Origin of the sequence: Rhizobium grahamii, from assembly GCF_009498215.1 — a bacterium.
GTDB lineage: Bacteria > Pseudomonadota > Alphaproteobacteria > Rhizobiales > Rhizobiaceae > Rhizobium > Rhizobium grahamii_A.
Genome location: NZ_CP043498.1, coordinates 1879068 through 1936738, shown reverse-complemented (window position 1 = coordinate 1936738; position 57671 = coordinate 1879068). Strand labels below are relative to the sequence as shown.

The window sequence follows — 57671 nt, the reverse complement described above, 5'->3', positions numbered from 1 at the left end:
CGATCGTGGCGAGAAAGCCGTGCCGATTTCGCGCCTGGAGCCCGGCTCGGTTCGCTGGCTTGTCGAGACCTATTATCGGTCCAAGGCGTTTCAGAGCCAGTCTCCGGCTACGCAGAAAGACAAGAAGAGCGTCCTCAATCGTTATTGCGTTAATGTGGGCGAACTGCCGTTCAAGAAGATACGCAAATCCGACATCGAAGCTAGCCAGATGAAGCGCAGCGGCACGCCCGGCGCGGCTGACAAGTTGGTGAAGTATCTGAAGGCGCTGTTCAATTGGGCTATCAGCGCCGAGCTGGCGACGTTCAATCCCGCGAACGGCGTCACCAAAATCCATAAATCCCCCGGTTTCCATACCTGGAGCGAAGCGGAAGTGGCGCGCTATCGCGCAGCCTACCCGCTCGGTTCCACAGCTCGGCTTGCAATGGAACTGATGCTGAATCTGGGCGTCAGACGCTCTGACCTCGTCAAGCTCGGCTGGCGCAACCTGGTCGCTGACCGCATCGAATTCATGCCGGAGAAGGGTTCCGGCAAATATGCACAGTCGCTCAGCCTTCCCGTCACAGACGAGCTACGCGAAGCGCTGGACGCGATTGCGCATGATCAGCCGACCTTCCTTGTCACCGAATACGGCAAAGCGTTCAGCGGTAACGGCTTCGGCAACAAGATGCGCCAGTGGTGCAATGAGGCCGATTTGCCGGAATGCTCCTCACATGGACTCAGAAAGGCGTCCGCGACCATCCTCGCCGAGGCTGGCGCAACCGAACATCAGTTGATGGCGATCTTCGGCTGGTCTGATTCCAAGATGGCGCAGCACTACACGAAAGCCGCCCAATCCAAGCGCATCGTTGATGCCGGCTTCGAGCGCCGCAAAACCTATGTGGCCCGCAAAAATGTCCCACTTTCATCGAGCCGGAATTCCGGTGAGACAAATCGAGGAAAAAAAGATGGAAAAACAACGTCCGAAGACAGAAATGGTGGGCCCGGAGGGACTCGAACCCCCAACCAAGCGGTTATGAGCCGCCGGCTCTAACCATTGAGCTACAGGCCCGCGGCGGCTTTTCAGCTGCCGTGCATCCGGCGCAATGGTTCGCCGCAGCGATTTCGCTCTAGCGTAAATCTCTTGTAGTCACAAGGGACTGCCGCAATAGCTTCACAATCGAACGGCAAGAGGATGTCGTAATCCACAATCGGGGAGTGAAACATGCTGCCGCTGCGTACCAAGACGATCGCCTTTGGACTGCTCTTTGCCCTGCCTCTGACCGCGCTGCCCGCAGCGGCTGCCGAGTCTTCGGCGCGTGAGCCTGTGATCTCCGTTGCCGGGGAGGGGCGTTCCACTATGGCGCCCGACATGGCGGTGCTGACGTTCTCCGTCGTGAAGCAGGCGAAGGAGGCCCGCGAGGCGCTGGATCAGAACAACAAGGCGATGAGCGACGTGCTGGCTGCGCTCAAGAAGGGCGGCATTGCCGAGCGCGATCTGCAGACATCGGGCTTTTCCGTTCAGCCGCAGTACCGTTATCCGCAGAACAACGACGGCGAGCAGAAGCCTCCGGAACTGATCGGCTATCAGGTGTCGAATTCGCTGACGGTTCGTGTGCGTGACCTTTCCAAGCTTGGCGACATCATCGACCAGTCGGTGACGCTTGGCGTCAATCAGGGTGGCGATATCCAGTTCACCAACGACAAGCCCGATGCCGCCATCGAAGCAGCCCGGAAGGACGCCGTTGCCGATGCGATCAAGAAGGCAAAGACGCTGGCGGAGGCCGCCGGCGTGAAGCTCGGCAACGTCATCGAGATCAATGAAAGCGGGCCGCGGCCGCAGCCGGTTCCTGTTTATCGCGCCGCGATGATGAAGGAATCAGCTGATTCGTCGGTGCCGGTTCAGGGCGGCGAAACGAGCTACAACGTCAGCGTCAACGTGACCTTCGCGATCGCTCATTAAGGCTTTTCCCGGCCGATCGGAAGCCGGAAGCCCATCTTTATGGCCCTTGGTATTGGAAACGATATCAAGGGCTTACTTTCTCCCGGTGCCCGCGAAAAGAGCGATCGGGAACAAAAAGCTTTATCACGCATATATTACACTATAACATTGATCGTGTTTCGATCGGCTGGAAACCCGGAGTTCTGTTTCCACAGTGAATGCCGATCGTCAGGAGGAAATGGCACCATCCCCCATCAAGAGGAGACAGACATGACGAATGCCTTGCCGCCGCTTCACAATGGACATGCCCCATTCACCGTTCAGGAACTCTTCCGGGAAGCGCTTTATGCTTTCGAGGAGTGGGATGCTGAACTCACCGAGCCGATCGTGATTTTCGAGGGACGCGTGTTTCCGATCGGACACGTCTTCGAGGCCATGCGCCAGTGCAGCGACATCGTTCCGATGAACATCGTCGGCGCGGTTACCGAGCGACTGACCAAGCCCTGGGAGGGCGAGGGGCCGCTTGATCAGATGACCTTCTCCACGGCTGCCCGGGTCATGGGCGTGCTCGTGCGCAAACGGCTTCTTGCCAATGGAGCTCCCGACATCGTTGCTGTCGCCGAGCGTTCCGCAGAGCGTCGCTCTCGCGGCTGATAATGCGCTGCGGCTTCGGCCGCAGTTCGCCTTGCCGCAACCAACTACCGTTTCAGGGCTTCCTTGAGGCCGAGATCCTTTCGCTGCCGCAGATCGAGGTCCGCTTCGATGTGGGCGATGTGATGCAGCATCAGGCGGCAGGCCTCGTCGAGGTCCTTGTTCTCGATGGCGGTGACAATGTCGCCGTGTTCGGAATGGCCGCAGCTGGAAACAGTGGACTGGCCGTAGAGCGCGATCGCCAGCGAGGAACGCGCGACCAGTTCGTCCATGAAGCGCTGCATGATGGCGTTGCCTGAAATCACTGCCAGTGCCAGATGAAAATCGCCGGAGGCCTTTATCTCCGCGCGCCGGGCGGTTTGTCCGCGCTCGCCGATCAGCCGGCCTTCCTCCAGCAGGAGTTGCTTGAGGTGGCTGATGTCGGCGGGGGTGATGCGTGCAGCGGCTTCCCGGAGGATACCGGGCTCGACGAGCCGGCGTGCCGCGAAGATCTGACGGGCCTCCTCGGGTGAGGGATAAGCGACAAATGCTCCGCGATTTTTCTCGACGCTGACCAGCCCTTCATAGGAGAGGGCCTGCAGGGCTGCCCTCGCCAGCGTGCGGCTGACGTTGAAAAGATTGCCGACGTCGCTCTCGGAGAGCTTGGTGCCGGGTGATAGCCGACGTTCCACGATTGCGTCGCGAATGGCGTCACGGATTTGCTGCGTGCCCGTTTCGGCTGAATCGTCTGCGGCCTGAGTAGCGCCTGAAGCTGAAGTCATGAAGATGGATACCCTGTAGCGGCCCGATGATATCCGTGTTCGTCGCAAAAGTTAAATGGAATTTGCCGTCAAAGTGACGCCTAGATTGTATACGATTTTTTGCTTTAATTGCGGACGATAGCCTATTTTGTGTGCAGCGTTCCGACTGGTGCGAAAATGATCATCGACCAAACTTTTGCAGGAAAATGTATGCACTGCAATGGGTTGATGCGCCGCAACAGAAACTGGCACGGCGGATGCATTGTCTTTCTCAAACAGGGGAAGACCAATGTCGAAAGCTGCCGAGATCGATATCGCATCCGTTTCCAAGGTGTATGGCGCCACTACGGCAGTGCACGCGATCAGCCTGAAGATACCGGCCGGTTCCTATTGCTGCTTTCTCGGACCCTCGGGCTGCGGCAAGACCTCGACGCTGCGTATGATCGCCGGGCACGAAAGCATTTCGTCTGGCGATATCAGGCTCGGCAACACTGTCGTCACCGATTTTCCGCCGGCCAAGCGCGGCACGGCGATGATGTTCCAGTCCTATGCGCTTTTCCCGCATCTTGACCTTATCGACAACGTCGCCTTCAGCCTGAAGATGAAGGGTGTCGAGAAGGAGGAGCGACGGGCCAAGGCGCTGGAGATGCTGAAGCTGATGCAGATGGAGGCCTATGCCAACAGGCGCCCTGCGCAGCTTTCCGGCGGCCAGCAGCAGCGCGTGGCGCTCGCCCGCGCGCTGATCACCGATCCCGAGGCGCTGCTTCTCGACGAGCCGCTGTCGGCGCTCGATCCGTTCCTGAAGATCCGTATGCGCGCGGAGCTCAAGAAGCTTCAGAAGACGCTCGGCATTACCTTCGTGCATGTGACGCACAGCCAGGAAGAGGCGATGGCGCTTGCCGATATCATCGTCATCATGAACGACGGCAAGATCGAGCAGGCTGCAACGCCGCGCAAGGTGTTCGAGGAACCGGCGACCGCCTTCGTGGCGCGGTTCATGGGCGACCACAATGTTCTCACCGGCCGTGTCGCATCCGTTGGCGATGGCGCCCTGACACTGGAGGTGCCGGGTGGCCAGACGTTTTCGGTGCGGGGCGAGGGCCGGCTCGCAGGCGAACCTGTGGATATCGGCGTCCGCACCGACCGTGTGCGCCTCGAAGCGGCTTCCGACAAGACGCTCGGCTTCAACGGCATCGTCTCCAACATCGAATATCGCGGCGCCTCGGTGAAGCTCACCGTGGCCGGCGCGGGCAGTGACGACTTCACGGTCATCGCGAGTGACGGCGATTATTTCGCCAAACCCGTATCGGTCGGCGATGCGGTGTCTCTGAGTTGGGCCCTGGCGGACGCAGTCCTCCTCGGCCGTGCATGAACCTCACCACCAAAAAAAGGGGAACTGACATGACAACTGAAAAGAAGACGACCAAGACTGAGGCCGGGATTTCCCGCCGCAGCCTGCTGAAAACCGGCGCCGCCGCGCTCGGCGCTGCCGCCGGCTCGGGCCTCATCACCGGCTTCCCGACGATCTGGGCGCAGTCCAACATCACGCTTCGCCAGTTTGGCACCGGCGTTTCCAACATCAACGCCATTGCCGAGCAGTGCAAAAAGGACCTCGGCATCACGCTCGAGATGACGGCGACCGATTCCGACGCCGCCGCGCAGCGCGCCGTGACGCAGCCTGACAGCTACGACATCGCCGACATCGAATACTGGATCCTGAAGAAGGTTTATCCGACCGGCGTCATCCAGCCGATGGATGTGAAGAAGCTGAAGTACTACGACAAGGTCGTTCCGCTGTTCAAGAACGGCAAGCTGAAGCCCGACAGCGTCATCGCCCAGGGTACCGCGCCGCACACGGTCGGCTACGTCGAGAGTGCAGACGCCAAGACTTTCGCCAAGGGCGAGACCGAGCTCTTCACCATGATGCCGACGATCTACAATGCCGACACGCTCGGCATCCGCCCCGACCTCGTCGGCCGCGAGATCTCGACCTGGGCCGATATCATGGACCCGAAATTCAAGGGCAAGACCTCGATCCTCAACATTCCGTCGATCGGCATCATGGATGCCGCGATGATCATGGAAGCGCTCGGCAACATCAAGTATGCCGACAAGGGCAACATGACCAAGGAAGAGATCGACAAGACGATCGAGTTCCTGATCAAGGCGAAGCAGGACGGCCAGTTCCGCGCCTTCTGGAAGTCGTTCGACGAGTCCGTCAACCTGATGGCATCGGGCGAAGTCGTGATCCAGTCCATGTGGTCGCCGGCTGTCGCCGCCGTCCGCTCCAAGGGCATCGCGTGCAAGTATCAGCCGCTAAAGGAAGGCTACCGTTCGTGGGGCGGCGGTCTCGGCCTTGCCTCGCACCTCAAGGGCGCCGAGCTCGACGCGGCCTATGAATACATCAATTGGTACACGTCCGGCTGGGTCGGCGGCTACCTCAACCGCCAGGGCTACTACTCGGCCTGCATGGATACCGCCAAGGGCTTCATGACCGAGGACGAATGGGGCTACTGGATCGAAGGCAAGGCCGCCAAGGGCGATATCCTCTCGCCGGAGGGCAAGGTCATGGAGAAGGCCGGTGCGGTTCGCGACGGCGGCTCGTTCGAAGAGCGCATGGGCCATGTCGCGTGCTGGAACTCCGTCATGGACGAGGACCGCTACATGGTTCGCCGCTGGAACGAGTTCATCGCGGCTTAAGGCGGTCTGGGATCTCCCCTCCCACTACGGGAGGGGAGGTTCTGCCGTGGGTTACCCCCCTCTGTCCTGCCGGACATCTCCCCCACAAGGGGGGAGATCGGCTCGTGGCCTGCTCCCCACCCAAGCAACGAGCGTGGAGCGAGCGGCTGCGCCCAGCCAATCTCCCCACCTGTGGGGGAGATGCCCGGCAGGGCAGAGGGGGCGCCACGCAACGCAATGCCAACTGGAAAAGGGATCAGCGATGGCGACGATCGCTTCAGCAGAGACAAATGAGACGACGGAGCAGGTGCGCAACCCGGACTTTCGGCTGGCGCCGTGGGCGGCCTCTTATCTCCAGGCGACGCCGCTCATCCTGATCCTCGGCTTCTTCTTCATCCTGCCGATCTTAATGATCGCGGTCGTCAGCTTCTGGGATTACGACTTCGCCGGTCTCTATCCCGATTTTCTGACGATGAACTACACCGAGACGCTCGGTTCGTGGGTCACATGGAAGACCTATCTCAACACGCTGAAGTTCACGGTCATCGTCTGGGCGCTCACCGTCTTCATCGGCTTCTGGGTCGCCTACTTCCTCGCCTTCCATATCCGACGCACGTCGACGCAGATGATCCTGTTTCTGGTCTGCACCGTGCCGTTCATGACCTCCAACATCATTCGCATGATCTCGTGGATCCCGGTGCTGGGCCGCAACGGCCTTGTCAACTCGGCACTGATAAAGGCGGGCATCATCCCGCAGCCGATCGAATGGCTGCTCTATTCCGATTTCGCCGTGGTGCTCGCCATGGTGCACCTCTACACGCTGTTCATGGTGACGCCGATCTTCAATACGCTGATGCGCATCGACCGGTCGCTGTTCGAGGCGGCGCGCGATGCCGGCGCCAGCGGCTGGCAGATCCTCTGGAACATCGTCATCCCGCTCGCCAAGCCCGGCATCGCCATCGGCTCGATCTTCGTCGTGACGCTCGTCATGGCCGATTTTTCGACGGTGCAGGTCATGTCCGGCGGGCAGAGCGCCTCGGTGGCGCTGATGATGAAGAACCAGATGTCGCTGCTGCAATATCCGGCCGCCGCCGCCAACGCAGTGGTGCTTCTGATCGTCGTCCTGATGATGGTCGCGGCCATCCTGCGCGTCGTCGATATCCGCAAGGAGCTTTGAGATGAACCACGAAAAGCGAACGCTTGAATTCTATGTTCTCGCCGCCTTCTTCATCCTGTTTGTGCTGTTCCTCTACGGCCCGCTGTCGGCGATCCTGATCCTCTCCTTCCAGGGGCCCGATGGCGGCCTGACATTCCCGCTCAACGGCGTTTCCGTCCACTGGTTCTTCAACCTGTTCGAGAAGCAGGCGGTGGGCGATTTCGGGGCCTCGTTCCGCCGTTCCTTCTCGCTCGGCCTGATGGTCATGGTCGTCACCGTCGTCGTGTCGCTGCTGGCGGGCCTTGCGTTCCGCCGCCGCTTCCGTGGCGCCACCTTGCTGTTCTATGCGACGGTCGCCAGCCTCGTCGTGCCGTCCATCATCATCTCCCTCGGCATCGGCGTGGTGTTCCAGCAGGGCGGGCTGAAGCCGGCATGGTATTCGTCGGCCTTCGGCGCGCATCTGACATGGACGCTGCCCTTCGGCGTGCTGATCATGTTCGCCGTGTTCAACCGTTTCTCGCCGGCCTATGAAGAGGCGGCGCGCGATCTCGGGGCGACGTCGTGGCAGACCTTCTTGCATGTCGTGCTGCCGATGATCGCGCCCAGCCTGATCGGCGTCGGCCTGTTCGGCTTCACGCTCTCCTATGACGAGTTCGCCCGCACGCTGATGACGTCAGGCAGCTACAACACGCTGCCGCTCGAGATCTACGGGATGACGACCAACGTGACGACGCCGGTGCTTTATGCGCTTGGTACGGTGACGACGCTGTTCTCCTTCACCATCATTCTCGTCGCGCTCGGCATCATGATGATGCTGCGCGGGCGCCAGGCAAAGACAAACTGATCTCATGCGCATCCTGATCGTCAATCCGAACACGACCGCCAGCATGACCGAGAAGGCGGCTATCGCCGCACGGCTGGTCGCCGCAACCGGCACCGAGATCATCGCTGCCACCTCGAGAATGGGGCCGGTGTCGATCGAGGGGCATTATGACGGGGCGCTCGCCATTCCCGGCCTGCTGACGGAACTGAAGGAGCGGGCAGGGACCTACGACGCCGCGGTTATTGCCTGCTTTGATGACACAGGGCTGGAGGCGGCGCGCAGTTTCGCCGATGTGCCGGTGCTCGGGCTTTGCGAATCCGCCGTCGCCACTGCCGGCTTCCTGGCGCAGCGATTTACCGTTGTCACCACGCTGGAGCGCTCGCGGGTGCTGATCGACAATCTTGTGCGCCGCTATGGCATGGGCGAGCGGGCGAAAGTCAGGGCGTCGGATATTCCGGTGCTGGAGCTGGAGGACGAGGCATCGGGTGCGATTGGCAAGCTGCGCGCCGAGATCGAACGGGCACTATCCGAAGATGGCGCCGAGGCGATCGTGCTCGGCTGCGCGGGGATGACCGATCTGGCGCGGGAGCTGCAGGAGATTTACGGCGTGCCCGTGGTCGATGGGGTGGCCGCTGCCGTCAAACAGGCCGAGGCGCTGGTGTCGCTCGGTCTGTCGACCAGCAAGCGTGGCTCCTACGCATCGCCATTGGCGAAGCCCTTTAGCGGAGCGATGAGCGCCTTTGCACCGATGCGGGCGGCAGGTTGACCGATGGCAGTATCCTTCGATTTCGAAGCGCTCTCGGAGCGCGATCGCTACAAGCTGATGATCGGCACGATCATTCCCCGGCCGATCGCACTGGTGACGACGGTCGATGAACATGGTCGCATCAACGCGGCTCCGTTCAGCTTCTTCAATTGCCTCTCCGCCGATCCGCCCATTCTGGCACTCGGCGTCGAGAATAATCCGGATATGTCCTTCAAGGACACGGGCCACAATATCCGCATGACTGAAGTTTTCACCGTCAACATCGTGTCATTCGCTATCGCCGAAGCGATGCATGTCTGCGGGTCCAAATATCCCCGTGGGGTTGACGAACTGAAGGAGGCGGGACTGACCGCCATGCCCGGCCACAAGGTGGCGTCGCCATGGATCGCCGAGGCACCCGCGGCTTTTGAATGCAGGCGTCACGTCACACTGGAGCTTGGAAAGTCCCGGCAGATCATCATGGGCGAGATTGTCTATGCTCACTACCGCGACGGTGTCGTGGATCCGGAACGGCTGCGTGTCGATCCGGCTGAGGTCGATGCCATCGCGCGCCTCGGCGGGGATACGTGCGCGACGATCCGTGATCGGTTCGAAATGCTGACGCCCAAATTGTGAGCTTCCCGGCACCGCCACGATTCCGCTTTACTTTTCCACTCCGCTTGCCTTTTCTCAGGAAAAAGCATTGCAGGAGAGGAAGCACAACGTGACGATGCCAGAAGAAGACCTCAAGCGGATCGCGGAACAGGAAGCGGTGTTGACTTTCGACACCTTCGATCTCACGACCGGATGGCAGCTCGGCAAACTCCTGCAGGAGCTCGGTACGGAGCGCAGCCTGGGCATTGCGATCGATATCACCTTGCATTCGATGCCGGTCTTCTATGCAGCGCTTCCGGGCGTCACCCCTGACAATGTGCAATGGGTGCGGCGCAAGCGCAATCTCGTCCTGCGCTACTTCAGGAGCAGCTACGCGATCGGGCTCGATCTCAAGCAGAAGGGCAAGACGGTCGCTGACAACGGGCTTTCGGATGCCGACTACGCGCCGCATGGCGGCAGCTTCCCGATCAACGTCAAAGGCACCGGCTGCATCGGCGCGGTGACGGTTTCCGGCCTTCCGCAACGCGACGATCATAATCTTGTGGTGGAAGCGCTGGCGTTGATGTTGGCAAAAGACCTCGACGCGTTGCGTCTCGCCTGAGGCCTAGGGCGCGTCGCGTTCCCTGCGAAAGCCGCGAGCGAACAGAAACGGTCGGGCCTGATGCGATTTGGCGCCAGGCTTCGGCTGTGCTCTTGAATTGATCGTCGGTATTCAGACCTTATTGGTCATCCATACCTTGGGAGCGCCGAGCACGCCGCCCGTTCGCATCGCTGCTCGGAGTTCTTCGAGTTTGCCGAAGGCCTCTGCCGCTTCGGGCGTGGCGAACTCATGCGTCACGGTGATGTCGTTGGGATTGTCTATCGCCTGAAAGACGGCCTCGGCGATCACGCCGTTCGCCTTCTGGACGGGCTTGAACGCGTCGTAAACTTTGCGCCAGGCCGCGTAGTCCGAAACCTCATGCCTTACGAATAGCATCGTCATGTCACCCTCCTACTTTGCATCGACACGTTTCGTTGGGATATCGGCCGCCACCCTATCATCGATGGGAATTTTGCGCGCGGTGAAATGCGGTTGAGGCCGATTGGTCGCACTACGTAAGGCTCGGGATGGAAGCCATGGTTTCCTCGCGCGCAGCCAATGCTACGCGCCCTTTGAAATTGGTCGCTTCGCTGCGATACTTCCCTCGAAGGATCGAGATCGATGGCTCGTCATTGGGGAATTCTGGCAGCGTTGCTATCACTGGCGCTCATCAGTGCCGGACCTGCTGATGACGGGCGCTGGTATGCTGGAGGTTATTCCTTCTCCGACGAACTCGGCGGCTTCCGAATTCTGTCCGTGAACGGCTCGGGCACGCGAGATGATCCGATCGAGATCCAGGAGCAGTTGAACCTCGCGACGCCCGTCACGCTTGTGATCCGGGGCGCAAACCCGTCCCGGCTCGATGCCACGGAACAGACCGGCGTTCATTTCCGCATTGTCACCGTGAACAGGAGTGGACTTGGGTGGATTGGCTTCGGATTCGAGCTTCAGGAAATTCGCGGCAAGCCGAGCGATTTCGATGATGGCCTCTCGTTCGGCCAGACGAACCCCAATCCCGACTTCATTTCATCCAATCGGTTTCAGCGTTTTGAAAGCCGTTTCGAAAGCTACGATCGGTTGAGCTTCGAAGACGGCCATGTCGATCCGCTGGATCTCGCCGCGTTCGGCTTCTTCGTTACCGACATGACGCCGGTGCCGGAGTTCTATCTTGTGCAGGACCCGCGCATACCGTCGTCATGAGGCACACGACTGAAAGAAAGCGGCGCCATTGATGGCGCCGCCCTCCAATCGCTTCAGATCTTGCCGCCGGCTTCGGGGATGACCTTGGTCAGGCTGCCGTTTGCCGGGAAGAGAGGGATCAGGCAGGCCTGCAGGGCATGATAGATGTCGCCCTTGCCGGGGAAGAGGCTGTGCGAGGGAACGAGATCCTCGGTCAGTTCCTCATGCCAGCCGCCGTTCTTGTGATCGATGAACGAGCGCTCGATGACGTTCCAGATCCGGCGGTAGTGCTCCTCGTGGTAGTCGCTCGGCAGGTGCTCGTTCAGGAAGTGCGCGGCAGCAGCGCCTTCGCAGGCCGGCCACCACAGCTTGTTGCGCTTGGCGGGCTTGTCGTCCCAGTCGAGCGTGTAGAAGAAGCCGCCCTTGTCGTCGTCCCAACCGAGCGCGATCGACTGCGAGAACAGGCTCTTGGCCGCATCCGGCATCCATTCCTGCTTCTTGCCGCCGAGCACCCAGAGCTGCAGGAGGAGACGCGCCCATTCCAGCCAGTGGCCAGGCGTCGTGCCTGCCGGGCGGAACATCTCGTTCGGATGGTAGTAATCCTTGTCGAGACCCCAATCGGTGGTGAAGTGTTCGGCAACGCGCCAGCCGACGGAACCGGCAGCGCGGCGGATCACGAGGTCGGCGATGCTTTCGGCCTTGGCGAGATAATCGCGATCCCCGGTTGCTTCGAAGGCAGCCATCAGCGCTTCGGTGAGGTGCATGTTGGAATTCTGGCCGCGGTAGTTGCCGCCGTCGAGGGCTTGCCAGTCGGCGGTAAATTCCTCGGCGATGGCGCCGTGCTTGGTTTCCCAGAACTTCGTGTTCAGGACTTCGGTGATGTCGGCAAGCATGCCGTCGGCCAGCGGATGGCCGACCGTCTTGGCGGACGAGGCGGCGAGCAGGACGAAGGCGTGGCCGTATCCCTGCTTGTTTGAATCGACAGGGCCGTTGTCGTCGAGAGACCAGAAGTAGCCGCCATTCCTGGTGTCGCGGTGATGGTTCCAGATGTACTGCATGCCGTGATCCACAACGTCGGCGGCACCGGGGCGGCCGAGAAGGGTGCCGATCGAAAAGCAGTGGACGGCTCGCGACGCGATATGGATCGGACGGACCTGGCCGGCGGCATTGAGCGGCGTGCCGGTGTCGTCGAGATCGAAGAAGCCACCCTTGGGGTTGATGGAGTCGTGCTGGAAGAAATCAAAGAGCCCGTTTGCCTGCGCAAGAAGCCAGTTGCGGTGATAGCTGCGGGTGGTCCAGTTTCCGAGCGCGGCGTCGCCGTTTGCAGGTGCCATGATACTCCTCCGATTTCGTGCACAAAGCCTTCGCAACCGCCTATATAGGGGCCGCTCGAGTCTGTCATCTGCCCAGCGCCGCAAAGGCGCCACATGAGATGGATATATTGACATAAAGATATCTTTATGTGATTGGACCATTTGGTCTGCAACGACGTCAAGGAGTCCGCCCGTGTTTGATACTCTGTTTGGTTCCGAAGGGGCAAAGCGCGACGGTAGTGAAGTGTTTGCTGCGCTCAAGAAAGCCGCGAGCGAACGCATCCTCGTTCTTGACGGTGCCATGGGCACGCAGATCCAGGGGCTGGGCTTCGATGAAGACCATTTCCGCGGCGATCGCTTCATCGGATGCGCCTGCCACCAGAAGGGCAACAACGACCTTCTGATCCTGTCGCAGCCGGATGCGATCGAGGAAATCCATTACAAATACGCCAAGGCCGGCGCCGATATCCTTGAGACCAACACGTTTTCGTCGACCCGGATCGCGCAGGCCGACTACGCGATGGAAGGCGAGGTCTATGCGCTGAACAAGGAAGGCGCCGAGATCGTGCGCCGCGCCTGCATCCGCGCCGAGCGCGAGGATGGCCGTCGCCGTTTCGTGGCCGGCGCCATCGGCCCGACCAACCGCACGGCCTCGATCTCGCCTGACGTCAACAATCCTGGTTTCCGCGCCGTCACCTTCGATGACCTGCAGGCAGCTTATGCGGAGCAGATCGACGGCCTGATCGATGGCGGCGCCGACATTATCCTGATCGAGACGATTTTCGACACGCTGAACGCCAAGGCCGCGATTTTTGCCTGCGAAGAGCGCTTTGAGGCGAAGGGCATTCGCCTGCCGGTCATGATCTCGGGTACGATCACCGACCTTTCAGGCCGCACGCTTTCGGGCCAGACGCCGACCGCCTTCTGGAACTCGGTGCGTCACGCCAACCCGTTCACGATCGGCCTGAACTGCGCGCTCGGCGCCAACGCCATGCGTCCGCACTTGCAGGAACTGTCGGGCGTTTCCGATACCTTCATCTGTGCCTATCCGAATGCCGGCCTGCCGAACGAGTTCGGCCAGTATGACGAGACGCCGGAGCTGATGGCGGCGCAGATCGACGAGTTCGCCCGCGAGGGTCTCGTCAATATCGTTGGCGGCTGCTGCGGCTCGACGCCTGAACACATCAAGGCGATTGCCGAGGTTGTCGCCAAGTACAAGCCACGCCCGATCCCCGAGCACCGGCCGTTCATGTCGTTGTCTGGCCTCGAGCCGTTCGAGCTGACCAAGGACATTCCCTTCGTCAACGTCGGTGAGCGCACCAACGTCACGGGCTCCGCGAAATTCCGCAAGCTGATCACCAATGCCGATTACACCGCGGCGCTCGACGTCGCGCGCGACCAGGTGGAAAACGGCGCGCAGATCATTGACATCAACATGGACGAGGGGCTGATCGATTCCGAAAAGGCGATGGTCGAGTTCCTGAACCTGATCGCCGCCGAGCCGGATATCGCTCGCGTACCTGTGATGATCGACTCCTCGAAGTTCTCGATCATCGAGTCCGGCCTCAAGCGCGTCCAGGGCAAGCCGATCGTCAACTCGATCTCGCTCAAGGAAGGCGAAGAGAATTTCCTGGCGCAGGCGAAGCTGCTGCATGCCTATGGTGCGGCTGTGGTCGTCATGGCCTTCGATGAGACGGGGCAGGCGGACAGCTACGAGCGCAAGGTCGAGATCTGCGCGCGCGCCTATAAGCTGCTCACCGAAAAGGCGGGCTTCCCGCCCGAAGACATCATCTTCGATCCGAACGTTTTCGCGGTTGCGACCGGCATCGAAGAGCACAACAACTACGGCGTCGACTTCATCGAGGCGACGCGCACGATCCGCAAGACGATGCCGCTGGTGCATATCTCGGGCGGCGTTTCGAACCTTTCCTTCTCGTTCCGCGGCAATGAGCCGGTGCGCGAGGCGATGCATGCCGTGTTCCTCTACCACGCCATCCAGGCGGGCATGGACATGGGTATCGTCAACGCTGGGCAGCTTGCCGTCTACGATCAGATCGATCCGGAGCTGCGCGAAGCCTGCGAAGACGTGGTGCTCAACCGCCGTCCTGATGGGACCGAGCGGCTGCTTGAGGTGGCTGAAAAATTCCGTGGCGGCGCGGCGCGCGAAGGCCGTGTGCAGGATCTCTCCTGGCGCGAGTGGTCGGTCGAGAAGCGTCTCGAGCATGCGCTGGTCAACGGCATCACCGAGTATATCGATGCCGATACCGAAGAGGCGCGCCTTGCTGCGGCCCGTCCGCTGCATGTCATCGAAGGTCCGCTGATGGCCGGCATGAACGTGGTCGGCGATCTCTTCGGCTCCGGCAAGATGTTCCTGCCACAGGTCGTCAAGTCGGCGCGCGTGATGAAGCAGGCCGTGGCCGTGCTCCTCCCTTACATGGAAGAGGAGAAGCGCCAGAACGGCGGCGACGAGCGCAAGGCCGCCGGCAAGATCCTGATGGCGACCGTCAAGGGCGACGTCCATGACATCGGCAAGAACATCGTCGGCGTCGTGCTGGCCTGCAACAACTACGAGATCATCGACCTCGGCGTCATGGTGCCGGCGACGAAGATCCTCGAGACGGCTGTTGCCGAGAAGGTCGATATCATCGGCCTTTCCGGCCTGATCACCCCGTCGCTCGACGAGATGGTGCATGTTGCCGCTGAGATGGAACGCCAGGGACTGGATCTGCCGCTTTTGATCGGTGGGGCGACAACGAGCCGTGTCCACACTGCGGTCAAGATCCATCCGGGCTACGAAAAGGGCCAGGCGGTTTATGTGACGGATGCGAGCCGCGCGGTCGGCGTCGTCTCTTCGCTGCTGTCGCCGGAAGCGCGTGACGGCTATGTGGCCGATATCCGTGCCGAATACGCCAAGGTGGCGGCTGCGCATGCCCGCAGCGAGGCCGAGAAGGTGCGTCTGCCGCTCGCCCGCGCCCGTGACAACGCGCAGCAGGTCGATTGGGCGACTTACAAGCCGACCAAGCCTAGCTTCCTCGGCACCAAGGTGTTCGACGGCTACGATCTTGCTGACATCGCCAAGTACATCGACTGGACGCCGTTCTTCCAGACCTGGGAGTTGCGTGGCCGGTTCCCGGCCATTCTCGAGGATGAGAAGCAGGGCGAGGCAGCGCGTGCGCTCTGGGCCGATGCGCAGGCGATGCTCAAGAAGATCATCGACGAGAAGTGGTTCCACCCGCGCGCGGTCATCGGCTTCTGGCCGGCAAACGCGGTTGGAGACGATATCCGTCTGTTCAAGGACGAGAGCCGCAAGGACGAGCTTGCCACCTTCTTCACGCTGCGCCAGCAGCTCTCGAAGCGTGACGACCGGCCGAATGTCGCGCTGTCGGACTTCGTCGCACCCGTCGATAGCGGTGTCCAGGACTATGTCGGCGGCTTCGTCGTCACGGCCGGTATCGAGGAAGTGGCGATTGCGGAACGCTTCGAGCGCGCCAACGACGATTATTCGTCGATCCTCGTGAAGGCGCTGGCCGATCGCTTCGCCGAAGCATTCGCCGAGCGCATGCACGAGCAGGTGCGTCGCGAATACTGGGGCTACGCCGCAGATGAGCATCTCAGCAACGAGCAGCTCGTCAGCGAGGAGTACGCCGGTATCCGCCCGGCGCCGGGTTACCCGGCGCAGCCAGACCATACGGAGAAGAAGACGCTGTTCGGCCTGCTCGATGCGGAGAAGGCGGCAGGCGTGACGCTCACCGAGAGCTACGCGATGTGGCCCGGTTCGTCCGTTTCCGGCATCTACATCGGGCACCCCGATTCCTACTACTTCGGCGTTGCCAAGGTGGAGCGGGATCAGGTCGAGGATTACGCGAACCGCAAGGGCATGGACGTTGCCGAGGTCGAGCGTTGGCTTGGGCCGGTTCTCAACTACGTGCCGCGCAAGCGTGATGAGGACATCGAGGACGCGGCCTGATCGGCTGCGTCTTCACGATTTGATTCAAGTGCCGGACAGATTGATTCAGCGTCTTGCCGCAAGGCGCTGATCCTGAATCGAAATCAGCTGTTGCTCAGGCGGTCAGCTCGACGAGAATTGCCGTCGTGTCGTCGCTTTGCTTGAAGCGGGGGTAGCGGAGACCTTCGGGGTCCGTTTCCCGCTCGAAACGCCGCAGCTCTTCGATCATCGGCGCGAGACCCTTTTCCAGCGCTGCTCGAACGAGGCTCGCCGCATCGTAGGCGCCGTAGAGAACCACGAGATCCGCGAAGCCATCGCTGCAGATGATAGCGTGGGCCTTACCGTTGATCTTCAATTTTTCCCATACGAGATGATCCGCCGATTCAGGCACGAGGCCCAAGGTCCAGATGCCGCCAGCGGTGTTCTGGCTTTCACGGTGCCGGCGCAGAGCGGCCAGCGTTTCCGCATTGCCTAGCGCGCCGCCATCCTTGGTGATGCCGCCGGTGCGGGCGATGTGGCTTTGTGCGTGTGCCTGCTCCCTGACATAGGCGTCGGGAATGGCCATGTGAAAGCTCACCGATCCATCTTCCCGCAAGAGGAAGACGCAGGAATCGCCGAGGCCATAGAAGGTCAAACCGTCGTCGGCGGCATGGATCATCGAAAAGGCGGAAAGCGGCCAGGCGTAGCGCGGTACATCAGGGTTGCTGCCGAGGAATGTGGCCTTGGCCTCTAGCGACACAGCGCGGGCGATATCGGAGACCTGTGTCTGGCGCGTGATCTGCTGCCGAAAGCCATCCGCGAAGCATGCCGCGACCCAGGCGGCGTCGCTGCCTGATGCGTCCATGTATTGGCGGTCGCCAAGGCCGGTTGCGCCATCGATCACGAAGACGCAGGACTCATTATAGCCGAAGCGGTCGTCATTTGGCTTGGCCGGATTTCCCGGTATGGAGAGCGCGTCGAGGATTTTGATCGCAGGTGTTGGCATCGTTCTTCAATTCCTCGTCATGTGGCAACGGAAGGCCGAACGGGCCGGCCTTCGCGGATTTGGCGACGTCTTGGTCAGCCGAGAACCGGGCGCATGAAGCTGCGCTCATAGCTGATGATGCTGCGGTTGCGCTTGTCCAGATCGAATGCCGCCTGGCACTCGGGATCGACGGCCATTCGCGTGCGATAGTCTTCGTAGGCGGCGAGGCTCGGGAAGGAGAACAATGCAACCGCGATGTTGTTGGCGCCTTCGGAGGGCAGGAAATAGCCGTGATGGTTGCCGCCCATGCGGTTGACGATCGGAATCCAAAGCCTGGCATATTCTTCAAATTCGGCGACCTTGTAGGGGTCGATGACGTAGCGCAGATGGCAAGTAATCATATGAAATATCTCTGATTGGTAGGGCCGGCAGAGACGCCTGCAGGCCGGTTAGTAACTTAGTGTGTTGTCGTCAGGCGCTCGTGGCAAGACGTTCGTTCAGCTCCTCGATGCCGACCTCTGCTTCGACGCTATCGCCCTTGGCGATCAGGTATAGCCCGAGCGCGAAGGCCAGGGCTGCAATGAACAGCAGATAATAGGCATGCGCCATCGGGTTCAGTGGGAGAGCCGAGGCCACGGCAAGCGGCGTCAGACCGCCGAAGATGGCGTATGAGACGTTGTAGGAGAAGGAAAGGCCGCTGAAGCGCACGCGAGCCGGGAAGGCGCGCACCATGACATAGGGCACCGCGCCGACCATGCCGACCGACAATCCCATGATCGCATAGAGCACGAACAGGACCGTGAGCGACGTTGCGGCGTAGGTGTAAAAGGCGAAGGTCGCAGCAGCAAAGAAGATGCTGGAGACGACGAAGAAGCGTCCGGAGCCCACCCGGTCAACGATCGCGCCGGCGGCTGCTGTGCCGAAGATCAGGAAGAGCGTGCCGAAGCTGGTGGCGGCAAGCGACTGCTGGGCGGTGTAGCCGTAGAGTTTCTGCAGGAAGGTCGCCGTCATCAGCGTCGTGACGACGATACCGGCCGACAGGATCCAGGTCAGCAGCATGGAGATAATGACGCCGCGCGGGTAGTCGCGCAGCACTGACTTCAGCGGCAGTTCGGGTGTCAGCGAGCGGGCCTGCTTCATTTCAGCGAAGACCGGTGTCTCCTGCAGCCAGCGGCGCAGGTAGACGGCAACGAGGCCGAAGATGCCGCCGAGCAGGAACGGGATGCGCCATGCATAGGCAGCAACATCCTCAGGCGTGAAGACGGAATTGATGATCGTGGCGATGAAGGATCCGAGCAGGATCCCGAGCGTCAGGCCGGAGCAGAGGAAGCCGCAGGCAAAGCCGACGCGGCGGAACGGGACGTGCTCGGCCACGAAGGTCCAGGCACCGGGCACCTCGCCGCCGATCGCAGCCCCCTGCAGAATGCGCATCAGGATCAGCAGGATCGGAGCGGCAACGCCAATCGTGGCGTAGGTCGGCATGGCGGCCATGCCGAGCGTCGAGAGCGCCATCAGCAGGATCGAGAAGGCAAAGACGCGCTTGCGACCGAATAGATCGCCAAAATGGGCAAGCACGATGCCGCCGAGTGGGCGAACCAGATAGCCGGCCGCAAAGATTCCGAAGGTCTGGATGGTCACCAGCCATTCCGGCATGTCGGCTGGAAAGAACAGCTTGCCGATCACCGCCGCGAAGAAGACGAAGATGATGAAATCGTAGAACTCAAGCGCGCCACCGAGGGCGGAGAGGCCAAGTGTGCGGAAATCCTGCGCGGTGAGGCGACGGGGCGGGGCGACTGGTGTGGTGGGGGACATGATGCTGACTTTGCTCGACGAAAAACGTTTAAGCAGTCGTTGCGCATCGAGGATGTCATTTCAAGCAATTTCCGGCGCCGCGAAATGCAGCGCCGGAAATGTTGGAAGCGAGTGTGGCAAAGCCGCAAAACTGGCGCGGCGGCCTGATCAGTCGCGAATGACGAGGAGGTCGGCCGCCATGAAGCGCAGCGTCACGGTCTCGCCGGCAGCCGGCGGGGTGACGCCCGGGCTGTTGAACATGTCGAAGGAGATCACGTTGCCGCCGACGTTCATGCGGGTGCGGATGACCGAGCCGAGGAAGTGGGCGGAAACGACCTGACCGGTCAGCTTCGTGTCGCTTGGGGTGCTCTCTGCCAGCGATCCCGCTTCCGGGCGCAGCGCAAGCGAGACTGTGTCGCCAGCCTTGTAGGCGGCAACCGACTGTTTCAGCGTGACGCCCTGGTCACCGATCTGGATGCGGTTCACGGCGGGATCGACAACCTTAGCCTCGATCATGTTGAGCGTGCCGACGAAGGAGGCGACGAAGCGGGTGGCCGGCGTGTTGTAGATCTCGAAGGGGGTGCCGATCTGGTCGGCGCGACCGCCGTTCATGACGACGATGCGGTCGGAGATCGAAAGGGCTTCTTCCTGGTCGTGGGTGACGAAGATGGTGGTGATGCCCAGCGACTGCTGGATCTGGCGGATTTCCTCGCGTAGCGACACGCGGATCTTGGCGTCGAGCGCCGAGAGCGGCTCGTCGAGCAGGAGCACTTGCGGCTTGGCGGCAAGGGCACGGGCGAGCGCCACGCGCTGCTGCTGACCGCCCGACATCTGGTAGGGATAGCGATCGGCAAGGTGGCCGAGATGGATCAGTGCCAGCATCTCCTTGACGCGGGCGTCGATCTCGGCCTTCGGCTTGCCGGCGATCTTCAGTCCGAAGGCGACATTGTCATGCACCGTCATGTTCGGGAAGAGGGCGTAGGCCTGGAAGACCATGCCGATATTGCGCTGGTTGGGCTTCAGCGGTGCGATGTCCTTGCCGGCGATCGTGAGGTTGCCGCCGGTCGGATTTTCGAAGCCGGCGATCATACGCAGGACAGTGGTCTTGCCACAGCCCGACGGGCCGAGGAAGGAGACGAATTCTCCCTTTTCGATGTCCATGTTGAAGTTCTTCACGACCTGAACGGGGCCGAAGGATTTCTGAATGTTGGTCAGCGAGAGAAAAGACATGTCAAAATACCTTAAGCCTTGGCCGGGCGGGATCTGCCGATGCGCGAGACGAGATTGAGCAGGCCCATGCTGAGCCAGGTGATGGAGAAGGCGATCACGGCGAGTGCCGAGGGCTCGTAGGCCCTGTTGGCGCCGACGAGCTGGAGATAAGGGCCGAAGGCCGGGCGGCTGAGCAGGGCCGCGAAAGTGAACTCGCCCATGACGATCGCCAGCGTGATGAAGGCGCCCGACAGGATGCCGCTCATCACGTTCGGGAAAATGCACTTGAACATGATCGTCCACCAGCTGGCGCCGAGGCTCTGGGCGGCCTCAGTCAGCGTGCGCACGTCAATGGCGCGCATGGCGGTGTCGACGGAGCGGTACATGTAGGGCAGCGACAGGGTGATGTAGGAGAAGACCAGAAGGATGTTGGTGCCCGTGGTCGAGGCTGTCATCGGCAGGAAGGACGAGGAATTGTACATCCTGAGATAACCGAAGACGATGACGATGGCCGGGATGACCAGCGGCAGCAGCGTGATGAACTCGACCACCTGGCGCATCTGCGGCATGCGTAGGCGCACCCAATAGGCGGTCGGCACGATCAAGAGCATGCCAAAGACGATGGTGAGCAATGCCATCATCATTGAATAGCCGAAGGTCTCACGGAAACGCTCGTCGGAGAAAACCGACAGATAGGCGTCGAAGCTGTACGCATCGCGGCGCATGCGCAGCGAAAACTCGATGGTTCCGAGCAGGGGCACGATGAAATAGGTCGCGCCGATGGCGATGGCGATCCAGGCGCCGAGTTTTTGAGCCTTCATTTCTGCCACCGTTCAGCGCGCATACGCAGCATGAGATAGAGGATGTTGGACACGCCCGTTATGACGATCATGCCGAGCGCGATCGCGTAACCGAGGTTCGCATTGTGAAGGACGTCGCCGCGGATCTGCGCGTAGAGCAGGATGGGAACGATGTTGAGCGAGGAGCCGGTGAGGGCGTAGGCGGTCGCAATCGCGCCGAAGGCATTGGCGAAGAGCAGCAGCGTCGTGCCGAGAAGGCTCGGCCAGAGGATCGGCAGGGCGACCTTGGTCCAGTACTGGACATTGCTGGCGCCGAGGATTTCGGCCGCTTCGCGCCATTCCTTTTTCATGCCATCGAGCGCTGGCGTCAGGATCAGCACCATCAGCGGGATCTGGAAGTACATGTAGGTGATGGTCAGGCCGAAGAAGGAGAGAAGGTTGAAGCCGGTACCGTAGAGGTTGAAGCCGAACCAGTCTCTCAGGAAAATGGTGACGAGGCCGGTACGGCCAAGCGTTGCAAGGAACGAGAAGGCAAGCGGGATGCCTGCGAAGTTCGAGGCGACTCCGGAGAAGGTCAGAAGCGTCGAGCGCACCGACGTCGGCAGGCCGCCGAGAACGACCGCCCAGGCAAGAAAGAAGCCGATCAGCGCGCCGCCAAGGGCGGAGGCGACCGATACGCGGATACTGATCCAGTAGGCGCTGAGGATCGAAGGGGTGAAGAGATCACCGATGTTCTTCAGCGTGAAATTACCCTCGGGCGTCAAAAAGGCGCCGACCACAAGGTAGAGCGTGGGAATAATGAGAAAAAGAAGCGCGAAAATAATGAAGGGTGTAATGCCAAGCCAGTCGATCACCCGGTCCCTGGTGATCAGCGGGGCCGTGCTCACCACGGGCGTCGTCGAAACAGTGCTCATTGAAAAAGCTCTTCTTGCGGCGTCGAAGGGGCAAAAGCCTCCCCGTCGCAATGACGGGGAGGCCGGTATCAGGCGATATTACTTGACGTTGGCGCCAACGACGCTGTCCCACTTGCCGGTGATGGCGGTCTTGCCAGCAGCCTGCTCGTCGAGCGTCGGAAAGACAGCCTTTTCATAGGCGGCTGCCGGCGGCAGCTTGTCGAGAAGTTCCTGCGGGATCTTCTTGTTCTTGGCCAGATCGTTGAAGCGGATCGGGTGGCAATAGCCCTTCAGCCAGCCGAGCTGACCTTCGTCCGAATAGAGGTATTCCATCCAGAGCTTGGCAGCGTTCGGGTGCGGAGCGAAGGCGGAGATCGCCTGGACGTAAACGCCGGCGTTGACGCCCGAAGCCGGAACGACGACTTCAACCGGCGGGTTGCCCTTGAGCGTATCGCGCCAGGACAGGCCGTTGTAGTCCCATGCGATGACGATCGGGGTCGAGCCCTGTGCCAGCGAAGCGGACTTGCCGATGACAGGAACGAGGTTGCCTGCCTTGTTGAGTTCGCCGAAGAAGGCGAGACCTGCTTCACCAGCCTTGGTTGCATCCTTTTCGCCAGCAGCGATACCGGCAGCGTAAACAGCCTGAACAGCCTGGTTCGAGGCGCGCGGGTCACCGGCGAGAGCGATCGAGTTGGCGTAGTCGGACTTCTTCAGGTCGGCCCAGTCCTTCGGGACTTCCTTGACGATGTCGGTGTTCACGACGAAGGAGAGAACGCCGTAGTAGTCGCCGTACCAGAAGCCGTCGGCATCCTTGGCGGAGTCAGGGATCGAATCCCAGGTGGAAACCTTGTAAGGCTGGATCAGGCCGTCAGCCTTGGCGGTCGGGCCGAAGGAGAGGCCGACGTCGATGACGTCAGGAGCCTGCGGGCCGGTGTTGCCCTTGTTTGCCTTGATGGCTTCGATTTCGTCGCCCGAACCGGCATCCGGGTTCAGTTCGTTGACTTCCAGGCCGTACTTCGCCTTGAAGCCGGCAATGACGTCGCCATAGCCGCACCAGTCGTGCGGAAGCGCGATGGTCGTCAGCGTGCCTTCCTTCTTGGCGGCAGCAATAAGTTCAGCGCTTGGTTCAGCTGCTGCGATTGCAGTCGAAGCAACAACAATTGCAGTAGAAAGCGAAAGCATTTTCGAAATATTAGAGATCACTGTTGTTCTCCTTCGGGTTTTCAGTGTCCGACGATGCTGTTACTGACGTTACGTGAAGCTTTCGTGACAGTTTGATGACCTTATTTTTTCTTTGTATAGCAGGCATTTGGCGGCGATGTTTCAATTACGACACGTTGTTCGTGCAAGCGCCACACGTCATCTCACTGTCGTATTTTCCCTCCTAACTGAGTTTGCGGAACAGCCTCGTTTGTTCAAACAGGCCCTCCAGGGTTTTCATGCGTTCTTTCGTCTCGTCCCAGGTCGAGCTTTGAACAGCTTCGATGAGGGCTTCGACGATGAAAAGAGTGACGACGGACGAGTCCCAGGCCGACGGCGCCTCGATCTGCACACGAAAGGTGTGGCGGGCGAGCTTGGCGGCAGGCGATCCCCACTGGTCGGTGAAGACGACGATCTCGGCCCCGCTCTTGCGTGCCGCGGTTGCGAGGCTGACCATCTCCTGCTCGTAGCGACGGATATCGAAGATAACGAGCAGGTCGCCGGGATTCATATTGAGGACGTATTGCGGCCAACTGCTGGAATTGGACGACAGCAACGCGGTGTTCGGCCTGATGACCTGCATATGAGTAAAGAAATACTCGGCCAGCGCACCGGTAATGCGCCCGCCGACAAAGTAGAGGCCGCGCTTGCGGTCTGAAAGGAGCGAGGCGACGCTGTCGAAGGTCGCTGTGTCGAGCGCGCTCAGCGTCTGGCGCAGATTGCCCATGATCGCGTCGGCGAAACGGTTGAGAATATGCGTGCCCGGTGCGTTGGACGCCCAACGGTCATGCTTCGCGATGGGGTTGGAGATCGTCGCCTCGACCTCCTGATGAAGGTGCGCCTGAAAGTCCGGATAGCCCTTGAAGCCGAGCTTCTGCACCATGCGCACGACCGTCGGGGTCGATACGCCGGCGTTCTCCGCGATCGTCGTAATGCTCCCCAGGCCGGAGACAGGGTAGTTGTCCAACAGACTCTCAGCCAATTGCTTCTCGGCCCGCGTCAGCGTGCCGAAATGCGAATGGATTACGTCCGAAACTGTCTTCGACGCAGCGGTCACTCGATCTTGCTCCCCGGGATTGGTCTTGTGCCACTTTCCCACTCAAAGTTAACAACGCTGTCACAATCCATGTCAACCACTGTCATGAAAAGAAATTTTCAGCGTGCGCTTGACAGTCGCCAGAACCTGAAGAATTCTTTTCTTATACATTCTTTATTAATGATCGGGATGCGCCTGTGGTGGCTGTTCAGTTCAAGGTCCTAAGCGAAGCGGAAGGTAAATGCGTTTCGGTCGAGCGACCGAACGGCAAGAGCCCTTTGCTGGTGATCTGCGAGCATGCATCCCGATTGATCCCCGAGCGGTTCGGGACGCTCGGTCTCTCCCGCGAAGCATTGGAAAGCCACATCGCGTGGGATCCGGGCGCGCTCGCCGTAGCGCGCGGAATTTCCGAAGCCCTTGATGCGACGCTTGTCTACCAGCGATTTTCGCGACTGATCTATGATTGCAACAGGCCGCCGGAGTCTCCGGGCGCCATGCCCGAGAAGAGCGAAGTCTACGACATTCCGGGCAATGCGCACCTAAGCTCAGAAGAACGCGTCGCGCGCACCGAAGCGTTGTATATTCCTTTCCACGACGCCATTCGCGCACTGATTCGCGAACGCAAGGCGAGGGGGCAGGATACGGTGATTGCAACGGTCCATAGCTTCACTCCTGTTTACCACGGCAAGACGCGTGCCGTGGAAATCGGCATATTGCATGATGACGACAGCCGCCTTGCCGACAGCGTCCTGAACGCCGCCTCGGCTGGCTCGTCCCTTTATAAAGTCGAACGCAACGAGCCCTATGGCCCCGCAGATGGCGTGACCCACACGCTTGTTCTGCACGGGCTTTCGAACGGGCTGCGCAATGTAATGATCGAGGTCCGCAACGACCTCATCTCAGATCAAGACGGTCAAGGGGTCATGGCCGGCTATCTGACAGGGCTTCTCCGGCAAAGCCTGGACGCCTGACAACAAAGAAAAAGACCCCAGGGAGCAGTCTAACTGCGATCCGCTCGTAGGCGCACACGTCACGAGCACTTTGGCACTGGATGATCAACCGCAATCCCGCGGTCGATCGCTAAACAGGGGGAAGTCATGTCCGATTACTCGGAACTCGACAAAAAGCAGGATGTCCACATCCTGCACTCCATGGGCTATGCCCAGGAGCTGGAACGACGCATGAGCTCGTTCTCGAATTTCGCCGTCTCGTTTTCCATCATTTGCATTCTCTCCGGCGGCATCAACTCGCTGGCACAGGCGACCGCCGGTGCCGGCGGCGCGGCGATCGGCATCGGTTGGCCAATCGGCTGCTTTGTTTCGCTGGTGTTTGCCGTCGCCATGGCGCAGATCAGCTCGGCCTATCCAACGGCCGGCGGCCTCTATCACTGGGGTTCGATCCTCGGCAACCGCTTCACCGGCTGGCTGACCGCCTGGTTCAACCTGCTCGGTCTCGTCACGGTTCTCGGCGCCATCAATGTCGGTACCTATTACTTCTTCATGGGTTCGTTCGGCACGAGCTATTTCGGTCTGACGGACACCACCACGGTCCGTATCCTGTTCCTGGTGATCATCACCGGTGCGCAGGCGCTCGTGAACCACATGGGTATCGGGCTGACCGCGAAGCTCACGGACTTCTCGGGCTACCTGATCTTCGCAACCGCAATCGTGCTGTCTGCCGTGTGCCTGCTCTTCGCACCGTCCTACGAGATCGGCCGCCTCTTCACCTTCGCCAACTACTCCGGCGAAGCGGGCGGCAATGTATGGCCAGCGACCTCCGGCACGTGGGTATTCCTGCTCGGTCTGCTGCTGCCGATCTACACGATTACCGGTTACGACGCTTCGGCGCATACATCGGAAGAAACCGTCAAGGCGGCCCATTCGGTTCCGCGCGGCATGGTGTCGTCGGTACTGTGGTCGGCGCTGTTCGGCTACATCATGCTTTGCTCCTTCGTGCTGATGCTTCCGAACATGGACGAAGCTGCAAAGCAGGGCTGGAACGTGTTCTTCTGGGCGATGGACGCGCAGGTTCCCGCCGTCATCAAGGATCTGCTCTATTTCGCAATTCTGGTCAGCCAGTGGCTGTGCGGGCTTGCGACCGTCACCTCGGTGTCGCGCATGATCTTCGCCTTCTCGCGTGACGGCGGTCTGCCGGCCTCCAAGGCGCTTGCCAAGGTCAGCCCGAAGTACCGTACGCCGGTGGCTGCGATCTGGACGGGTTCGATCCTTTCGGTGCTCTTCGTCTGGGGTTCGTCGCTCGTTTCTATCGGTGACACGCCGGTTTACACGATCGTCGTCTCGTGCACGGTCATCTTCCTGTTCTTCTCCTTCGCGATCCCGATCACGCTCGGCCTCTTCGCCTGGGGTTCGTCGAAGTGGGACAAGATGGGTCCGTGGAACATCGGCGAGGGCATGTACAAGCTCTTCTCCGTGCTGACGATCCTGGCGATGATCCTGATCTTCGTTCTCGGCGTTCAGCCGCCGAACGAGTGGGCGCTCTACATCACCGTCGGCTTCCTTGTGCTGACCGCGATCGTGTGGTTCGGCTTCGAAAGCCGCCGCTTCAAGGGACCGCCGATCGGCGAAGAAGTGGCACGCCGTCAGGCCGAGATTGCGGCTGCTGAAAAGGCCGTCGGAGAAAGCTGAGCTTTCGACTTCCCTCTTTAACGACGGGGCCGCATCGGCGGCCCCGTTTCCCGGCTCAACGAAAAGGCATCAGGTCAGGCGCGTCCGTTTCACGGCATGCTCTTTCGTTGCCCCGATTTTTTCAGTTCCAGGTTCAGGCGGATTCAATATGAGCATCTATACTCTCGACGATCTCAAGCAGGATGTTGCCGACGGCCGCATCGACACGGTTCTGGCATGCCAGGTGGACATGCAGGGCCGCTTGATGGGCAAGCGGTTCCAGGCCGAATACTTCCTCGAGAGCGCATGGAAGGAAACACATAGCTGCAACTATCTCGTCGCCACCGACATGGAGATGGAAACCGTCTCCGGCTACAAGGCGACAAGCTGGGAAAAGGGCTACGGCGACTACACGATGAAGCCCGACCTTTCGACGCTGCGGCGCATTCCGTGGCTCGAAGGGACCGCGCTGGTACTCTGCGACCTGCTCGACCATCACACCCATGAAGAGGTGCCGCACTCGCCGCGCGCCATCCTGAAGAAGCAGGTCAAGCGTCTCGAGGACATGGGCATGAAGGCGTTCATGGCCTCCGAGCTTGAGTTCTTCCTGTTCGACCAGACCTACGAGTCGGCGCAGGCGTCGGGCTATCGCAACCTCAAGCTCGCCAGCGCCTATAACGAGGATTACCACATCTTCCAGACGACCAAGGAAGAAGAGGTCATGCGGGCGATCCGCACCGGTCTTCAGGGCGCAAACATCCCGGTCGAAAACTCCAAGGGCGAGGCATCCGCCGGCCAGGAGGAAATCAACGTACGCTACGCAGACGCGCTGACGATGGCGGACCGCCATTCAATCATCAAGAACGGCTGCAAGGAAATCGCCTGGTCGAAGGGCAAGGCCATCACCTTCCTCGCGAAGTGGCACTACAACGCCGCCGGCAGCTCGTCGCATATCCATCAGTCGCTCTGGAGTGCGGATGGCAAGACACCGCTATTTGCCGACGACAAGGGCAAATACGGCATGTCGCCGCTGATGGAAAACTACATTGCCGGCCTGCTCGCGCATGCGAGCGAGATCACCTACTTCCTGGCGCCCTACATCAACTCCTACAAGCGCTTCATGGCCGGCACGTTTGCGCCGACAAAGGCGATCTGGAGCAAGGACAACCGTACGGCCGGCTATCGCCTGTGCGGCGACGGCACGAAGGCGATCCGCATCGAGTGCCGCGTCGGCGGGTCCGACCTCAATCCCTATCTCGCCTTTGCGGCGCTGCTCGCAGCGGGCATCGATGGCATCGAGAACAAGATGGAGCTCGAAGCACCGTTCGTCGGTGACGCCTATGGCGCTCGCAAGGTCCGCGAGATCCCGCGCACGCTGCGCGCGGCAACGGTTGCCATGACGAAATCGAAGATGTTGCGCAGTGCCTTTGGCGACGACGTCATCGATCACTACACGCGCGCTGCCGAATGGGAGCAGGAGGAGTACGATCGTCGCATCACCGACTGGGAAGTGGCGCGCGGTTTCGAAAGAGCATAATAGGCGTAGCAAAGGCCGGACGACGTCCTGTCATACGATCTCCATATCTTGCGAGATTGTCTGTAGGCGGCGACCGGCTTCGGCACGCGAAAACATAGGAAGATGATCATGGGAATGATCCAATGCATTTCGCCGATCGACGGATCGGTTTACGCCGAGCGTCCGGCGCTGTCGCTGGACGCGGCGAAGGACGTCGTGGCGCGCGCTCGCAAGGCGCAGAAGTCCTGGGCGAAGCGGCCGCTTGAAGACCGCGTGCAGCTCGTCCTCAAGGGCGTTGCGCGGCTGAACGAGATGTCCGACGTCGTCGTTCCCGAGCTTGCCTGGCAGATGGGGCGACCGATCCGCTATGGCGGTGAATACAAGGGCTTCAACGAACGCTCCAACTATGTCGCCTCGATTGCTGCCGATGCGTTGGCACCGCTGGTCGTCGAGGAAAGCGACAAGTTCGAGCGCCGCATCGAGCGCGAAGCGCATGGCGTCGTGTTCGTCGTGGCGCCCTGGAACTATCCCTACATGACGGCGATCAACACGATCGCGCCGGCGCTGATGGCGGGCAATACGGTCATACTGAAGCATGCGTCGCAGACGCTTCTCGTCGGCGAGCGGCTGGTGCAGGCTTTCGTCGAGGCTGGCGTTCCAGATGATGTGTTCCAGAATGTCTTCCTCGATCATGAGACGACATCGTCCTTGATTGCCGCAGGCAGCTTCAACTTTGTCAACTTCACTGGTTCGGTCGAAGGCGGGCGTTCGATGGAGCGCGCGGCAGCCGGCACGTTTACCGGTCTTGGCCTCGAACTTGGCGGCAAGGATCCGGGTTACGTCATGGAAGATGCCGACCTCGACGCGGCCGTTGATACGCTGATGGATGGCGCGACCTACAATTCCGGCCAATGCTGCTGCGGTATCGAGCGCATCTATGTGCATGAATCGCTCTATGACAGCTTCGTCGAGAAGTCGGTCGCCTGGGTGTCGAACTACAAGCTCGGCAATCCGCTTGATCCCGAGACGTCGCTCGGCCCGATGGCAAACAAGCGTTTCGCCAAAGTCGTGCGCGAGCAGATCGCCGATGCCGTCTCCAAGGGCGCCAAGGCGCTGGTCGATCCCAAGCTGTTCCCGCAGGACGATGGCGGTGCCTATCTCGCGCCGCAGATCCTCGTCGATGTCGACCATTCGATGGCCTTCATGCGCGAGGAAACCTTCGGCCCTGCCGTCGGTATCATGAAGGTGAAGAGCGACGACGAGGCAATCGCGCTGATGAACGACAGCCAGTACGGTCTGACGGCATCGCTGTGGACCAAGGATGCGGAGCGGGCGGCACGGCTTGGTCGCGAGATCGAAACCGGCACCGTCTTCATGAACCGCGCAGACTATCTCGATCCGGCGCTTTGCTGGACCGGCGTCAAGGAAACCGGCCGGGGCGGCTCGCTGTCGATCATCGGCTTCCAGAACCTGACGCGTCCGAAATCCTACCATCTGAAGAAAGTCACAGCATGAGCAGCAACATCACAGCCAACTGGAGCTATCCGACCGCCTTCAAGCTCGGCCGCGGCCGCATCAAGGAACTGGCGGACGCAGCCAAGAGCCTCGGCATGAAGAAGCCGCTGCTGATCACCGATCGCGGCCTGGCATCCATGGCGATCACCCAGACGGCACTCGACATTCTCGAGGAGGCCGGTCTGGGCCGCGCGATCTTTGCTGACGTCGACCCGAATCCGAACGAGAAGAACCTCGAGGCCGGCGTCAAGGCGTTCAAGGATGGCGGCCACGATGGCGTCGTTGCCTTCGGCGGCGGTTCCGGCCTTGATCTCGGCAAGTGCGTGGCCTTCATGGCCGGCCAGACGCGGCCCGTGTGGGACTTCGAGGATATCGGTGATTGGTGGACGCGCGCCAGTGTCGAAGGCATCGCGCCGATCGTCGCCGTTCCGACCACGGCAGGCACCGGTTCGGAAGTCGGTCGCGCCAGCGTCATCACCAATTCCGAAACGCATGTGAAGAAGATCATCTTCCATCCGAAGTTCCTGCCAGGCGTCGTCATCGCCGATCCGGAACTGACGGTCGGCATGCCGAAGATCATCACCGCCGGCACCGGCATGGACGCCTTCGCGCATTGCCTGGAAGCCTATTCTTCGCCCTTCTACCATCCGATGTCGGCCGGTATCGCGCTGGAAGGTATGCGTCTCGTCAAGGAATACCTGCCGCGCGCCTACAAGGAAGGCACGGATCTTGAAGCCCGCGCCCACATGATGTCGGCCGCCGCCATGGGCGCGGTCGCCTTCCAGAAGGGCCTCGGCGCCATCCATGCGCTGTCGCATCCGATCGGCGCCGTCTACAACACGCATCACGGCATGACCAATGCTGTCGTTATGCCGGCCGTGCTGCGCTTCAACCGCTCGGTGATTGAAGACAAGATCGCGCGCGCGGCGGCCTATCTCGGCATCTCCGGCGGCTTCGACGGCTTCTACAACTACGTGCTGCAGCTTCGCTCGGAACTCGGCGTTCCGGACAGCCTTTCGGCGATGGGAATCAAGCCTGATCGAATCGACGAATTGTCCGCAATGGCGATCGAAGACCCGAGTGCGGGTGGTAATCCCGTTGCAATGACGCTTGAGAACACCAAGCAGCTCTTCGCCGATTGCTTCTGATCGTCACCTGGCAGGAAGATAAAAGCCCGGAAAGCCCCGCTTTCCGGGCTTTTTTTGTGTTGGACGGTGACTGCGAGAATAACCGGCTGAATCTGAGGAGGGTACGTTTAGGAGTTGTTAACCATGATCGGAAAGGATGCATTAACCGCACGATGCTTCCCCCAGTGCGCGGAAGAGCCAATCGCCCGGCTCGCGACTTTCCCCTTGAGGACCTGATATGCCAGTCATTACATTTGCAAACACCAAGGGCGGCGCCGGCAAGACGACGGCTGTGCTGCTGCTTGCGACCGAGCTCGCCAACAAGGGCTATCGCGTCACGGTTCTCGATGCGGACCCGCAGCACTGGATCACGCGCTGGCATGAGGTTTCCGGTCACGTTCCCAATGTGCAGGTGATCGACTTCGTTACCTCGGCTTCGCTGCCGCAGCATATCTCCGAGAACAAGCACAACACCGACTATTTCATCGTCGACCTGCCGGGCGCGCGCAATCCGCTGCTTGCTACGGCGATCGGCCTCTCCGACCACGTCCTTATCCCGATCCAGGGATGTGCGATGGACGCCCGCGGCGGTGCGCAGGTGCTTGAGCTGCTCCAGTACCTGGACGAGAAGGCGGGCATCAAGATCGGACATTCGGTCGTCCTGACGCGCGTCAACTCAATGGTCACCACTCGCGCGCTCGCGCTGGTCAAATCGCTGTTGAGCGAACGGCAGGTTCCGGTCCTGGATACGGCGATCATCGAGCGCTCCGCCTTCCGCGACATCTTCGACGTCGGCGGTACGCTTCATTCGCTCGACCCGGCGCGGGTGAGCAATCTCGATCGGGCGAAGGAGAACGCGCTCTGTTTCGCAGAAGAGATCATGCGCAAGCTGCCGGTACGGCTGCCTGCGGCGGCGCGAATGACCGGACCCTTCGTCCGCTCCGCCGCCTGACGGATTGGTCTTGCGGCGGCGGCCACAGCTTGCCGTGGCCGGCAGACCGAAGCGTTCCAACGATCATCTTCCATTAGAAAAGCCCATGACCGGCGGGGTCATGGGCTTTTCTAATTCCTTCGTTATTTTCGCTAGGTGGTCTGAAATGCAGTTTCGTCCGCTTCGTGCGTCGAGGCGTCAAATAAAGAGCATCGACAAAACAAAAAGAAACGCCGCACCAATCAAAAGGACATTCAAGGATCGTGTGAGTCCCATGTCTGTCTCCTCGCGTTAACGAGGTGATAATATGTCCGGACTGTGACGCTTGAAAAGCGCTTTTTGTGCTGCGGTGCGGCAAAAATGTCACGAAAAGCAAGGTCTCTTTTGGTTAAGCCCATGAAACAAAAGAGGTAACAGGTCGAAAAAATATTCACACTTTTTAACGTGGAGTAAAGAAGGGCGATCCACCGTTAACGCTAAAAGCGGGATTGCAGCCGCTTTTGTGAGTCAAAGCCGGCAGTGGCCGGCTTCGACCAGAATTCACCTGGGAGCCTCAGAGAGAGCCGAGCAGGGCAGGCGTCGCCCAGCCGTCGGCGGGCATGCCGAGGCGCTGCTGTTCCTTCTGGATGGCTACGCGCGTACCGGAACCGAGAATGCCGTCGATCTGGCCGACGTCATGCCCCATCGAATTGAGCTTCGTCTGCAGCGCCTTCATCTGGTCGTTCGACAGACCCTGCTCGGGCGTTCCCTTCTGATAGGGCTCGGAACCGGAGAGGCGGGTCCCGAAATAGGCGGCCGAGGTCGTGTAGATGAACGACTTGTTCCATTCGAGATAGATCTGGAAATTAGGATAGGCAATGAACGCCGGCCCGAGCCGTCCCTGCGGCAGTACGAGGTCGCCGCGAAGGTTGCCGAAGCTGGTATTGCCGTCGCGTGGCTTCACGCCGAGCGCGAACCATTCTCCGGCGGTCAGGGAGCCACCGAGGCCCGATTTCTCCCAGGGGAGGGTATCAGGCAGCGTGACTTCCTGCAGCCAAGGCTGGCCCTTCTGGAAGCCGAGGTGCTGAATGAACTTGGCTGCGGTCAGGATGGCGTCCGGACCGCTCTGCTTGAGGCGTACATGCCCGTCGCCGTCGCCGTCAACGCCATAGGCGATGATGTCGCGCGGCAGCATCTGCACCTGGCCGATTTCGCCGGCCCATGCGCCTGTGTTCGTCGCCGGATCGAGGTCGCCGTGCTGGACCATCTCGATGAGCGCGATCAGCTGCGGCCGGAACAGTTCCGGACGGCGGCAATCGTGCGCGAGCGTGACAAGAGCATTGCGGGTGTTGAAATCGCCCTGAACGGCGCCGAAGTCCGTTTCCATCGCCCAGAATGCGGTGATGACGCCGGCGGGTACGCCGAATTCCTGCTCGGCACGGGCGAAGACATCGGCGAACTGCTTCATCTTCTGGCGGCCGATGTCGAGGCGTGCCTGGCTTACCGTGCGCTGGGAGAATTCAAGGAAGGTCTGCTTGAAGACGCCCTGGGCGCGGTCGCGGCTCAGGACCTTCGGGTCGATCTCAGCACCGGCCAAGGCCTTGTCCACGGCTTCGGCCGTTGCACCGGCAGCGATTGCTTCGGATTTCACGCCAGCCAGGAACGCTGTCAGATCGCCATCGCAGGCGACTGCTGGTTGTTGAGCGGCTACCGGCTTGGGGTCAGCGGTCTGCGCCGATGCGGCGGTTGCCAGGCTCGCGGTGAACAGAAGAGCGAGCATAGAACTGCTTGCAGGCGTACGGCGCATGATTTTGACCTCGTCGTTGCGGAAATTGCTGTCGATGTCCCAAATGATTGTGACGGAAGCAAGAAAGACGACGGGACGTTACTAAGAATTCGTGTCTTTTGAAACCGCCGCAACCCAGTTGTGCCAGTTCTTCGTCGAACCAGCGAATACATTGATGTCAGTGGGGCCCTTGATGCCTGGGATGACACCCGTCGACGTATATTGCCAGAACGCCCAGCGACGGTCCGCATAGGTCACGTCAGGATGCTTCGCCACGGAGCGAACCCAGAAATGATAGTCCTGGAAATAGCCGGCCAGGTTATCGCGGTGAAAGTCGACCGAGGTATAGATGATCGGCCGCTTTCCGTAATAGGCCTCCAGCCGATCCATGAAGCGCTGAAGTTCGGCGCGTACGGTTGCCGGGTCGGGGCGGTATCTGCAGGTTTTCGATTCGCTGTTCCATTCGACATCGAGGACGGGCGGGAGCCGCATTGCTTCCTTCGGAACGTTGCTGATGAACCAATCAGCCTGCTCATCCGCGGAAGAGCAGAAATAGTAGAAATGATAGGGCGCGTGCGGAATGCCGACGGCGCGGGCCTGCTGCCAATATTCATTGAAACGAGGATCGACGCGATCCTTGCCTTCCGTGGCCTTGATGAATGCGAAGGCGACGCCGGAGTTGCGGACCGTCTGCCAGTCGATGTCACCCTGCCACTTGGAGATGTCGATGCCGTGGACGGGATTTTGCAGGGGATGCTTCGGGCCGAAGTCCTGCGGATCGGTGTCCTGAAAGCGCGTTTTCGGCTTTACCGACGCGGTTTGCAGATAGTCATAACCCGATGATGTGCAGCCGGCCAGCATGATGGCCAAAGGCAAGACGCAAGACAGGAGCCGGCGCATGGATGTTCCGTCGTGAACCGAATGATCTTTTTGCCCCACAGCCTGACCTTCGTGAAAGACGCGTCCAGCAGAGAGATGCCCCTCTTTTCATCATATCAACGTAAAAATTCGGTTAGTTTCAAGCGAAATATTAGCGCGCCTTAATAATCGTTGCGCGCCACGCATAGCCTCTGGCCATGGTGTTGAACGCGAAGACTGCTCCGACTTCTGTCGCCTTGGCCTCCAGGACGGTGCGAAGGTTGGCTCTCGGGCTGACATGAAACTTGGTCAGCCAGGATTGCAGCGTCGCGCGGAACCAGCGAGGGAGGCCTTCCTGCTGTCCGAAATCGACAATGTGAAGCTGCCCGCCGGGATTGAGCGCAGCCAGCGCCGCATCGACCGCGCGCTCCCAGTCAGGGATCATCGACACGGCGTAGGAGATCAGAATCCGATCGAACCCCGATACGCCGAATTCGCGCGGCGTGAAACTGGTCGCATCGGCGACACGAAAGTCAGCCGAGGCGCCGTCAGCCCGGAAGGTCTTGCGTGCAGAGATCAGCATTTCCTGGGAGATATCGAAACCGTAGAGCTTGGCGCTCCGGTAACGCTGATGTGCCAGGATGAGGTTTCGCCCCGTGCCGCAGGCGACTTCGAGAAGGCTGCCGCCATCAGGCACATGCAGTTCGCGGATGGTCTGGTCGCGACCGAGCAGATAATATTTTCGCGTGAGGTCATAGATGTGCCGCTGGTAGCGATACATGCCGTCCATCAGCGCTGCATGGCCGGCCGAGTTTGCTGTCGCGGTTTCCGCTTCGCTCATGGGGTCTTCTCATAGATATGGAAGCCGCCGTAGATCGCCGAGCGGTCAAGTGCGGTCAGCGCAAGCGAACGGTCCTCGAGATAGGTCCACTGCTCGCGGATGGCAGGGGAGAGGCGGCCTTCGATGATGCTCTTTTCGGCTGCCGTGCGGAAAATCACGCGTGCGCCTTCGCGAGCCGTGCGGGTGATTTCGGACCAGAGATCGTTCAGTTGCTGATCCGTCATCCAGTCCTGCGCGTCGAGCAGGACGTATCGGTCGCGCGATGCTGCCGGTTCGGAAGACAGGAGCTCGGTGAAGCTTGCGTGGTGAACGCTCACACGGTCGACGTTGGCGCGAATGGCATCGTAGTGCTCGGCCTTGAGATAGGTCGGCAACGGGCCTTCGCCGTCAGGAGCGTAGCGTCGTCCGAAGGCCTGCCAGGCGAAGTAGTTGTCGTTCATCGGGAAATGACAGGCGAGCTTTTCGAGGCGGTGTCTCAGGACCGGGGCGATCGAATGATCGGCTGCCAAACTTGCCAGCTCGTCATACTGCTGCGGCGGAATGCCAAGGCCGAAGAGCGAGCTCTTCTGGCTAGTGATCCAGCGGACAACGGGCTTTTCGAACAGCGGTGCGATCTTGTCGTCGAAGAACTGGCGCTGTTCGCGCAGCGAGCGCGTCTTCGTCATCTCGGTCAGGTCGATGCCGTGCAGGCGGGCCAGCAAGTGTGCCGCACCGATGAAGCGCCCGAGCAGGCCGGTCTTGTAGAGGTTTCTGTCGAACACCGTGATCCGGCGGCGGCCGTACTTGCGCCCGTTCCAGTAATCACGCGTGGCGGCGTCGAGGTTGGAGGCCAGAAAACGGTCAAATGCCTGGCTGTTCGACGCCTCGTAGGGAACCGCGAGGAAGCGCACCAGATCGGCATGTCCGGGAAGATGGCTGAAGGCGCCGAGCTTCAGGCGGTTCAGCGCGATATGGTGAGGGTTGAGGTCGACCACATCGATCGATGCCGGGTTTTGTGACAGATAGGCCAGCATGTTGCAGCCGCCGGAGCCGATCGTGACGATGCGATGGTGCGGTTGCAGCTCCATCGCTTCCATGTCGAGATCCGGGTCTTCCCAGATTTGCGGGTAGACGAGACCGGAAAACAGGAGGCCGAACAGGCGCTCCGACAAACCATCCTTCGAAAATGCCTTGTGGCGGAGGAGAGCTGCCTTGAGTTTCCGGTTCTTGCGGAAGCCGGCATCCGGTGCAAATTCCGTCATGTGAGTCTTTCACCCTTTTAGCGTTCAGGGCGTTTAGCGCGGCGGCGCTACAGTTTGATGACGCAGCCTGTGGGCGACCTTCATTCCGGAAAAGGACAGTCACAGAAAGTGTTCGGGGAAGGGGCTTTTCCGGTCGTTTTTTTCCTGCTTCTCTATTGTCAGTCTGGAGGGGCGGTCATGGGGTTTGTGATGCGTATCGTCAGGAGCTTGGCGGTTCTCGCCGGTGCTGCAGTCGTTGCAGGGGCAGCATGGCTGCACTTCAAGCCACCGGAGTTGCTACGGGTCGGAGATGGCTACGCGGCAAAGATCGTGTGTTCGAACGTGTTCATCGCCGGTCGGGATCCGAAGGAGGTGCTTGCCGATGATGTGCAGGCGCCCGGAAACCCCTTGCTGCGGCTCATTCGCGTGGACGTCGACCGCGAGCAGAAGCGGGTCGCGGCGCGTATCTTGGGGCTGTTTGCACCCAATTATGCGATGTATCGCGGTGCGTTCGGTTGCGCGACGGTCCCGGATGGTGATTTCGCGACCGCCCAGAACTCCTTGCCCGACGAACCAGGCGTGCCTCAGACAGCAAACACGGCCTCGTGGCCCACGGGTAACGAGGTTGCCACGACGGGCGACGGCAGCGTTGCCACACTGCTGACGCGCCAGGATCTCGTCGGACCGAATATGCGTGCTGTAGTCGTCGTCCATGACGGGCGAATTATCGCGGAGGCATATGGCCCGGGATTCGGACCGAACACGCCGCTGCTCGGCTGGTCAATGACCAAGACCGTCAATGCTGCGATTCTGGGTACGCTGATGTCGAAGGGAAGTATCCGGCTGGATGAATCGAAGCTGTTGCCGCAGTGGAGCGGGGACGACCGGGCCGCGATCACGCTGGCGAATCTTCTCGGCATGGAAAGCGGTCTGCGCTTCAACGAGAACTACGGTGCCGTCTCCGACGTGACCCGCATGCTCTATCTCGATCCCGACCAGACGGCGTTGCCGGCTGGTCTTTCGCGGAAGTACGAACCCGGCACGACCTTCAACTATTCAAGCGGGACGTCTGTGCTGATCTCGCGGATCTGGATGGATCGCATCGGCGACCAGCGGGCAGCGCTCGATTATCCGCGCCAGGCGCTCTTCGATCCGCTTGGGATGTCCAGCGCCGTGTTCGAGACCGACGCCCGCGGTACGTTCTCCGGCGGCTCCTATCTCTACGCAACCGCTAGAGACTGGGCCCGATTCGGCCAGTTCATCCTGCAGGATGGCGTTTGGAACGGTCAGAGATTGCTGCCGGAGGGGTTCGTCGGAATGATGCGGCAGGGAACGCGCTCCTCGGACGGCGTCTATTCTCAAATGCAGACCTGGATCCGCCTTCCGGGAGCCCCTGACAACGAGGCAATCGGCATTCCATCCGATGCGTTCTGGATGGAGGGGCATGACGGCCAGAGCATCGCCGTCGTTCCGTCGGCCGGGCTGGTGGTCGTCAGGCTCGGCCTTACGCCGCGCGCGTTCAACTATACACCGCAACCATTGCTGAAAGAGGTTGTCGCGGCGCTATCTGGCGCCGCTCGATAGGACGACGTCAGTAGTTGCCCTGGGCAACGTCGTCCATGCCCTTGCGCTTGGCATCATAGTAATAGCCGCGAGCATAGAGCCGGACCGCATCGTCTTCGCTGCTATCAGATACCAGCCAGGCACCGCGCAGGTACTTGGCGGCATATTTGATGTTGGTCTCGGCGTCGAACAGACCGGCCGGCTGGCCGTCATAGCCCATCGACTTGGCGGTGTTGTACTTGATCTGCATGAGGCCGAAGTAGCCGCGCTTGTTGTAGGCCTTCGGATTGTAGCGGCTTTCGCGGTGGACAACGCGATGCAGCAGAGAGGCCGGAACCTGATAGATCTTGGAATACTTCTCGATGATCTTGGTGATCGCGCTCTTTTCGACCGTCGGAGCACCATCGTCGGTCTCATCGTCGCTGAACATCGGAGGCGCGGTCGGCGGATCCATCGGGCCTGACGTATCGAAGCCATAATCCATCATCGGATGCGGCGTCGTGTCGATGATCGACAGCGCAGCAACCGCGCCGTTCTGCGGGGTGGCCGCAAAGGCGAGCTGCGTCGACGGAGACGGCGTGCCCGGCCGCGGGGTCGGGACAACGGACTGAATGGCCGTCATCTCGGGTGCCAGCGGAATTTGTGCGTAGGCGGTCGGTTCGGCCTGCTGCGTGGCGTCTGTCGCCGGCATGGCTGCGGTCGCGACGGAAGGAGCAGGCTGGTCGATACCGGCAACGGTCGCAGCTTGTGCGCCTTCGGCGGCCGGTACGGCTGCCATGGTTGCATCTTCGCCCGGGCGCGGCGTCGGAACGACGACCTGCACCGCGGTCAATTCAGCCTGTGAGGTGTATTCGACGCTGGAGCATCCAGCGGCCACGCCGCACAGCATCGTAGAGACGATGAGACCGCGTTTAAGGCCGGAAAATCCGTTCGCTACCATACTCTCACTTTCGTGAACGCGCCGCCCCGGCAGCGTTAAAAGTTACCAAGAACCTTAAGCCCTGATTTGCCAATTAACCTATTCGTTGCTTTTCGGCAACCCACCGGAAATATTCACGCTGCAATTCGACGGTATCCGGCCGTTACGGCGCCTGCCGCGATCAGCAAAGTGCCGCCAGTGCGGTTGACGGCGCGCTGCACGCTCGCCTTGCGAATGAGGGCGCGCGCGGCGTGCGCGGCGAGCGCATAGGTCGAGGCGTTGATGGTGGCTAGCACCAGGAAGGTTGCCTCCATGATCAGCATCTGATTGACGAAGGGGAGGGCCGGATTGAGGAACTGTGGAACGAAGGCGACGAAGAAGACGATGCTCTTCGGATTGAGCGCAGTCACTACATAGGCATGAAGGAAGATCTTGAGCGACTTTTCTTCCGGAAGGTTGTCGTTGTCAGCCAGCGGACCGGAGACGATCGGGGCGCGCCACAGCTTGATGCCAAGCCATATAAGATACGCTCCGCCAATCCATTTCAGCGTCGTGAACAGCGCCGCCGAGGTGGCAAGCAGCGCGCCAAGACCGAAGAGGGAGGCCGTCATTGCAGTGAAATCACCGAGCGCTACGCCCGTTACCGTCGCAAATGCCGTCTTCCGCCCATGACCCAGCGCATAGGAGACGACGAGCAATATCGTCGGCCCCGGAATGGCAAGCATGATGGCGGATGCAGCAGCGAAAGCAAACCAGGCTTCGAGCGACATGACGACTCCTCCTATTCCTCAGAAACAAGCAAAGACACCATATCTACCTTGCGTCAATCATGCTGCCTTGTATTTCTGGCCGATCGTCGTCATCACCTCGCCGAACCACTTCGTGGATACGTCGAAAGGCTTGCCACCCTTGATTCGGGGGAACTCGATCGTGCGAAGCTTGCCGCCCTGGCCTTCGTCATGGCCGGTCACGCCCGACACCTTGTTGAGCGCGCTCTCGACGGCGAGGTCGGTCATGCTCTGGATAAGGCGCAGGTCGTCGGCGTTGGCAGGCGCGGAGCGCGCGAAGTAGCCTGACTTCTGGACCAGTGAGCGTTCGGCGTTGACTAGGCTCGCAAACTGCTTCTGGAACCAGCCGCCGACGTTGATCGTATCGATCTTCACGTGGCCGAATGCGTCGCGCTTGACGGTTTCGCCCGCTGCCTCGCGCTCGGCAACGATGGCATCGAGGCATGCGCCTTCGGAAACGAACACCGTGGCGTATCCGGTACGATCCATGACTTCCTTCAGACGAGCGGCTTCCTGCTCCAGCTCGAAGGCGAGCTCCGGCAGGTAGACGGCGTTGATGCTCTTCATTCCGGCGTTGGTCATCAGGCCGTCAACATATTCGTTATGCTTGTTGCGCTGAAGGTAGGCGCGCGCCGTCGCAGCCGTCAGCCAGCCGCAATGGCGGCCCATGACCTCGTGTATAATAAGAGTGCGCGGGGCGGCGGTCTGTTCGTTGCTGACGTTGTCGAAGAAATGGGCGCCGACCTCAGCTGCCGTCCATGCGCCAAGCGACTGCTTGATCGGCACGACGTCGTTGTCGACCGTCTTCGGAAGGCCGACGACGGTGAGATTGTAGCCGTTGGCCGCGAGATAGGCCGCAAGGTCCGCGGCTGTCGTGTTGGTGTCGTCGCCGCCGATCGTATGCAGGATCGAAACGCCATCGTTGGCTAGCCGCTCGGCCGCGACGCGAAGAGGGTTTTCGCCTTCCTTGACGAGGCCGCGCTTCACGCAGTCGGCGGCGTTGGTCAGCTTCACGCGGCTGTTGCCGATCGGCGAGCCGCCGTAGCGGTGCAGCAACGCTGCTTTCTCGCGTATCTGCGGTGTGATTGCGATGCTGTCACCCAGTAGAACGCCCTGGTATCCGGATTTGTAAGCGATGAGCTCGATATCAGGCGCTACGTCGCTATATCGCTCGATAAGACCGCCAACCGCGGATGACAGACATGGTGCCAGGCCCCCAGCCGTGAGCATTGCGACTTTCTGTTTGGCCATGATCCCTCCGCCTTCCATTTCAACGCGTCTGCGTGTTTTAGGTAACGCATGGATGCGGCAGGGAAAGGGCGCTGTAAAGTGTTGTTTTCATGAAAAATGGACCGTATCCGGCGGCTTACGGTACAACGACGCGGGAAGAGCGGATATAATCGTTTCAAGCGCAGGCTGCTTGAGAAGAACTATTGTGGAAATCGGATCCGGCGGTACTCTTTCACGCCTCGTTCGTCGATTCTCCGATGCAGCCGGAAAACCATTCGCGCGATCTGACCGTACAGAATTGTGAAAGGTGTTTTCGGGGGTACGACCAATCGTCGCCTTGCAAACCCTCTTTTTATTTGGTCAAGGTGACATTCGTTTTTGAATAGGCGAGAGGCCTCGATGTCCTTTTGGGAAAAATTGCTCAACGCGATCGGCAATACCGCCGGGAATGCGCTTTCGGCGGTCGTTGAAGCAATCCGCACGGTTTTCGAGGGAGACCCGAGACCCGCCGGAAGGTCGCGTTCTCCGTCGCCATCATCGCGTTGTCAGCCAAGATGGCGAAAGCCGACGGCATCGTCAGCGAGAAGGAAGTGGATGCCTTTCGCGAGATATTCGAGTTTCCTCCGGATCAGGCGACGAACGTTGCGCGTCTTTATAATCTCGCACGCCAGGACGTTGCCGGTTATGAGGCCTATGCCGAGCGTCTTTCGACGCTGTGCGTGACCTGCGCCGCCAATTGCCCGGTGCTTGAAGAGGTTCTCGACGGGCTGTTCCATATCGCCAAGGCCGACGGTCTGATCCACGAGAAGGAAATGGACTTCCTGCAGCACGTCGCCGAGATCTTCCACATGAGCGAAGAACGCTTCGACCGCATCGCGGCGCGTCATGTTTCCATGGGGCGCGATCCATACAAGGTGCTCGGTGTTTCGCCGTCCGATGATTTCAGCACGATCAGACGCCGCTATCATGGTCTGGTCAGCGAGCATCATCCCGATCGGCTGATCTCCCGCGGCGTGCCGGCGGAATTCCATGCGATCGCGAACGAACGCATGGCGGCGCTGAACGCCGCCTATGAGGAGATCGAGAAGGAACGCCGCGCCGCATGACCTCGTTCGAGGCTGACTTCAAGAAGGCGATCGTCCAGGCATCTCCGAACCATGGCGAGCGCGTCGATGCGCGCGTGCCTGATATGATCATTCTACATTATACCGGCATGCCGACCTCCGAAGGGGCGCTGGACTGGCTCTGTCGCGAGGAAAGCCAGGTCTCCAGCCACTACTTCGTGCGGGAGAACGGCGAGGTGCTGCAGCTCGTTCCCGAGGCCCGACGCGCCTGGCACGCCGGCAAGAGCATCTGGCGCGGCGAGAGCGATATCAATTCGCGTTCCATCGGGATCGAGATTGCCAATGCCGGTCATCCCGGCGGTTTGCCTGCTTATCCGCAGGCGCAGATCGATGCGGTGATCGAATTGTGTCTCGATTGTGGCAAACGTTGGTCAATTGCGCCCGAAAGAGTGCTTGGGCACTCCGATATTGCGCCCCGACGCAAGCTCGATCCGGGCGAAAATTTTCCATGGTCGGAGCTTTTCGGGGCAGGTGTCGGGCACTGGATCGAGCCTGCGGCCATTACCGGTGGAAGATTTTTCCAACGTGGCGATAGCGGGCAGCCGATAGAGGCCTTGCAGTCGATGCTGTCGCTTTATGGCTACGGAACTGAGATCACAGGCGAATTCTCCGACAAGATGGCTGGCGAAATCGAAGCGTTCCAACGCCATTTCCGCCCCGAGCGCGTCGACGGGATAGCCGATTTTTCGACCATCGACACGCTGCATAGATTGCTGGCTGCGCTGCCTCGTTACTCCTGATCGCAAGCCTCTTGTGGGACGTCGCGTCTCCCCAGATTTAGGGAGTTCGCCGGCTTGCCACACCATTTCCCTATTATCTCCTCATTGCGATGGTCTAAAGCCGCTCGCTGAACGGCGCCAGATGCTTAGTTTGGGTGATATAGCTGGCGTAAAATTGAACAACGACGAATATCCAGGATGGGTTCCGAAATTCATCTTCTAATTTTCTGATGCAATGCTTTGGCTGCGTCAGGAAAGTCGTTTGATCGGAGTAATTAGACTACATGAGAAAGTTTATTTCTGCTGTGGTGTGCGCGTGCACACTGCTGATGGGATTCAATTCCGCTTTTGCAGGTGACTGGGGCAACAAGTCCAAGCAGACCTTGGCTCTAAAGACCGTCAACCGGACCACCGGCTTCGCGGTTCCAAATATCGAAACCAAAGGCAAAGCGGTTTCAAATATCGGCGCCAAGGGCAACTACTCCGCCATCATCGTCAAGTATGCCAAGCAGTATGACGTTCCTGTAGAGCTTGCCCGTGCGGTCGTCCGCGTCGAGAGCAACTTCAATCCGAATGCACGCGGCAGCGCCGGTGAAATCGGCCTCATGCAGATCAAGCCGGCGACGGCGAAGATGATGGGCTACGCTGGCTCCAAGAAGGGCCTCTTCGATCCCGACACCAACATCAAGTATGGCATGAAGTATCTTGCAGCCGCGCATCATCTCGGCGGTGGCGAAACCTGCGATACCATCCTCAAGTACAATGCCGGTCATGGCGCCACGCGCATGAACCCGGTCTCCAAGGCCTACTGCGGCAAAGTCCTGGCAATGCTGGACTGACTGTCCGGAAACGCTTGTCGGTGAATCACTTCCGACGCGCACTCAATAATATGAATCAACGCGGTGCGCGTGCTATCTGACCTCGGAACGAGGTGAGGCATGGCAGTTGATTTCAAGGTGATCGTGATCGGTCGGGGTATGATGGGCGCGGCAGCGGCCCGCCATCTGTCCGGGATGATCGACGGCATTGCGCTGATCGGTCCGGGCGAGCCCTCTGACCGGAAAAACCACCAAGGCGTTTTCGCCAGCCATTACGACGAGGCGTGCATCACGCGCACCTTCGACGACAATATGGTCTGGGCAACGCTCGCAGATCGATCGCTCGATCGCTATGCCGATATCGAGGCAAGAAGCGGCATCTCCTTCTTTTCGGAAGTCGGATGCCTGTTTGCCGGTCCGAAGCCACGGGCCGGCGAGGGGTACCTCGGGCGGGCGCTTGATGTTGCCGGCGTGCTCGATCTTGATGTCGAGACGCTGGATCCGGCGACGCTGCGCGGGCGGTTCCCGCAATTCAACATCGACGGGTCTTTCCATGGGTTTTTCCAGGAAAGGCGGGCCGGTCATATCAATCCGCGTGCCCTGGTGCGGGCGCAGTCAACGCTGGCGCAGGCAGGTGGGGTTGAGGTGATCGATGCAACGGTGACCGGCGTCCGTGACGTCGGCTCGTACGTCGAGGTCGAGGTCGAGGTCGGCGGTAAGACATATAGTGCCGAGCGTATCCTCGTGGCCGCTGGCGGCTTCACGAATTTCAACAGTCTGCTTCCGGAGCCCGTCGACGTTCGGGTGGCGGCACGCACGGTCGTGTTTTTCGAACTGGGCGAACGCGAGCTTGAGACTTTCGGATCGATGCCTGCTGCCATCGTCTTCGGCGAAACCGATGACGATCACGTCTATATCCTTCCCCCGGTTCCCTATCCCGACGGCAAGACCTATCTCAAGCTTGGCGGCGACACCGAAGCCCAGGTCTTCGAGACCCTGGAATCTGCCGGAGAATGGTTCCGCTCCGAGGGCAATCCTTCCGAACGGGACATCATCGCCGCCACGGCGCAAACGCTGATGCCCGGTCTTGCAGGGTGCCCGATCAGTTCTGCTTCATGCGTCGCGACTTTCACGAGAACCGCTTATCCCTATGCCGGGTTCACGGCATCATCCCGCATTGCGGTTCTGACCGGTGGAAATTTCGTTGCAGCCAAATCCAGTGACGAGATAGGACGGCTGGGAGCCGTGTTGATGACAGACGGCGTGCTCGGACCGGAGAATTTCGGCGAGCAACTGACGCCAGTCATGAGGGCATCGCATGGCCGTTGATTTCAAATATCTCGTCGTCGGGCGCGGCATGATGGGCGCTGCGGCTGCAAGACATCTGGCGCGGCAGGCGGATGGCGTGTCAGTGATCGGGCCTGACGAGCCTGTCGATCACAAGCGCCATGACGGAGTGTTTGCCAGTCATTACGACGAGGGCCGGATCACCCGTTCCATCGATAGGGATCCGACATGGGCTTTGCTCGCCAACCGCTCGATTGCCCGCTATGACGAGATCGCCAAAGAAAGCGGCATCGACTTCTATACCGAAGCGGGTTGCATGATCGCAGCTTCCGAGGGGAGCGACTATCTTGCAAGGACACGGCAGGCGGCGGAGCGGCTGGGCGTCGAGACGGCAATGCTCGACCCCGCGGCCATGGCATCGCGGTTTCCTCAGTTTGCGTTTCCCGATCTGACATGCGGGATATTCGAGGGGCGCGGGGCAGGTTACATTAGCCCTCGCAAGCTCGTGAAAGCACAGTCGCTGCTGGCCGAGAGGGCGGGCGCTTCCATCGTGCGGGACCACGTCGTTTCCATCAATGAGCAGAGTGGGGGAGCTGTCGTCGAGACTGCGGGGGGCAGCCGATTGACGGCCGAGAAGGTTTTGCTCGCCGCCGGCGGGTTTTCCATTTCCGAGAATCTGTTGCGGCCGTCTGTTGATATGTCGGTTAAGGGGCGGACCGTTGCTTTGTTCGAGGTCAGCGAGGAGGACGCTGCGCTTTTTGCGGGAATGCCGTCCCTCATTCTCGAAGCGCCAGGGATCGACATCTATCTTCTCCCATCAATCCGCTATCCTGACGGTAAGCTCTATCTGAAGATCGGTGGCGATCCTGATGATCATGTGCTGCGCAGCGATCGTGAACTGCGGAACTGGTTCCGAACGGACGAACGCGAGGTCGCGCGCGACCATCTCGCCCGGATCGTAGCCGATCTCGTTCCGAGGCTGCGACCACGCTCGGTGTCGACGGCATCGTGCGTTGTCTCGCATACGCCGAGCGGGCTTCCGATGATCGGTTACACGGCGTCGCCTGCGATTGCTGTTCTCACCGGCTGCGCCGGTACTTCCGCCAAGAGTTCCGATGAGCTTGGCAGATTGGGTGCGGAGCTGCTTCTGCGCGGCGAAATCGGCGATCAGGGCTATGCGACCGACTTTCGCCCATATTTCCGGTAGTTGCCTGCGGAATTTCGGTGGCATTCGCAAACGCTCTCCGTTAAGGGAGCGTTGTCAGTTGGCCGGGCAGCCGCGCTTTACCAATGCCGAAAGGCGGTAGGGTGAGGAAAGTCCGGGCTCCATGGAAACACGGTGCCGGATAACGTCCGGCGAGGGTGACCTCAGGGAAAGTGCCACAGAAAGCAAACCGCCGACGCCTGGCGTCGGTAAGGGTGAAAGGGTGGGGTAAGAGCCCACCGCATTTCCGGTAACGGCGATGGCAAGGTAAACCCCACCGGGAGCAAGACCGAATAGGGATGACGCGGTAAGCGAAAGTTTGCCGGCCGGTTTCTAGGCCAGTCATCCGGGTGGGTTGCGTGAGGCGGCGTGTAAACGTCGTCCCAGAGGAATGGCTGCCACGTTCCGGTTTCGGCCGGAGCCATACAGAACCCGGCTTACAGGCCAACTGGCGATTTTTTCCTAATGCTCGGTTCAGTGAGCGGTCTGCTTGTTAGGCAGACATTCGTCGCAAACCGTGATGCTTGATGAAAGCATAGACCAGCGCTTGAATGTCTTTCCGCAGGAAATGCATTGAATTTCCGCGGTCATTCCTTGCTTCGCCAGAGAAACCGGGGCGCCGGGTCTTTGCTTTAGCCCATATAGAATTCCCTTCAACGTGAAGTTTGTCATGGGAGATACTCCGTGGCTTCTCTGTTTGTTCTCCGCGACCATATAATTCTGCTCTTTAATATTTCAATTGGCTAAAATACTATGTTTCATCCGTGAGGGTTCTCCGGCGTAGCCTTTAGTGGCTTCCACTTAATGATGGGAACCAATCCGGCTCATGAAGGCCTTCGTCCAATTGGCGTAGAAGCGCCTGCGGGCGCGTTTGTAGATGCATCTTTTCAAGCAGAAGCCGTCTTTTCCCCTGGGGTTTCAGCCGGTCGATAAGGGACGTCGAGAGCCGATCCTAACCGTTTGTTAAACTTAACAGCTTATAAATTTCCGATGTGCGCTCATCGCGAGAAGGGCGTTTCCCATTGACGCCCATATGGACCCATGTTATCCCAATTAGGCACTGCACAAGGGCGATTTGACGCCCGTTCATCGCAAAGTAGAGGCGTCTCCCTCCGTGGGGATGTTGGGCGAAGTTTACTTCGCTCGGCTTGCGAAGCTGTGTCTGAAGTTGGGAGTCCCGGGCATCTGAATTTTGCTGGGGTTCTTTCGGAAACGGATGTTTCGTGTCATGAGCCGCTTCCTTTCGCATGCGACCAACCGGATCGATTCCAAGGGCAGGGTTTCCGTGCCTGCGGCGTTTCGTTCCGTGCTAGCGCAACGCAATATCCAGGAGCTGTACTGTTTCCAGGATTTTGTGTTTCCGGCGATCAGTATCGGCGGTTCGGACTTGCTGGAGCGGTTCGAGCGGCAGATTGCGTCCGAGGATCCGTTCTCGCCGGAGTCGAACCGGATGTCGCTTCTTGTTCATGGGGGCGGCGTCTTCATGAAGCTCGATGCGGAAGGGCGGTTGCTGGTCACGAACTTCGTTCGGGACTTTACCGGTATCACGGACGAGGTGGCCTTCGTCGGTCGGGCGGATCATTTTCAGCTGTGGCAGCCCGAAGCGTTTCTGGCTGCTCAGGCAATTGCACGAGAGGGTCGCAGGCCGATTGGCGGGCGTCCCGGATAGGACAAGGGGACGGAATGGTGGCGAATCCTGGCGGAGGTTCATCTGATGCCGGTGGCGGACCGGTTCGCCACATTCCAGTCCTTCTTGCCGAGGTGCTTGCGGCGCTCGAGCCGGCTGCCGGCAAGGTTATTCTCGATGGCACCTTTGGTGCTGGCGGTTACACGTCGGCAATCCTCTCGGCAGGCGCCGATGTGATTGCTCTCGATCGCGATCCGACTGCTATCGCTGCCGGTAGCGCGATGGTGGCTGCTTGGGGCGGTCGCCTTGCTCTGGTTCATTCCCAGTTTTCGCAGCTCGCCGAACATGCGCCTATTTCGGGCCTCGATGGCGTGGTGCTGGATATCGGCGTCTCGTCGATGCAGATCGACGAAGCCGAGCGTGGTTTTTCCTTTCAGAAGAATGGCCCGCTCGACATGCGGATGTCCGCCGCAGGTGTCTCCGCGGCCGATGTCGTCAATCGCGCCAAGGTGGCTGATCTCATTCGCATTTTTCATTTTCTCGGCGAGGAGAGCCAGTCTCCCCGGATCGCTCACGCGATCGAGAAGCGTCGCCTTGAGAAGCCGTTCGAGACGACGCGGGACCTTGCCGGCCTGATCGAGCTCGTCACGCCTCGCAAGATGAAGGACAAGATCCATCCTGCGACCCGCGTTTTTCAGGCGCTTCGTATTTTCGTCAACGACGAGCTGGGTGAACTCGCTCAGGCGCTCTTCGCTGCCGAGCGTGCCTTGAAGCCGGGTGGCCGGCTGGTCGTGGTGACATTCCACTCGCTCGAAGATCGTATCGTCAAGAAGTTCTTCAGCGACCGCGCAGGCAAGGCGTCGGGTTCCCGGCATCTGCCAATCGCGCACGAGCGCGCCGCCACGTTCGAGACCGTTGGCAAGTCCATGGTTTCTGCGAGCGAAGCCGAGGCCGAGGCGAATCCGCGTGCCCGCTCCGCGAAGCTGCGCGCCGGACGCCGGACCGACGCGCCGGCCGAACCGGCCGATCTTTCGATTTTCGGATTGCCCAGCCTTGCAAGCCTCGGGAAGCTCGGAGCCTGATATGCTAAGAACCTTCGACCTTGTCCTTGTTGGAGTGATGACCGCAGCGGCGGCTGTCACCTACACGATCAAGCACCGCGCTGAACTGAAGCTGGAAGAGGTTCATCGCCTCGAGGCCGAAATCAAGCTCGAGAAGGATACGATCGACCTGTTGAAGGCCGACTGGGCTCTGCTTTCCCAGCCGAACCGTCTGGAACGCCTCGTCAACAATTATAACGGCGAGCTTCAGCTGGCGCCGACGCCTTCGACCTCGCTGGTTCATGCACGCGAGCTGCCGATGCTGAAGTCGCAGATTCCCGTTCCCGATATTACCGAAGCAAAAGCTGGCTCCGCTAAAAAGGCGAAGCCCGTTCCGGCTGCGCCCGAAGCCGAGGATGAGGATCTCATGGCAACCGGATCTGTGGAGTAGAGATGTCCTTTCTTTCACGTATCATGGTTTCGAAGAGCCAGGCCCACTTCTCCGCAGGTGGCTATAGCCGTTCGGGCGGACCGCAGCAGGTTTCCATCCAGGGTTCGCGCAAGAAGCGCTCCGGACAGGCCAAGAGCCGCGTCGGTCTTCTGATTATCGGTTTCCTCGGTGTCTATGCCGTCATCGGTGGGCGCCTTGTGGAATACGCGCTGCGTGATCCCGATGTCGTCTCGAGCATTCTGCCGCCGGATCGTCTGATGGCGTCTCGCCCGGATATCCTCGATCGCAATGGCGAGGTGATGGCGACGGACATTCGCACTGTTTCGCTGTTTGCCGAGCCGAACAAGGTCGTCGACGCCGACGAAGCCGTTGAGAAGCTGTCGACGGTTCTGCCTGATCTCGACATGAAGGGCACCTACAAGAAGCTTGCCAACAGGACCTCGCACTTTGCCTGGCTGCGCCGCCAGCTGACGCCGAAGCAGCAAAGCCAGATCCTGGCACTCGGTATTCCGGGTATCGGCTTCCGTCCGGAGAAGCGCCGCTTCTACCCTGGTGGCTCGACGGCCGCGCATATTCTCGGCTACGTCAACATCGACAACCGCGGCGTTGCGGGCATGGAAAAGTACATCGACGATCAGGGGCTTGCCGATCTTGCCTCTGTCGGCATGACCAGCGACCAGCCGCTTGAGCCGGTCCGTCTTTCCATCGACGTCCGCGTTCAGAACATCGTTCGCGACGTCGTGGCGAATGCGGTCACGAATTATGAAGCCAAGGGCGCGGGCGCCGTGGTGCTCGACGTCCACACCGGCGAAGTTCTCGCCATGGCCTCTGCGCCCGATTTCGATCCGAACAATCCTCTGGAAGGCGCGAAGGAAGGCTGGCTGAACCGTATGTCGAACGGCACGTTCGAAATGGGCTCGACCTTCAAGACGTTCTCGCTCGCCATGGCGCTCGATACCGGCAAGGTGAAGCTCACCGACAGCTTCGACGCGACGCAGCCTCTGCGCATCGGCGGCTTCACCATCCACGATTTCCACGGCCAGCGCCGCTGGCTGACGCTGCCTGAAGTCTTCCAGTATTCGTCGAACGTCGGTACGGCGCGGATCATCGACATCGTCGGTATCGATGCTCAGAAGGACTACCTGACCAAACTCGGTCTGTTGACCAAGATGAAGACCGAGCTGCCTGAAGTGAAGATGCCGAGCCAGCCGAAGGTCTGGAAGAAGATCAACTCGGTGACGATCTCGTTCGGCCACGGTGTTTCCACGACGCCGCTGCAGACGGCGGTTGCCGGCGCGGCGCTCGTCAACGGTGGAAAGCTCATCGAGCCGACCTTCCTGCCGCGCAACCGCGAACAGGCCGATGAAGTTGCTGAAGTTGTCGTCAAGAAGACGACCAGCGACGACGTCCGCTATCTCTTCAAGCTGAACGGCATCAAGGGCTCCGGCCGTAACGCCGATGTTCCCGGCTTCAACGTCGGCGGCAAGACCGGCACGGCCGACAAGGTCGTCAACGGCCGCTATGCGACGAACCTCAACTTCAACGCATTCCTGGCAGCGTTTCCGATCGACGATCCGAAGTATATCGTGCTGACTTTCTGCGACGAGCCGCACAACGGCGAGAAGGGGCAGAACATCGCCGCCTATACCGCCGCGCCGATGGTGAAGAACATCATTTCCCGCGCTGCGCCAATTCTCGGTGTGGAACCCAAGTTCGGTGACGACGGCTCGGCCATGTTGGTGTCTTATTAAGGCTGAATGAATGTCGAAGCCGATTCGCCACGGGGGCGCGGCGGCTCGAGAGAGAAAAGTACATTCGATGAACTTGAGAGACATCGCCGGGAACGCGTTTCCGGAACTTGAAGAACAACTGGCTGGCTCCGTCGGGGCGCTGGCTATTTCCGGCATTTCGTCCGACAGCCGTAAGATCGAACCCGGAATGGTGTTCGTGGCCGTTGCCGGGACCAAAGCGGATGGAGCCGGTTTCATTGCCGATGCAGCCACGAGCGGCGCCGTCGTCGCAATTGCCTCCCACGGCATCGAGTCTTCGATCCCTGTCCTCGTTGTCAAGGATCCGCGTCGCTTCCTGTCCATCGCGGCGTCGCGCTTCTATGGTAAGCAGCCGGAGACGATGGTTGCCGTAACCGGTACTGCCGGGAAGACATCCGTCGCCTCGTTCACGCGGCAGATCTGGGCTCATGCTGGCCATCCGGCCGCGATGATCGGCACCACAGGCGTCGTATCTCCGACGCGCAACGAATACGGCTCGCTGACGACGCCGGATCCGGTTTCGCTGCATAAGCTGCTGGCGGAACTCGCGGACGAAGGTGTTACCCATGCCTCGATGGAGGCTTCCAGCCACGGTCTCGACCAGTGCCGGCTTGATGGCGTGAAGCTGGCGGCTGCGGCCTTCACCAATCTCGGCCGCGATCATATGGACTACCATCCGACGATCGAGAGCTACATGGCCGCGAAGATGCGGCTGTTCGACACGCTGCTTCCGAAAGGCGCTCCTGCGGTAATCTTCGCGGACGATGCCTGGTCGGAGCAGGCGATCAAGGCCGCGCGCGAGGCCGGGCACGATGTTCGCACCGTCGGCCGCAAGGGCGACTACCTGACGCTGAAGCGCGTCGAGCATTTCCGCCACAAACAGGTCGCCGAGATTCACGCCGATGGCGAAATCTTCGAGGTCGACATTCCGCTTGCCGGCGATTTCCAGGTTGCCAATGCACTCGTAGCCGCGGGCCTTGCGATGTCGACGGGCGTGCCGACCAAGGTTGCCATGGCAGCGCTTGAAAAGCTGCAGGGTGCATCGGGCCGGCTCGAGCTGGTTGGCCACACAAGGGACGGCGCGCTCGCCTATGTCGATTACGCGCACAAGCCGGACGCGCTTTCCAACGTGCTTGAATCCGTTCGGCCGTTCACGACGGGCCGGGTGATTGTGGTGTTCGGTTGCGGCGGCGATCGCGACCGCGGCAAGCGCCCGATCATGGGCGAGATCGCCTGCCGTCTGGCCGATGTGGTGATCGTCACCGACGATAATCCGCGTTCCGAAGAGCCGGCTTCCATTCGTGCCGAGATCATGGCTGCTGCAAGTTGCGCAACCGAGGTCGCGGACCGCGCCGAGGCAATTCGCGCCTCGGTCGCCATGCTGACGTCGGGCGACACGCTGATCGTTGCCGGCAAGGGGCACGAGGAAGGGCAGACGATCGGGAGCGTCACCCTGCCATTTTCGGATCATGCCGAATTGCGTAAGGCTTTGGAGGAGCTGAAATCGTGAGCTGGCTTTGGACGACGGAAGACATGATTGCCGCGATGGCCGGGCGGCCATTCGGCACCTTGCCTGAAGGCATCACCGGAATTTCCATCGACAGCCGCTCGATTGGGCCGGGCGAAGCGTTCTTTGCCATCAAGGGCGACCGCGTCGATGGTCACGACTATGCCTCGATGGCGATGGCGAACGGCGCTGCGCTTCTTGTCGTCAGCGAAGCTCGTCTGCCCGCCATGGGCCGGCTTACCGTTCCGATGATTGTCGTCGAGGACGTGCTGGCTGCACTCGGCAAGCTCGGACAGGCGTCGCGCGCCCGTTCGCGTGCCCAGATCATTGCCGTGACGGGTTCGGTCGGCAAGACGACGACCAAGGAGATGCTGCGACGCGTCTTGTCGCCGTCGGGGAAGGTGCATGCCTCCGTGGCGTCTTTCAACAATCATTGGGGCGTGCCGCTGACGCTCGCCCGTATGCCGCTCGACACCTATTTCGGCGTCTTCGAGGTCGGCATGAACCACCCCGACGAGATACGGCCGCTGGTGAAGATGATCCAGCCGCATGTCGCGGTCATCACCACGATCGCTCCCGCGCATCTCGGCAACTTCAAGAGCATTCGCGAGATCGCGACGGCGAAGGCCGAAATCTTCGAGGGCGTGGTGCCGGGCGGCCAGGTCGTGCTGAACCGGGACAATGACCAGTTCAATTTCCTGGAACGCACCGCACAGGCCTGCGGTATCCAGCATATCCATTCCTTCGGACAGCATGCCAAGGCGGACTTCCGCCTGGCCGAGTTCAATGGCTCGGATCAGAGCTCTACCCTTTGGATCACGATCGACGGCGACACCAAGGAAGTCGCGATCGGTGCTCCTGGCCGGCACATCGCCGAGAATGCGCTGGCGGCGCTTGGTGTCGTCAGCATCGTCGGCGCGGACATGCAGCAGGCCATCGGCGCACTTGCAACGCTGCAGCCGGAAAAGGGCAGGGGGCGCCGTCACAAGCTGACGACCGGCCACGGCACCTTCACTGTTATCGACGAGAGCTACAACGCCAACCCGGCTTCGATGAGGGCTGCGATCGCCGTGCTTGCAAGCTCAGCCCCAACGGCGGGCGGTCGTCGCGTGGCTGTGCTGGGCGACATGCTTGAGATGGGCGACTACGCGCAGAAGGTCCATTCGGATTTGGCCGGACCACTGCTTGCGGCAGGCATCGAGCACGTCTGGCTTGCCGGTCCGGAGATGGCTGCACTGAAGGAATCGCTCCCCGAGAGCGTAGAGGTCGTTCACTACGAGAACACCGCTGAACTAACGGAATATGTACTGAACTCTGTCGCGTCGGGCGACGTGCTGATGGTAAAATCGTCACTGGGTATCGGTTTCGGCAAGATCGTTGCCGCGCTCCTTGACAAGTTCCCGCCATTTGCCGACACGCAACGCGATTTTTGAGCGGGTAAACAAGGGGCCCTGAATGCTGATTTGGCTTGTCGAACTGTCGGAACACCTGAAGTTTTTGAATCTCTTCAGGTACATTACCTTCCGCACGGGCGCCTCCCTGTTTACGTCCGCCTTCATCGTCTTCCTGTTCGGACCGATGATCATCCGATCCTTGCGCATCCGCCAGGGCAAGGGGCAGCCGATCCGCGCCGACGGGCCGCAGACGCACTTCAAGAAGGCCGGTACGCCGACTATGGGCGGCCTGATGATTCTCGCAGGTATCGTGGGGTCGTCGCTGCTCTGGGCCGATCTTTCCAACGTCTACGTTGTCGCAACGTTGCTCGTCACCCTCGGCTTCGGCGCGATCGGCTTCTATGACGACTACCTGAAGGTCACCAAGCAGAGCCACAAGGGTTTCTCCGGCAAGGCTCGTCTCGGCATCGAGTTCGTTATCGCCGGTATCGCCGTCTATTTCATGATGCGCACGGCGCTGGCTTCCGGTGCGGCCGGTTCCACGTTCGGGTCGTCGATCGCCTTCCCGTTCTTCAAGGATTTCATGCTCAATCTCGGCATCATGTTCGTCGTCTTCGGCGGCTTCGTGATCGTCGGCGCCGGCAATGCCGTCAACCTGACAGACGGTCTTGATGGCCTTGCCATCGTTCCTGTCATGATTGCTGCGGCTTCCTTCGGCGTGATTGCCTACCTCGCCGGTAACGCCGTTTTCGCGAACTATCTGCAGATCAACTTCGTGCCCGGCACCGGCGAGCTTTCTGTGGTGCTTGGCGCCGTCATCGGTGCGGGCCTCGGCTTCCTGTGGTTCAACGCGCCTCCCGCCGCCATTTTCATGGGGGATACCGGCTCGCTGGCGCTCGGCGGCACGATCGGCACGGTTGCCGTCGCTACCAAGCACGAGATCGTCATGGCGATCATCGGTGGGCTGTTCGTGATGGAAACGCTTTCGGTCATCATCCAGGTGGGCTTCTTCAAGATGACCGGCCGGCGCGTGTTCCTGATGGCGCCGATCCACCACCACTTCGAAAAGAAGGGCTGGACGGAAAGCCAGGTCGTGATCCGTTTCTGGATCATCGCCGGCGGTCTCGCCTTGCTCGGCCTCTCCACCCTGAAGCTGCGGTGAGGCGGCAATGATTCCCGTTACGACGCTCGCCGGTAAGAAAGTCGCGCTGTTCGGGCTCGGTGGCTCGGGCTTTGCCACGGCCAGAGCCCTGAAACTGGGCGGCGCAGACGTTACGGCATGGGATGACAATCCCGATAGCGTAACCAAGGCCGCAGCCGAGGGCATCCATACGGCCGATCTGCGCACGATCGACTGGAGCGTGCAGTCGCTGTTCGTGCTTTCGCCGGGCGTGCCACTGACGCATCCGAAACCGCACTGGACTGTCGATCTTGCACGTGCCGCCGGCGTCGACATCGTTGGAGATGTAGAACTTTTCGTCCGCGAGCGCCGGGCGCATGCTCCCGATTGCCCGTTCATTGCCATAACAGGCACCAACGGCAAATCGACGACGACAGCCCTGATCGCGCATATCCTGAAGTCCAGTGGTCGCGACACCCAGCTTGGCGGCAATATCGGAACTGCTGTCCTGACGCTGGAACCGCCGAGGGCCGGGCGCTTCTACGTCGTCGAATGCTCGTCGTACCAGATCGATCTTGCGCCGACGCTCAATCCGTCCGCTGGCATCCTGCTCAACTTGACGCCCGATCATCTCGATCGTCATGGCACGATGCAGCATTATGCCGACGTCAAGGAACGGCTTGTGGCCGGCAGCGACGTTGCCGTCATTGGTGTCGACGACAGCTACTGCGAGATCATCGCCGACCGGGTCGAGCGGACTGGCGGCAAGGTCATCAGGATTTCGAAGCGCCTTACGCTTGCCGACGGCATTTATGCCGAAGGTACCAAGCTCATCCGGGCGGCGGGTGCTGCGATGAACCCGATCGCGGATCTCGACGGTATCCAGACGCTGCGGGGCAGCCACAACGCACAGAACGCTGCCGCTGCCGTTGCTGCGTGCCTTGCCGTCGGTGTCTCGGAGGATGAAATCCGCGCCGGGCTCGCTTCGTTCCCCGGTCTCAAGCATCGCATGCAGCCGGTCGGACGGCGCGGGAACGTTGTTTTCGTCAACGATTCCAAGGCGACGAATGCCGACGCGGCAGCGCCGGCGCTTTCGAGCTACGACCGGATCTACTGGATCGCAGGCGGGCTGCCGAAAGCTGGCGGCATAACATCCCTGACGGGATTCTTCCCACGGATCGCGAAGGCTTACCTGATCGGCGAGGCTGCGGCGGAGTTTGCCGCGACGCTCGGCGAGGCGGTGCCTTACGAGATTTCCGGGACGTTGGAGCGGGCAGTCGCACATGCTGCCGCGGATGCCGAGAAAGATGAAAGCGGCCCACTGGCCGTGATGTTATCCCCGGCTTGCGCAAGCTTCGACCAATATAAGAACTTCGAAGTCAGGGGCGATGCATTTGTCAGCCATGTGGCAGCGCTCGACGGAATCACCATGCTGATCGGTTCGGCAACAGGAGATAAATGACATGGTAAGCCGCGCGGAACGTGGGCCTCTGGCCGATTGGTTTTGGACCATCGACCGCTTTTTCCTGGCGATGTTCATCTTCCTGATGGGCATCGGCTTCATGCTGTCCTTCGCGGCATCGCCTGCGGTCGCGGAGCGCATCGGGCTGGAGCCTTTCCACTTCGTCAAGCGGCATGCGGCCTTCATGATCCCCTCCATCGGGGTGATGCTCGGGCTCTCCTTCCTGACCCCTCGTCAGGTGCGGCGCACGGCGATCATTCTTCTGATCGTTGCGCTGAGCATGATGTTGCTGGCGCTGTTCTTCGGCGTCGAAGTCAAGGGCTCGCGCCGTTGGGTTACGCTGGCCGGCATCTCGATCCAGCCGTCGGAATTCATGAAGCCGGCCTTTGTCGTCGTCTGCGCCTGGCTGTTTGCCGAGCATGCGCGCCAGCCTGAAATTCCGGGCAATCTGTTTGCCATCATCCTCTTCGGTATCGTCGCGGCCCTTCTTGTCGCGCAGCCCGACCTTGGCCAGACGATCCTGACGACGGCTGTCTGGGGTGGCATGTTCTTCATGGCGGGCATGCCGTGGATCTGGATCATCCTGCTCGGCTGCGGCGGCGTCGGCGGTCTGGTGACCGCCTATTACGTCTTCCCGCACGTGGCGCTGCGTATCGACAAGTTCATGACCGGCGAGGGCGACACCTTCCAGATCGACACCGCACGCGAAGCCATCATTCGCGGCGACTGGTTTGGCCAGGGGCCCGGCGAGGGGATCGTCAAGCGCATCATCCCGGACGCGCACACCGACTTCATCTTCTCGGTCGCGGCCGAAGAGTTCGGAATCGTTTTCTGCATGGCGCTCGTGGCGCTGTTTTCGGTCCTCGTGCTGCGCGGTCTCTCGCATGCCTACAAGGAGCGGAACGACTTCAACCGGTTCGCCGTCGCTGGTCTCGTGCTGCAGATCGGCATACAGTCCATCATCAACGTGGGCGTCAATCTCGAACTGCTGCCGGCGAAGGGCATGACCCTGCC

At 60.5% G+C, this 57671-nt stretch carries 49 protein-coding genes, 1 tRNA gene, 1 other RNA gene and 3 pseudogenes (1 of these 54 only partly in view); 34 read left to right on the top strand and 20 right to left on the bottom strand.

Going from position 1 to position 57671, the window contains the following annotated elements; all coding sequences use genetic code 11:
• Nucleotides 1–141: 141 nt before the first annotated feature.
• Complete coding sequence (locus FZ934_RS28075) at nt 142–327, bottom strand: hypothetical protein (RefSeq protein WP_246737867.1); 186 nt, start codon at nt 325–327, stop codon at nt 142–144.
• 94 nt (nt 328–421) lie between these two features.
• On the opposite strand from FZ934_RS28075, the pseudogene FZ934_RS28665 reads away from it, so the two are divergent.
• Nucleotides 422–772 (top strand): annotated as a pseudogene (locus FZ934_RS28665) (tyrosine-type recombinase/integrase); the annotation flags it as partial.
• A 200-nt stretch (nt 773–972) separates the two neighbouring features.
• Here FZ934_RS28665 and FZ934_RS09470 read toward each other — a convergent pair.
• Nucleotides 973–1048 (bottom strand) — tRNA-Ile (locus FZ934_RS09470).
• Nucleotides 1049–1201: 153 nt separating this feature from the next.
• Here FZ934_RS09470 and FZ934_RS09465 point away from each other — a divergent pair.
• The gene (locus tag FZ934_RS09465; protein WP_153270869.1) at nt 1202–1939 is read left to right on the top strand and encodes an SIMPL domain-containing protein; all 738 of its coding nucleotides are present in this window, start codon (nt 1202–1204) and stop codon (nt 1937–1939) included.
• A 249-nt stretch (nt 1940–2188) separates the two neighbouring features.
• On the top strand, nt 2189–2572 hold the full coding sequence (locus FZ934_RS09460; RefSeq protein WP_153270868.1) for a hypothetical protein: 384 nt from the start codon (nt 2189–2191) through the stop codon (nt 2570–2572).
• Nucleotides 2573–2616: 44 nt separating this feature from the next.
• Here FZ934_RS09460 and FZ934_RS09455 read toward each other — a convergent pair whose 3' ends face one another.
• Complete coding sequence (locus FZ934_RS09455) at nt 2617–3330, bottom strand: GntR family transcriptional regulator (RefSeq protein WP_153270867.1); 714 nt, start codon at nt 3328–3330, stop codon at nt 2617–2619.
• 268 nt (nt 3331–3598) lie between these two features.
• Between FZ934_RS09455 and FZ934_RS09450 the strand changes: the two genes are divergently transcribed.
• The 7 genes from FZ934_RS09450 (at nt 3599) to FZ934_RS09420 (ending at nt 9928) form a co-directional block, all read left to right on the top strand.
• A complete protein-coding gene (locus FZ934_RS09450; protein WP_153270866.1) occupies nt 3599–4681 on the top strand; it encodes an ABC transporter ATP-binding protein in 1083 nt (360 codons plus the stop codon).
• A gap of 29 nt (nt 4682–4710) precedes the next feature.
• Nucleotides 4711–6009, top strand: a complete 1299-nt coding sequence (locus FZ934_RS09445) for an ABC transporter substrate-binding protein (protein ID WP_153270865.1) — start codon at nt 4711–4713, stop codon at nt 6007–6009.
• A 241-nt stretch (nt 6010–6250) separates the two neighbouring features.
• The gene (locus FZ934_RS09440; protein ID WP_153270864.1) at nt 6251–7165 is read left to right on the top strand and encodes an ABC transporter permease; all 915 of its coding nucleotides are present in this window, start codon (nt 6251–6253) and stop codon (nt 7163–7165) included.
• Between the two features lies 1 nt (nt 7166).
• Entirely contained in the window at nt 7167–7988 is an 822-nt protein-coding gene (locus FZ934_RS09435; RefSeq protein ID WP_065693542.1) for an ABC transporter permease, read from the top strand.
• 4 nt (nt 7989–7992) lie between these two features.
• Nucleotides 7993–8733 (top strand): aspartate/glutamate racemase family protein, encoded by a 741-nt coding sequence (locus tag FZ934_RS09430; RefSeq protein ID WP_153270863.1) that lies wholly within the window; start codon nt 7993–7995, stop codon nt 8731–8733.
• A 3-nt stretch (nt 8734–8736) separates the two neighbouring features.
• On the top strand, nt 8737–9348 hold the full coding sequence (locus FZ934_RS09425) for a flavin reductase family protein (RefSeq protein WP_153270862.1): 612 nt from the start codon (nt 8737–8739) through the stop codon (nt 9346–9348).
• Between the two features lie 94 nt (nt 9349–9442).
• Entirely contained in the window at nt 9443–9928 is a 486-nt protein-coding gene (locus tag FZ934_RS09420) for a heme-degrading domain-containing protein (RefSeq protein ID WP_432443618.1), read from the top strand.
• Nucleotides 9929–10039: 111 nt separating this feature from the next.
• On the opposite strand, the gene FZ934_RS09415 is transcribed toward FZ934_RS09420, so the two are convergent.
• Nucleotides 10040–10309 carry an antibiotic biosynthesis monooxygenase gene (locus FZ934_RS09415; protein ID WP_153270861.1) on the bottom strand — a complete coding sequence of 90 codons (270 nt, stop codon included), beginning with the start codon at nt 10307–10309 and terminating at the stop codon, nt 10040–10042.
• Between the two features lie 219 nt (nt 10310–10528).
• On the opposite strand from FZ934_RS09415, the gene FZ934_RS09410 reads away from it, so the two are divergent.
• The gene (locus tag FZ934_RS09410) at nt 10529–11107 is read left to right on the top strand and encodes a hypothetical protein (RefSeq protein WP_246737866.1); all 579 of its coding nucleotides are present in this window, start codon (nt 10529–10531) and stop codon (nt 11105–11107) included.
• Between the two features lie 53 nt (nt 11108–11160).
• On the opposite strand, the gene FZ934_RS09405 is transcribed toward FZ934_RS09410, so the two are convergent.
• Nucleotides 11161–12420 carry an AGE family epimerase/isomerase gene (locus FZ934_RS09405; RefSeq protein ID WP_153270860.1) on the bottom strand — a complete coding sequence of 420 codons (1260 nt, stop codon included), beginning with the start codon at nt 12418–12420 and terminating at the stop codon, nt 11161–11163.
• A 172-nt stretch (nt 12421–12592) separates the two neighbouring features.
• Between FZ934_RS09405 and metH the strand changes: the two genes are divergently transcribed.
• Nucleotides 12593–16366 (top strand): methionine synthase, encoded by a 3774-nt coding sequence (gene metH, locus FZ934_RS09400; RefSeq protein WP_153270859.1) that lies wholly within the window; start codon nt 12593–12595, stop codon nt 16364–16366.
• A gap of 94 nt (nt 16367–16460) precedes the next feature.
• Here the strand turns inward: metH and FZ934_RS09395 are convergent, their stop codons facing one another.
• From FZ934_RS09395 to FZ934_RS09360, 8 genes are all read right to left on the bottom strand, one after another.
• A complete protein-coding gene (locus tag FZ934_RS09395; RefSeq protein WP_153270858.1) occupies nt 16461–17330 on the bottom strand; it encodes a hypothetical protein in 870 nt (289 codons plus the stop codon).
• A gap of 74 nt (nt 17331–17404) precedes the next feature.
• Nucleotides 17405–17710, bottom strand: coding sequence for an NIPSNAP family protein (locus FZ934_RS09390; protein ID WP_047505879.1), 306 nt, complete (start codon nt 17708–17710; stop codon nt 17405–17407).
• Nucleotides 17711–17780: 70 nt separating this feature from the next.
• Nucleotides 17781–19121 (bottom strand): MFS transporter, encoded by a 1341-nt coding sequence (locus FZ934_RS09385; protein ID WP_153270857.1) that lies wholly within the window; start codon nt 19119–19121, stop codon nt 17781–17783.
• Nucleotides 19122–19268: 147 nt separating this feature from the next.
• Entirely contained in the window at nt 19269–20330 is a 1062-nt protein-coding gene (locus FZ934_RS09380) for an ABC transporter ATP-binding protein (RefSeq protein WP_113363464.1), read from the bottom strand.
• Nucleotides 20331–20341: 11 nt separating this feature from the next.
• A complete protein-coding gene (locus FZ934_RS09375; protein WP_113363463.1) occupies nt 20342–21130 on the bottom strand; it encodes an ABC transporter permease in 789 nt (262 codons plus the stop codon).
• Nucleotides 21127–22023 carry an ABC transporter permease gene (locus FZ934_RS09370; RefSeq protein ID WP_153270856.1) on the bottom strand — a complete coding sequence of 299 codons (897 nt, stop codon included), beginning with the start codon at nt 22021–22023 and terminating at the stop codon, nt 21127–21129. Before FZ934_RS09370 ends, FZ934_RS09375 begins: the two co-directional genes overlap by 4 nt.
• Nucleotides 22024–22101: 78 nt before the next feature.
• Complete coding sequence (locus tag FZ934_RS09365; RefSeq protein WP_432443617.1) at nt 22102–23184, bottom strand: ABC transporter substrate-binding protein; 1083 nt, start codon at nt 23182–23184, stop codon at nt 22102–22104.
• A 202-nt stretch (nt 23185–23386) separates the two neighbouring features.
• Nucleotides 23387–24259 (bottom strand): MurR/RpiR family transcriptional regulator, encoded by an 873-nt coding sequence (locus tag FZ934_RS09360; protein WP_113363460.1) that lies wholly within the window; start codon nt 24257–24259, stop codon nt 23387–23389.
• 176 nt (nt 24260–24435) lie between these two features.
• On the opposite strand from FZ934_RS09360, the gene FZ934_RS09355 reads away from it, so the two are divergent.
• The 6 genes from FZ934_RS09355 (at nt 24436) to FZ934_RS09330 (ending at nt 31972) form a co-directional block, all read left to right on the top strand.
• Nucleotides 24436–25209, top strand: coding sequence for an N-formylglutamate amidohydrolase (locus FZ934_RS09355; protein WP_153270855.1), 774 nt, complete (start codon nt 24436–24438; stop codon nt 25207–25209).
• 126 nt (nt 25210–25335) lie between these two features.
• A complete protein-coding gene (locus FZ934_RS09350) occupies nt 25336–26883 on the top strand; it encodes an amino acid permease (RefSeq protein WP_153270854.1) in 1548 nt (515 codons plus the stop codon).
• Nucleotides 26884–27031: 148 nt separating this feature from the next.
• A complete protein-coding gene (locus tag FZ934_RS09345; RefSeq protein ID WP_153270853.1) occupies nt 27032–28399 on the top strand; it encodes a glutamine synthetase family protein in 1368 nt (455 codons plus the stop codon).
• A 108-nt stretch (nt 28400–28507) separates the two neighbouring features.
• Nucleotides 28508–29893 (top strand): aldehyde dehydrogenase family protein, encoded by a 1386-nt coding sequence (locus FZ934_RS09340; RefSeq protein ID WP_153270852.1) that lies wholly within the window; start codon nt 28508–28510, stop codon nt 29891–29893.
• The gene (locus FZ934_RS09335; RefSeq protein ID WP_153270851.1) at nt 29890–31041 is read left to right on the top strand and encodes an iron-containing alcohol dehydrogenase; all 1152 of its coding nucleotides are present in this window, start codon (nt 29890–29892) and stop codon (nt 31039–31041) included. The genes FZ934_RS09340 and FZ934_RS09335 overlap by 4 nt, the downstream gene beginning before the upstream one ends.
• A gap of 217 nt (nt 31042–31258) precedes the next feature.
• Nucleotides 31259–31972, top strand: coding sequence for a ParA family protein (locus tag FZ934_RS09330; RefSeq protein ID WP_113363455.1), 714 nt, complete (start codon nt 31259–31261; stop codon nt 31970–31972).
• A 532-nt stretch (nt 31973–32504) separates the two neighbouring features.
• On the opposite strand, the gene FZ934_RS09325 is transcribed toward FZ934_RS09330, so the two are convergent.
• The 4 genes from FZ934_RS09325 to FZ934_RS09310 form a co-directional block, all read right to left on the bottom strand.
• Nucleotides 32505–33737, bottom strand: coding sequence for a lytic murein transglycosylase (locus FZ934_RS09325; RefSeq protein ID WP_153270850.1), 1233 nt, complete (start codon nt 33735–33737; stop codon nt 32505–32507).
• Nucleotides 33738–33818: 81 nt separating this feature from the next.
• Nucleotides 33819–34616, bottom strand: coding sequence for a glycoside hydrolase family 25 protein (locus FZ934_RS09320; RefSeq protein WP_153270849.1), 798 nt, complete (start codon nt 34614–34616; stop codon nt 33819–33821).
• 130 nt (nt 34617–34746) lie between these two features.
• The gene (locus tag FZ934_RS09315; RefSeq protein ID WP_153270848.1) at nt 34747–35415 is read right to left on the bottom strand and encodes a class I SAM-dependent methyltransferase; all 669 of its coding nucleotides are present in this window, start codon (nt 35413–35415) and stop codon (nt 34747–34749) included.
• Nucleotides 35412–36656 (bottom strand): DUF3419 family protein, encoded by a 1245-nt coding sequence (locus tag FZ934_RS09310; protein ID WP_153270847.1) that lies wholly within the window; start codon nt 36654–36656, stop codon nt 35412–35414. Before FZ934_RS09310 ends, FZ934_RS09315 begins: the two co-directional genes overlap by 4 nt.
• Nucleotides 36657–36833: 177 nt before the next feature.
• On the opposite strand from FZ934_RS09310, the gene FZ934_RS09305 reads away from it, so the two are divergent.
• Nucleotides 36834–38219, top strand: coding sequence for a serine hydrolase domain-containing protein (locus FZ934_RS09305; protein ID WP_153270846.1), 1386 nt, complete (start codon nt 36834–36836; stop codon nt 38217–38219).
• A gap of 7 nt (nt 38220–38226) precedes the next feature.
• Here the strand turns inward: FZ934_RS09305 and FZ934_RS09300 are convergent, their stop codons facing one another.
• The 3 genes from FZ934_RS09300 to FZ934_RS09290 form a co-directional block, all read right to left on the bottom strand.
• On the bottom strand, nt 38227–39138 hold the full coding sequence (locus FZ934_RS09300) for a lytic transglycosylase domain-containing protein (protein ID WP_153270845.1): 912 nt from the start codon (nt 39136–39138) through the stop codon (nt 38227–38229).
• A gap of 113 nt (nt 39139–39251) precedes the next feature.
• Nucleotides 39252–39887 (bottom strand): LysE family translocator, encoded by a 636-nt coding sequence (locus FZ934_RS09295; RefSeq protein ID WP_153270844.1) that lies wholly within the window; start codon nt 39885–39887, stop codon nt 39252–39254.
• Nucleotides 39888–39944: 57 nt separating this feature from the next.
• Nucleotides 39945–41156, bottom strand: coding sequence for a pyrophosphate--fructose-6-phosphate 1-phosphotransferase (locus FZ934_RS09290; protein WP_153270843.1), 1212 nt, complete (start codon nt 41154–41156; stop codon nt 39945–39947).
• 378 nt (nt 41157–41534) lie between these two features.
• Between FZ934_RS09290 and FZ934_RS09285 the strand changes: the two are divergent.
• From FZ934_RS09285 to ftsW, 15 genes and pseudogenes are all read left to right on the top strand, one after another.
• A pseudogene (locus FZ934_RS09285) lies at nt 41535–42241 on the top strand (TerB family tellurite resistance protein).
• Complete coding sequence (locus FZ934_RS09280) at nt 42238–42999, top strand: N-acetylmuramoyl-L-alanine amidase (RefSeq protein ID WP_153270842.1); 762 nt, start codon at nt 42238–42240, stop codon at nt 42997–42999. The pseudogene FZ934_RS09285 and the gene FZ934_RS09280 overlap by 4 nt, the downstream one beginning before the upstream one ends.
• A 263-nt stretch (nt 43000–43262) precedes the next feature.
• Nucleotides 43263–43817, top strand: a complete 555-nt coding sequence (locus FZ934_RS09275; protein WP_153270841.1) for a lytic transglycosylase domain-containing protein — start codon at nt 43263–43265, stop codon at nt 43815–43817.
• 99 nt (nt 43818–43916) lie between these two features.
• Complete coding sequence (locus FZ934_RS09270) at nt 43917–45125, top strand: NAD(P)/FAD-dependent oxidoreductase (RefSeq protein WP_153270840.1); 1209 nt, start codon at nt 43917–43919, stop codon at nt 45123–45125.
• Nucleotides 45115–46290, top strand: coding sequence for an NAD(P)/FAD-dependent oxidoreductase (locus FZ934_RS09265; protein ID WP_153270839.1), 1176 nt, complete (start codon nt 45115–45117; stop codon nt 46288–46290). Before FZ934_RS09270 ends, FZ934_RS09265 begins: the two co-directional genes overlap by 11 nt.
• 54 nt (nt 46291–46344) lie before the next feature.
• Nucleotides 46345–46743: RNase P RNA component class A (rnpB, locus tag FZ934_RS09260), an RNA gene on the top strand.
• 772 nt (nt 46744–47515) lie between these two features.
• Nucleotides 47516–47956, top strand: coding sequence for a division/cell wall cluster transcriptional repressor MraZ (gene mraZ / locus FZ934_RS09255; protein ID WP_246737865.1), 441 nt, complete (start codon nt 47516–47518; stop codon nt 47954–47956).
• A gap of 14 nt (nt 47957–47970) precedes the next feature.
• Nucleotides 47971–48996, top strand: a complete 1026-nt coding sequence (gene rsmH, locus FZ934_RS09250) for a 16S rRNA (cytosine(1402)-N(4))-methyltransferase RsmH (RefSeq protein ID WP_153270837.1) — start codon at nt 47971–47973, stop codon at nt 48994–48996.
• Nucleotide 48997: 1 nt separating this feature from the next.
• Nucleotides 48998–49405, top strand: a complete 408-nt coding sequence (ftsL, locus tag FZ934_RS09245; protein WP_153270836.1) for a cell division protein FtsL — start codon at nt 48998–49000, stop codon at nt 49403–49405.
• A 2-nt stretch (nt 49406–49407) separates the two neighbouring features.
• Nucleotides 49408–51156 (top strand): peptidoglycan D,D-transpeptidase FtsI family protein, encoded by a 1749-nt coding sequence (locus tag FZ934_RS09240; RefSeq protein WP_153270835.1) that lies wholly within the window; start codon nt 49408–49410, stop codon nt 51154–51156.
• 67 nt (nt 51157–51223) lie between these two features.
• The gene (locus tag FZ934_RS09235) at nt 51224–52684 is read left to right on the top strand and encodes a UDP-N-acetylmuramoyl-L-alanyl-D-glutamate--2,6-diaminopimelate ligase (RefSeq protein WP_153270834.1); all 1461 of its coding nucleotides are present in this window, start codon (nt 51224–51226) and stop codon (nt 52682–52684) included.
• The gene (locus tag FZ934_RS09230) at nt 52681–54114 is read left to right on the top strand and encodes a UDP-N-acetylmuramoylalanyl-D-glutamyl-2,6-diaminopimelate--D-alanyl-D-alanine ligase (RefSeq protein WP_153270833.1); all 1434 of its coding nucleotides are present in this window, start codon (nt 52681–52683) and stop codon (nt 54112–54114) included. The genes FZ934_RS09235 and FZ934_RS09230 overlap by 4 nt, the downstream gene beginning before the upstream one ends.
• 22 nt (nt 54115–54136) lie before the next feature.
• Entirely contained in the window at nt 54137–55237 is a 1101-nt protein-coding gene (gene mraY, locus FZ934_RS09225) for a phospho-N-acetylmuramoyl-pentapeptide-transferase (protein ID WP_113363434.1), read from the top strand.
• A 7-nt stretch (nt 55238–55244) separates the two neighbouring features.
• Nucleotides 55245–56657 carry a UDP-N-acetylmuramoyl-L-alanine--D-glutamate ligase gene (gene murD / locus FZ934_RS09220; protein WP_153270832.1) on the top strand — a complete coding sequence of 471 codons (1413 nt, stop codon included), beginning with the start codon at nt 55245–55247 and terminating at the stop codon, nt 56655–56657.
• A gap of 1 nt (nt 56658) precedes the next feature.
• Nucleotides 56659–57671: pseudogene (gene ftsW, locus FZ934_RS09215) on the top strand (putative lipid II flippase FtsW); it runs 143 nt beyond the window's last position.

Bases quoted from the DNA above. Each gene is read 5' to 3' on its own strand.
- FZ934_RS09235 (WP_153270834.1), top strand. From the start codon at position 51,224: ATGAACTTGAGAGACATCGCCGGGAACGCGTTTCCGGAACTTGAAGAA.
- FZ934_RS09410 (WP_246737866.1), top strand. From the start codon at position 10,529: ATGGCTCGTCATTGGGGAATTCTGGCAGCGTTGCTATCACTGGCGCTC.
- FZ934_RS09295 (WP_153270844.1), bottom strand. From the start codon at position 39,887: ATGTCGCTCGAAGCCTGGTTTGCTTTCGCTGCTGCATCCGCCATCATG.
- FZ934_RS09460 (WP_153270868.1), top strand. From the start codon at position 2,189: ATGACGAATGCCTTGCCGCCGCTTCACAATGGACATGCCCCATTCACC.
- FZ934_RS09365 (WP_432443617.1), bottom strand. From the start codon at position 23,184: ATGCTTTCGCTTTCTACTGCAATTGTTGTTGCTTCGACTGCAATCGCA.
- FZ934_RS09375 (WP_113363463.1), bottom strand. From the start codon at position 21,130: ATGAAGGCTCAAAAACTCGGCGCCTGGATCGCCATCGCCATCGGCGCG.
- FZ934_RS09280 (WP_153270842.1), top strand. From the start codon at position 42,238: ATGACCTCGTTCGAGGCTGACTTCAAGAAGGCGATCGTCCAGGCATCT.
- FZ934_RS09315 (WP_153270848.1), bottom strand. From the start codon at position 35,415: ATGAGCGAAGCGGAAACCGCGACAGCAAACTCGGCCGGCCATGCAGCG.
- FZ934_RS09420 (WP_432443618.1), top strand. From the start codon at position 9,443: ATGCCAGAAGAAGACCTCAAGCGGATCGCGGAACAGGAAGCGGTGTTG.
- FZ934_RS09335 (WP_153270851.1), top strand. From the start codon at position 29,890: ATGAGCAGCAACATCACAGCCAACTGGAGCTATCCGACCGCCTTCAAG.
- FZ934_RS09275 (WP_153270841.1), top strand. From the start codon at position 43,263: ATGAGAAAGTTTATTTCTGCTGTGGTGTGCGCGTGCACACTGCTGATG.
- FZ934_RS09305 (WP_153270846.1), top strand. From the start codon at position 36,834: ATGGGGTTTGTGATGCGTATCGTCAGGAGCTTGGCGGTTCTCGCCGGT.
- FZ934_RS09440 (WP_153270864.1), top strand. From the start codon at position 6,251: ATGGCGACGATCGCTTCAGCAGAGACAAATGAGACGACGGAGCAGGTG.
- FZ934_RS09325 (WP_153270850.1), bottom strand. From the start codon at position 33,737: ATGCGCCGTACGCCTGCAAGCAGTTCTATGCTCGCTCTTCTGTTCACC.
- FZ934_RS09415 (WP_153270861.1), bottom strand. From the start codon at position 10,309: ATGACGATGCTATTCGTAAGGCATGAGGTTTCGGACTACGCGGCCTGG.
- FZ934_RS09430 (WP_153270863.1), top strand. From the start codon at position 7,993: ATGCGCATCCTGATCGTCAATCCGAACACGACCGCCAGCATGACCGAG.
- FZ934_RS09300 (WP_153270845.1), bottom strand. From the start codon at position 39,138: ATGGTAGCGAACGGATTTTCCGGCCTTAAACGCGGTCTCATCGTCTCT.
- FZ934_RS09240 (WP_153270835.1), top strand. From the start codon at position 49,408: ATGTCCTTTCTTTCACGTATCATGGTTTCGAAGAGCCAGGCCCACTTC.
- FZ934_RS09370 (WP_153270856.1), bottom strand. From the start codon at position 22,023: ATGAGCACTGTTTCGACGACGCCCGTGGTGAGCACGGCCCCGCTGATC.
- FZ934_RS09435 (WP_065693542.1), top strand. From the start codon at position 7,167: ATGAACCACGAAAAGCGAACGCTTGAATTCTATGTTCTCGCCGCCTTC.
- FZ934_RS09450 (WP_153270866.1), top strand. From the start codon at position 3,599: ATGTCGAAAGCTGCCGAGATCGATATCGCATCCGTTTCCAAGGTGTAT.
- mraZ (WP_246737865.1), top strand. From the start codon at position 47,516: ATGAGCCGCTTCCTTTCGCATGCGACCAACCGGATCGATTCCAAGGGC.
- FZ934_RS09425 (WP_153270862.1), top strand. From the start codon at position 8,737: ATGGCAGTATCCTTCGATTTCGAAGCGCTCTCGGAGCGCGATCGCTAC.
- FZ934_RS09445 (WP_153270865.1), top strand. From the start codon at position 4,711: ATGACAACTGAAAAGAAGACGACCAAGACTGAGGCCGGGATTTCCCGC.
- ftsL (WP_153270836.1), top strand. From the start codon at position 48,998: ATGCTAAGAACCTTCGACCTTGTCCTTGTTGGAGTGATGACCGCAGCG.
- FZ934_RS09340 (WP_153270852.1), top strand. From the start codon at position 28,508: ATGGGAATGATCCAATGCATTTCGCCGATCGACGGATCGGTTTACGCC.
- FZ934_RS09345 (WP_153270853.1), top strand. From the start codon at position 27,032: ATGAGCATCTATACTCTCGACGATCTCAAGCAGGATGTTGCCGACGGC.
- rsmH (WP_153270837.1), top strand. From the start codon at position 47,971: ATGGTGGCGAATCCTGGCGGAGGTTCATCTGATGCCGGTGGCGGACCG.
- FZ934_RS09405 (WP_153270860.1), bottom strand. From the start codon at position 12,420: ATGGCACCTGCAAACGGCGACGCCGCGCTCGGAAACTGGACCACCCGC.
- FZ934_RS09465 (WP_153270869.1), top strand. From the start codon at position 1,202: ATGCTGCCGCTGCGTACCAAGACGATCGCCTTTGGACTGCTCTTTGCC.
- FZ934_RS09390 (WP_047505879.1), bottom strand. From the start codon at position 17,710: ATGATTACTTGCCATCTGCGCTACGTCATCGACCCCTACAAGGTCGCC.
- FZ934_RS09320 (WP_153270849.1), bottom strand. From the start codon at position 34,616: ATGCGCCGGCTCCTGTCTTGCGTCTTGCCTTTGGCCATCATGCTGGCC.
- FZ934_RS09290 (WP_153270843.1), bottom strand. From the start codon at position 41,156: ATGGCCAAACAGAAAGTCGCAATGCTCACGGCTGGGGGCCTGGCACCA.
- FZ934_RS09385 (WP_153270857.1), bottom strand. From the start codon at position 19,121: ATGTCCCCCACCACACCAGTCGCCCCGCCCCGTCGCCTCACCGCGCAG.
- FZ934_RS09350 (WP_153270854.1), top strand. From the start codon at position 25,336: ATGTCCGATTACTCGGAACTCGACAAAAAGCAGGATGTCCACATCCTG.
- FZ934_RS09310 (WP_153270847.1), bottom strand. From the start codon at position 36,656: ATGACGGAATTTGCACCGGATGCCGGCTTCCGCAAGAACCGGAAACTC.
- FZ934_RS09270 (WP_153270840.1), top strand. From the start codon at position 43,917: ATGGCAGTTGATTTCAAGGTGATCGTGATCGGTCGGGGTATGATGGGC.
- FZ934_RS09395 (WP_153270858.1), bottom strand. From the start codon at position 17,330: ATGCCAACACCTGCGATCAAAATCCTCGACGCGCTCTCCATACCGGGA.
- FZ934_RS09330 (WP_113363455.1), top strand. From the start codon at position 31,259: ATGCCAGTCATTACATTTGCAAACACCAAGGGCGGCGCCGGCAAGACG.
- mraY (WP_113363434.1), top strand. From the start codon at position 54,137: ATGCTGATTTGGCTTGTCGAACTGTCGGAACACCTGAAGTTTTTGAAT.
- FZ934_RS09265 (WP_153270839.1), top strand. From the start codon at position 45,115: ATGGCCGTTGATTTCAAATATCTCGTCGTCGGGCGCGGCATGATGGGC.
- FZ934_RS09455 (WP_153270867.1), bottom strand. From the start codon at position 3,330: ATGACTTCAGCTTCAGGCGCTACTCAGGCCGCAGACGATTCAGCCGAA.
- FZ934_RS09380 (WP_113363464.1), bottom strand. From the start codon at position 20,330: ATGTCTTTTCTCTCGCTGACCAACATTCAGAAATCCTTCGGCCCCGTT.
- murD (WP_153270832.1), top strand. From the start codon at position 55,245: ATGATTCCCGTTACGACGCTCGCCGGTAAGAAAGTCGCGCTGTTCGGG.